A 54,779-nucleotide genomic window follows, 5' to 3' on the forward strand; every position below is an offset into this window, starting at 1 on the left:
AGGATGTCGGCAATCCGGGCATTGGCGACGTCGAAATCGAACGGTTGTTAGGCTGTCCACCAGAGCATCTGGAGTTTCATCTCTGGTACATGAAGGCAAAGGGGTGGATTGCAAGAATTGAGAACGGGACAATCGCGATCACGGTTGAAGGCGTCGATCGCGCCGATTCCGAACTGCGTCGCGATACCAGCACTCGGCTCCTGAGTAGAGACTAGAGAGGGTATCTGCCCAAGATTCCGCAAGGCTCCAGGGGAGCCTCGCGCGTCATGTGGCTCCGGTTCCCGATTGCCGCGCTGCCCTGGCTCTGGACCTAACACTTTAGCGGTAGAGCTGTGCCTCGTTGCGGAATGCTTTGTCGACAAGGCTGTTGTTGGCAAACCCACCATCGACGTCGACGATCTCCAGGCTGATTGCTTTTTTTCACCAGCCGAAGGGTCGTCGGGGTCTTTGACCATCACCGGCCAGAAGGCGCAGTTCATCAAATGGAACGGAACAGGACCGGCTCAGCCCCGGGAGAAGCCTCCGGGCTAATGCCCAGCCTCGCGCACCTCTCGCCGCCGCATCACCTCCACAAGCAATTAGAAGACAAGCTCGCCGTTGATTCCGATAAAGTTCAAAGGCGCGTGTTAGGTTCCGCTACTTGACCCCTGAGATGGCCGCACCAGACTCCAGTGCATGTCTAGTGGTCTCAAGATCGGCGATGAGGTGGCGATCGACGCCACCATTATTCGACGCGTCACTGACGACAGGATCAGCGTGTCAATACCGACTTACGGATTTCCGCATTCCGTTCGGGATACCACCACGAAGGTGGTCAAAGGTCGGACCATCGAACTGATAGGCAGCGTCACACGGGTCGAGAAGGACGCCGTAACGGTCAGCCTGGGTGGCCCGGTGGTGACGGTCGCGCTTGATGTTGTGCGGCTGGTGAAGCTCTAGCTTTCCCGACCTTACCGCCCTAACGGCTGCTTCGAAAGCGAGAGAAGTTCGGCCTCATCTTTTATCCCGGCCATGTAGTTGGCAATGATCCGAGAAGCCAACCGGCCCTGCGCATCAGGTGATTGGTCGTCGACCAGTTTAAGTTGCTCGAAAACGCGCCCTAGCAAGGCCAATTCGGCAGGCTTAAAAATCCCGGCATCCACGGCTTTTCGTCTAATGGGCATGACTGGTGTTCTTCCCTCACAGTCTCAAGCCGCCAACCTGAAATCGGTTCCGGAACATTTTAGCTAAAGCGAATGTTTCAATGGTTATGAAGATCGAAGCCGCTGAATGCCGGGCAGCGTTGACGCTCATCCGGCGCACAATCGAGGATCACTGCCCGCCCGGCGTGCTGCCCAGCGAGGAAGCTGTGAATGGTCTCTATGGGCCGGGGCTCATGGATGAGGCGGAAGCGCTGGCTGCTGCCATCGTCGCAACAATCGACCAGATGCAACTGCGCGTGATGGTGAAACCACCGTCCCCAAGTATCAAATAGAGACCGACACAGGGAAGTTCGCTTCGGCGCGACGGTGGGCTCGCACCGACCGGGCAGGTGATGCGAGCCCGGCCGAGTCTTGCGGGACCTCGACCAGCAGCGATCACCCACTCGCTGCCGTTCTATCAACAAGCCCCCAAATTTCAGGTTCCGCTAATGTCAAAAAAGCCCACCAACCGCTGAGGTAGTGGGCAGTTTTGGGAGACACTGATATGGGAACAGTGCGACTGCCCGAAGTGTTTCGAGGCGACGATGTTCCAGGGGGATTCACAGATTCGCGCGTTTGATGTTCAGCGAAGGGCGGCAAGTTGCTCGCTTCGGGGGAGCTTCCAATCCTAGACGAGAAGACTGATCGCCAGCGAAAGCGACGGCATCTGCTTCATATTCGAATGCTCGGGAATACGTTTCACCGTTCCTCCCTATGATGCGAACAACCCACTCGCCCAACGAATGGCGGATCTCTAGGAACAGGGAAGACGAAGACGGCGTCCGGTACGTGACGCTGTCCAATGCCCTCGGGAGGCTTGTCCCGCCAAAATCGGCTCCATCATCGGAGGAATGAACTTCACGCATGCACTGACTCCCGAGACCGCGAGTCAATTAGCGCGTGCTTAATTAGTTCCGGAGCGTTTTAACGAATCGTTGACCGCGCTGTCCCAGAATAGGACGGCGCGGTCAAACCCCAACCTTGGCTGCGCAGGCGGCTTCGGCATTGAGTTCCACCCCGAACTGTCGGAGCCGCCACCCACCCCACACTTATACCAGCAATGGTTGAATCAACCGTTACTGCACGTGCTTTCCATGGCGCTTCCCTGATCGTTAGACTTTGACGGAGCAAACAGGGGATTCACAGATTCGGCGTTTCGATCTAGACTCGATCGACGGAAACGATCTTCGATGAGATCGCCAACGCCCTCTCAGAGCGCCCCGCACAGACGCATGGCGCCCTGTACGCGCCTTCGCCCTCGATTTCGCCAGCAAGCTCGCCCTAGGCCTCGCCATCGGCCTGGTTGTTGGCCCTGGGATGGCGCTGGCTCGTTAGCTGCCCTTCGCCTTGCCATAGGCGTTCGGCCGCGACTCCGGCGACTAGATCAGCCCGACTTTCTTGCTGCCGCACTAGGCGCATTTCAGCTTGGGAATGAGGTCATCGGCTCATGGCCGGCGCCTCTGGGCCGAAACGGTCGCGGAGCTTCACCAGTTCAAGCTCCTGGCACGCTGGGGTAAAGAGTCAATCCGCCAAGCTGGACGCAAGGGGCCCGGAATGTGGCGGTAACAGAACTTATGTTGCCACGGGGCCCGGGGAGGATAGACCGCCAGCGATCACAGCCGACAGTTTACCGCGCTTCGCCAACGTCGGCTTCAAATAGATTTTCTTCACCAAGGTTTTCTCCTTCAAAATAAACGGGCGACAGAAAGGCGTAGAGCCTCAGAAGTGATAGTTGATGCCTACGCGGACCGTGTCGAAGTCGATATTGTCAGTCGATGGGACAGAAGAAGGCGTGTTGAACTCGGGAGTGCCCAGGTCGACGTGCATATACTCAGCCTTGAACGACAGCTGCTGGTTCAGCGCCCATTCAAGTCCAGCGCCGGCCGCCCAGCCCCACCTGGTCTCGTCATAGCCGCATGTTGGCGTAAAGCCGCAGGCTCCCAGGTCAGCCGTGCCCTTGACCTTACCGACAGCAAAGCCGCCCGTGAGATATGGGAGGAAATTCTCGAACGCATAGCCAACGCGCACGCGGCCCGTCCCGTACCAGTCGATATCGGCTGTACAGCCTTCATTGCCGCATGGCGGCACAAACGGAACCTCAAGGGCGCTGCCCTGAATATTGGCGTATGACACGTCGCCCTCAACGCCGAACACGATCTGGCCCCGCTGCCAATTGTACCCTGCGGTCACGCCGCCAATGAAGCCATCCGTATCAACATCGACACCGGGGGGGCCGAAATCGTAGTGATCGCTGTTCCACCATATCCGGCTACGGCGCCAATATAGGCTCCTGACCAGTTGATGGCGTTGCTTTCAGATGGAACGATGGCCATCGGGTCTGCGGCAAATGCCGCTCCGGCCAGCATCGTCAAAATACCTGCAATTGCAATTGAAAGGCTGCGCATCATCGTCCCCACATTAACCGGAGCTAAAATGTACCAGAGTTCGACAAATTTACTGTCTCATTCGTGCAACACTTGAGCCTTGGTTCGTTGCGGTTCCCGAAACCGAAATCGGCCGCTATCGGCTCGCCTCCACGTGTGGCGCAAAGAAGCAGCGGATAGTCATATTCGGGGGCGACGTGCAGATGTGGTACAGGCTGTCTTCGCTCTCTAGAACGCGCTTCTTAGAGATGAAATATCGGCTCTTGGACCCAGTGCGGATATTGAAATCGCCGCCCGGCAAAGGCTCGACATAGCGCGAGCTGATGACCCTACAATCCCTCTTGTCGCAGCATTCATAACCAGTGACCGGATCATGGTAGCCGGTATACCAGTTATGAGCGACGGCGAGCGCGATCAAGAAGAGCTTCATCTATCTGACACTTTGCGCCTCCGGTTTCATATTAGCAATCTCTTGACTAACAGGCCGTCAGCTCCAGAATCCCTCTTCATGGCTCGGGGAATAGGCATTGGCGACGAGGTGGCGATAACGGCCACGGTGCGCAGGCGGGTCGACGAGGACCACGTCAGCGTCAGCATACCAGCTACAACTTCCCGCATTCGATCGTCGATCGCACGACGAAGGTGAATCGCGGGCAGCAGATCGAACTCGTCGGCAACGTCACCTATGCCGACGAGGAAGGCGGCAAGGTGACAATTGTCCTAGGACCGCCGGTCACGGTCGACATCGACAAGGTCAGGCCGGTGCAGGCCTATGTGCCGCCGAAGCGCAAGAAGCCGCTGCGCGATACGGCCGGTTAGCGCCAGTGAACTACGCGAACTATTTGCGCGCAAAACGCATAAGCGCCGGCTTTTTGTCTGTCCTGGGAACAGGCCTCAGGCGGGTGAGTTTGGTGGTTGCAGCGTGTCCCGCTGCCAACCGATGTCGACGGTTGGGGCCCGCGCTCCGCTTTACAGGCTGGCGCGGGCCGCTCGTGCCGTGCCGTGAGGTCCATCGAACCTTAGCGATCCGCCTGGTTCGGGTCGGATCAGGCCCGGCTTGACCCATTGCGTGGCCGGCCGCTTCATGCCCTTTGGCGCCGGCTCCTATCGGCCGATATGCCTTCGCAATTGCCTTAGAGGGGCAGTCCAACGCCAACTCTTCGAGCGCTTGAGCGCCTCCATCTCCATCTTCAAAGCGTCCCTTTCAATCGCGAGAGCCTGTAGTTCTACCGCAAGCGCCTCGGCTCGGCCGTTATCTGGGGCAGCGGGGGGAGGAGGTGGCTTGGGCGGCGGGTCGGGTGTAGCCAGGTTTTCGAGACGGTCGAGCGCAAGTCGGTTGACGGCGTCGGCTGCGGCTTCCCGAATGAGCGCGGTCCAGCCATCGGGATCGAAAGACATGATGTCCCAGAAGACCTTTTGTTCCAGGTGTCCTGTCGGAATGGCGACCCGTAGCGGCGCCGGAAACCAGATCGACGTCTCACACGCTTTGATGAAACCCGTCAGCCTCGCGAATCCGGAGTCTCTGAGGTTTTTCCACTTAGCGGAGAAATGCAGGCACGTAGGAAGGCGAAGGTAGCGCACGGCGGCGAAGCCCTTGGTGAGCACGATGCGACGCCAGATCTCCCAGTCTCCCGCCCCGTTCACATCTTCTGGCCACACCGTCCGCTCCGCAAGAGCGCTGGCGCGATATACGACGCCCGAGGCCGCTATTGTGTTCCCTCTCGCCATGAATTGACGCCGCTCTTCGGGAAAAAAGAGGTTGGTAAGATCAGGACCACAAACGCCGTCGGTCGAGACCCAGAGGACCTGGCTGTAGACAAGTGCCACCGACGGATCGACGAACTGGCCGCGCATGAGCGCAAGATGATCCAGCATCATCAAGTCATCGTCGGCGGCGAAGGCTATCAATTCCCCGCGTGACGATCGAAGCGCCAGATTACGATTGGCATAGCCAAAGTGAGGCGCCTTGGGGAAATCAAACCAACGAATGCGCGGGTCGGAAAAGCTTTTCACGACCGCTTCGGTCTCCGGTGCTGCACCGTCGCCAACGACCAGAAGCTCGAACGATTGCTCCGTCTGCGCCAGCACCGACTGGATCGCACAGGCAAGAGAGTCGGGACGATTATGGGTCGGCATCAGAACGCTGAAGAGCGGCGGAGCGTCGTCTACCATCCCTTGAGGCCGCCAAAGTCGACCGGGATCAAATCGGTATCCAGCGGCAGCCGGTATTTGTCGGGATTGGCGTGGTCATATTGCATTGTAGGAAAATTGATTGCTCTAACGTCCCTCGTGCCGATGTTATGGTCCGCGTGCCAGACGAATCTGGGGATGTTCATCAGGCGTGGCCGGGCTGAAGACAGAACAATCCGAAATACCTGTCCGCAGGTGCTCGACTCGGGCCTTGGGTCATACAGCACGACCTCCATTTCGCCATCGACAACGAAGTATCGATCCTCGTGAAGCTTATGCAGCGCCCAACCCTTCACCGTTCTCGGTCGAATGGTAAACATGTAGCAAAAGACAAGCGGATCGGGATGCCAATTCCAGCGAGGGTCGTAGACCTCGGTGACGCTTCCCCTGTCGTCGAGGTGAGCGGTCATGTCGTGAAACGTCACGCCGTCGGGGACCTTGCCGATCGGCTCGCCGGATCGAACCGTCTCCTGATCCTTCTGGGCCCCTGCCAATGTCTTATCGAGAATGCTCTGCGTCATAGGACTCATCCAATCTAACTAGCTTTGGCGGTCCCTCTCATTGCCCTTCTTTTAGCTGTCTTTCAACGGCTGCGTGGAAGGCCACGTGACGATATGCGCGCCCGGTATCCCGAGGTAATACGCGAGAATGAAGCCAAGGCGGCCTCTGGCGATACCGGCAGCGCGATATGGTTGGCATGGGCGCCTGTACGGGCCGGAACTGATCCATGAAGCGGAAGCGCTGCCGCTGCCATCGTCGCAACTATCGACCAGATGCAATTGCGGATGTTGATGAAACCGCCTTTCTCCAGTGTCAAATAGTTGGGTTTTTTGGACGTGCCATGCCCGTCGACCTCGATACGCAAGTTCGACTATGACCCCAACGCCAGGGTTCTCTCGGTTTGGTTTGTAGCGAGCTACTTTAACAGCCACATCCGCACGTTATAAACGGCCCCCGAGGGGGAAAGCCCGACCGTTGCCGTCTCGACATCGGGGCCAGGGTAATTCGTGTTCGTTAGGTGTTGCCTCGAGTGGAACAACTACATCACCAAAGCGCAGCTCGCTAAGCTGCGCCGGAATTCTGCTGCGCATTGCCGGCTTTGCTCAGCACTGAGTGTATCATTTTAGCACAATCTCTAATTGGTAGACTCGCGTGAAGCAAAGGCGGTTAATTTCGCCCGTAAGGCCCAAGGGAGGGAAAAGGCCAAAGGGAGAAAAAAGATGACCGTGAAAACAGAAGACTATCGAACGAACAGAGCCGACTACGCGCTCGCCGCACATGGCCGAAAGACCGCCGATGATGACGACCGCGAAGAAGAGTTGGCGGCAAAAAAGAGGTCGCTGTGGCTAAGAGATCGGCGAACCACCAGATTGACCGCAAACCCGTCCGAAAGCTTGCCAGGACCGAAAGCCAGGTTGCGGGCTAGTTAGCGCATCCCCGAACCTGCGGAGCCGGCCGGCTGGACTCCAAACCATAACAGTAGCATCCTCTCATCGGGGAGAGGGGTTTGGACAAATACCGATACGACAATCGGTCGGGCCAATGGGGCAATCGGACCGCCACTAAGCTGCGGGGTGCACGCCAATTGGCTGGCATTCCGAAGCGCCTGATTTTCGTCACGGTGGCTGCAATGTCCGCCTTCGTGACGCAGTTCGTCCTGCAGCACAGCAGCCGTGCACCCGAGATCCATCTTTCGAGCCAGATCAGCCATAGCCCAGGGCTGATCGCCGGTGTCGCCTCGGTCATCGACGGCGATACGATCGAGATCCACGGCCAGCGCATCCGCTTCAACGGCATAGACGCGCCCGAAAGCCGGCAGCTATGTAAAAACGCGAGCGGCACCGACTATCCCTGCGGCCGGCGATCGGCCCAGGCGCTGGATGCCTACTTGGCCGCCTCGAGGCCAGTAGAATGTACATTCGTGACGTGGGACCGCTACCGCCGCTTTGTAGGCGACTGCCGGCGCGCCGACGGCGCCAGCGTTGCCGGCTGGATGGTGGAGCACGGTCAGGCGCTGGACTGGCCTCGCTACAGCCACGCCGCGTATGCAGGGCAGCAGGCGACCGCGAAGGCGGCGAAGGCCGGCTTGTGGGCCGGAACGTTTCAGGTGCCATGGGAGTGGCGTGCGGCGCATGCTGACGGCGCGGTCCCGTCCAGCCAGCCGCTTGGCCTCGTCGGTCGTAAGCTGGTCGCGCAGAGTGGCTATTCATGCGAGTCGCGGCGGACCTGTTCGCAGATCGGCTCGTGCGATGAGGCCCAGTGGTATCTGCAAAATTGCTCGTGGGGCGGGAAGCTTGATCGCGATGGCGACGGGCAGGCGTGCGAGACGCTCTGCCGAGGGGGAGGAAACATGCATGGCGAATGTGGTGGATACGGCAACTCAGAACAAACCAATAAACCATTGGCCAGTTTTCTTCGTCGTTTTCGCCGTTAGCGTCGTCGTCGTCGCCGCTAGTAAACAAAACTTTGCGTACGCTGTTGGAAATGCGGGCATCTTCAATTTCTTCGGGTATTTAGTGTTGCGCAAGGTGCGGACTGTGCAAGCAGTCATCACTGCATACGTCTCAATAGTTGCGATACTGATCGTTCTCATAGGCGGGGAATTAAAGCGTGACGTAGACAAGAATGCAGAAGAAATTGCGAGCGCCTGTAAGCTGAATCCATACGTGGTTGCACTCCCAAGCGACCAGCAAAAGGTCTATTGCAATTGCTATGCCGAAAGCATGGCGATTAAGCTCAATTGGTGGGCGGCGAAGAAGTATCTGGCGTTCCAGACCCCGGCGCCAAATTTCGCTAGCAACCCGGACCTAGTCTCCCTAGCGACCACTGAGGCTCAAAGATGCACTCCGGCGGCGCCTTAAGGGCTCGCTTGGGGCGCAGTCAATGGGATTGGAGAGAGGTTAAATGGCGGCAGACGACCATGAATTTGGCGGCCAGCACACCGAGATCAAACTCGCAATCGTCGAGCAATATCTAAAACGGTACTCGGCAGCACTACACACTTGGTGCGATCACGTCTGGTATATTGACGCCTTCGCAGGCACCGGAAAACGCACCGTGAGGGTCAAGGCTCGCGAGGGCGACCTTCTAGAAGAGCCGGTGCCAGAGCAAGTCGAGCAGCGCAGAGGTTCCGCCCAAATTGCGATCGACATCAAACCACCGTTTGACCGGCTCATTTTCATGGACATGCGACATAAGCATGTCGCGGCGCTGTTGAGCCTCAAAGCCGCAAACACCCACCTCGACATCTCGGTTCTTAAGGGCGACGCAAACGAACTCATCCAGAAAGAAATTGCCTGGGATGGTTGGAAGCGCACACGGGCAGTGATGTTTCTAGACCCCTACGGAATGGCTGTGGAGTGGGCGACGCTAGAGAAAATCGCAGCGACCAAAGCAATCGACGTTTGGTATCTATTCCCACTGGCTGGACTGTATCGTCAGGCCGCCAGGGACATGTCGAAAATAGACACGAACAAGGAAGCCGCGATCACTAGGATGTTGGGCACGGATGATTGGAAAACGGAACTCTATTCTAAAGCAAAATTGGCCCCGACGACTGATCTCCTAGGATACCTAGATAGCGATGACACATTGCAACGGAACGCAGACGTCGGCGCGCTTGAGCAATACGTAAAACGGAGACTCAAGTCGATCTTTGCTGAAGTTCTGGACCCCTATCCGCTCCCGGTCGTCGAAAAGCCGCAGCGTTTTTCACTGTTTTGCGCAATCTCGAACCCGTCCGCAAAGGCCATCAACCTCGCAAGGTCATTTGGTTCAGACATTCTCAAATCGACAGGCCGGGCATCTCGTCATAGGTCCGGCCGTTGAGCGTGCGACCGGTAGCCTTCTTGTTGCGCCCTCCCCACTGTTTGAAGAAGAAGGCTGTATTGCTGCGCCGGCACATCGCCTCGATCTCGTCGACCCAGCATGGATCCATGTCACGGGCGCCCGGCCCCGATTCTCCTCCGACAATTGCCCACTGGATATGGGTGAGGTCAGCGCCGGCGACCGAGCCGATCAGGGGCTCTAGAGAAACAAAGCGGATCGCTGCCGGCACGCGGCGAAGGTCATCCAGCCTTCCGAGAACGCGACTGTCCTCGACGCTTGTCCCGAGCCACACATTAGGCAGGACAGGGAAATCGCCGCGTGTCAGGACGCTCGCCATGACCTCCGGCCGCTTCGTCAAAATCTGATAGGTGTGCCGCGGGGTTTCCTCCATCACGGTCCAGACTTGGCGGATGAAGTCAGCCGGCACATCGATATGGAATAGGTCTGACATTGAGTTGACGAAAACCCGGCGCGGCTTCGACCAAGAAGCAGGGATTGTCAGAGACCTGGGGTCGGTGACCACCTTGCCCGTCCATTTCGCGCGGCCGCCTGTTTTGCGCGTCAAGCCCTGGTATTTCTCCATGCCCATCGCTTCTAGGCGCGCCGCCATGCGCATCGCGTAACAATTCGTGCATCCGGCAGTTAGGATTGTGCAGCCGGCCACCGGGTTCCACGTCGCATCCGTCCATTCGATTGAAGTCTCAGCCATCGGGACGATTCTCCTCTTTTGAGAATGACTCTTATGTGAAGCTTTGGCCAACCTTTCGGTTCAGAATGCTGCGCGCGGCGCTTTCCGCAAGACGTGAGGCGGCGGTTTCAGGCACTCGCAAACGCTGCCGCCAGTTGTGCGTTGTAGCGATCGCAAACTGCCTTCATCTCCAGCGCGACCGCTGGCGGGACCAACGCGTCGACGGCGACGCGCCCCTTAGGGTCGCGAACCTCGTTGCGCATGATGGGATCATCCCAAAGGAGAATTTCGAGGTCTGCCGTGTTCGTATCCGCGACAGGCGCACGCTTCTTGAAATCGTAGATGACTGCCATTTTTGCTTCTCCAGAAGGTCGCTTCTCAGGCGACGGTTGAGCCGGGGTTGAGAAGCCCGAAGCAAAGGTCCTCGCCGCTTTTAGGATTGCGCCTTGGACATAGCGGCGAACCCCGGACAACAGGTAACGAGTTATAGCATCAGGCTTCTCAGGCCAAATACACAATGCCAACCATCTCCAATTATTGTCAATATGGTTTATAAAGAAGCATCACCTTTTGCGTAGATACTGTTGATTTAAGCAATCAACGCAATCAACAGTATTGCGAATTATCCCACGGATTTGACTTTTATTGATTCGCGCTCAACAATGAGCCCTGCCCCTCACGCTTTTTAGCGCTCTCAGAATCGAGTCTCACGATGCTTTTGACCCAGGATGAAGTCGCCAAACGGCTGCGCTGCTCGCCCCAAAAGGTGAAGCGTCTCCGCATTTCCGGGCAGCTCGCCTATGTCCCCGGTCGGCCCGTGCTCATCGAGGAAGCCGACTTCGAAAAATATCTGGAGGGCATAAAACGCCAAGCCAAGCCAGCCAACCCGCAGAAGGAGAAGACCGGCAAACCCGTGCTGGAAGACGCCGGTGTTCTCGCACGACGCATCTGGCTCGCACGGCGGAATTATCAACTCAGCAAGCCGAACCGAGGCACCCACAAATAGGAGGTCGCAGAAAATGCGTGCAGCCAAATCGCGTTATGAGATCACTCAGCTTGGTGCGGTGCAGTGGCAGTCGCTTCTTCCGCAAGAGGTTCCGGAAGCTGACGCTCCGATGATGTTGATGCAGATCGTCATTTCTCTGGAGCATCTGCCGCACTGGCTCGCTTGGTGCAGAAAATTTCGAAAAGAGCATGCGGGCAAACCGGGAATGGATTTCCTGGAAACCTGGAGCGTGCCGACGATCGAGCAAGCGAACCCAAGGTCACGACTTCAAGTTCTGAACATGCAATACCCTTGCTCGTTAGGCTTGGCAGGCTTCGACGAATACCAACGGGAAATGGGGTTTGAGTTGATTGGCAAGGCGTCGCCGCAACCGTCACTGGATGCGGGCCTAAACTCCAGTAATGGCGCTGACGAAGGACGGAACAAATCGGCTGGACAGCACCGCCAGTCCCCAACCTAAGGCGAGCCGCACGGCCACCGGGACAACTGCTGTCAGAACGCCGAACACCACATCGATCGGGACGGCGGAGGATAGTTGGTCTCGCATTTTCAAATCCTGATCGTGCAGACGGATATCCGCAACGGCCAGTTTCGTCATTCCTTGCCATTCGATGTGCACCGGTGAGCCGCCGGCGGACGCAACGGCTTCCAACCCAAGTCGGATCGTGAGTTCGCCAAGCCAAAGCTGCTCGAGGGTCCGGCTTTTGGTCAGCGACATAGCGGCCTGCAAATGGTCGCTGATCGCCATCGCGAACGCTACACCCAGCGCGAGCAACACTGCCAGATGCGCGGGCAGCGGCAGAACGAAGATGAAGCCCGTTAGCAGGACTGAAAACAGTTGCAGCATCAGCCCCGAGATCGCTTCGGTTCTGATTTCGCTCGGTGTACAGCGCATGAAAATTCCCTCCCAATTTTTCAAATATCGGGTGCCAGCCGCCTGATCGTGTCCGCCACAAAGGATGGCGCCAAATGAGCATAGTGCTTCTCGGCCATCCTGGTGTCGCTGTGCCCGAGCGCTTCAGCCACCACGATCAGCGGCGCGCCGTTGCGAACCATTGTGCTGGCGTAGGTGTGTCGGATCTCGTGCAGGGTGACGTCTGACAGCTTGGCCTGGGCAAGCAGCGCCTTCCACGGACGATGATAGGTCGCCGGCTCCCAGGCTGCGCCGCTATCCTGCCGAAGCAGCGGCTCGCCCCCTGGACGGTCTCGGGTAAGCCTTTCAAACAGATCGGCGCCGCCCGCAGGCAATGGGATGTGCCGGGGTTTTCCGCTTTTGCTCTCAGCGACGAACACAGACTTGTTCACGACGTCATAGTCTGACACTCGCAACCGGGCGAGCTCGCCGAAGCGAGCACCGGTGACCAGTGCAGCCGACACGAGATCGCGAATGGCGCCGTTACTGGCGGCGACCAGGGCCTTCTGCTCGGCCGGAGACAGGAAGCGGACACGAGCGGCCGTCGTGCCGCGGTATGGCTTCACAAGGCGCCAAGCAGTGTCATCGGCCACGAGCCTGTTGTTGAACGCCCAGTTGAGCGCAGCCTTCAACGTGGTCAACGTGCGATTGGCCGTGTCGCGCCGACGGCGGATCACTTCGGGGTCGGATAAATCTACTGTGACGGTGTTGGCCGTCTCTGCGAATTTGCCGGTGCGCAGGCGCTTCTGAGCCGAGACCATCCCGTCACGCCAGACGCGTATCTTCTCGATGGTCAGATCGGAGAGTTTCACCGAGCCAAGCTTGGGCCGAATATGAAAGGCTGCTCGGGTCTTCGCGTCGTCGATCGACTTCATCCCTTCCGCAGCGCGTGCCTCGAAATATTTGTCGAGCGCGTCGTTCACCGACAAAGCTGCCGGTGCCTCGTTGCTGGCCTTCAGCGACTTGGCCCATAATCTGGCCGCATCCTTGGCCTGCTCATGAGTGAGAACCTTGGCGCCATCGGCCGGCAGCTGATCATCTGCATGCCCCAGCCTTGTCTGGAGGCGCTTCCCGTCGACTGCTCTCGAGGCTGCCAGCCACGCGCCCCCTCGCCCGCGGCTGCCACGGCCACGCCGATAACCCAGCCGAACCCCTGGGCTGATGACCTCCCATTCGGGTACGTCTGACGCCGGCAACGATGCGCGACTGGTCTTGGTTGAGAGACTGCTTCGGCGTTGCGCCATATGTCATCCAGAGTTTTCGTTGTCAATTTCGTTGCTTTATGATCAACGAAACGGCTAGAACCTGAGTGACACTATATGCGACAAAGCGTAATAAAATCAAATGTCTAATACCGTATCAGGCAATGTCATGTTGTACCAGATGACGCCCTTTCACGGCGGTAACAGGGGTTCGATTCCCCTTGGGCGTACCAGATCTTTCAGGAAAACAAGAAGCCTCGCGGCCGCCGCCGTACTAGCAGCGGCTGGAACGGTGGCGCGGCGAATCGGTTGAGACGGCGAACAGCGGCTGCCGTGCCGAGGTTTCCCTCGGCGCCTGCTCGCGGCAATCTCCGGCCACTCACCCTTGGTCGTGGGCTACCTGCGGCCAGCGCTGCAACGCCGCATGGCCGCCTTCGGTCAGCGCGTAGACGCCGCGCTCGGCCCTCGCGAACCAGCCATAGACATTGTCCAAGAGGATGCTGGGCGCGCGTGGCGAAATCGCTTTCAGATCGCGCGGGCGTTTCGGCCCGTCGGTCATGGCTGCGGCGCAGGCCAGCGCATCCTGCCGGTAGGCGGTCATGATCGGGGCGCGCGAGCCACCGCCGACCACCGGATCGCCGCGCCGGCGACGGTGTTCCTCCATCAGTCGGGAGCGGCGCTTCGGATCGCGACGCGGCGGCAGAGCCGCCGGGCTGAGCAGCACTTCGACCTCCCCCTTGCCGCTGACAGCCAGAAGCCCGAAGCCGAGCCGCCGGCACAGCGCGCGAAAACGGCGGTCGTGCTCGCGGCCCTTGCCACGCGCCGACATGCGCGCCGCCAGCCACACTTCGTCGCATGCCGCGGCGCGATCGACACCTTGCAGCACCAGTTCGAGGTTGAACTGCAATTTCAGTTCGCAGATGACCAGCACAGGCGGCTCGCCGTCGCGCACCGCCACGATATCGCAGTGGCCGACTTCGCCCTTGACCGTGAATTCCAGGCTCTCGAGAAACCGCTTCACCGGGATATAGAGAGACGTTTCCTGCATCGCGCAGGCATAGCCGATTCGGACCGGACCGGCACAGGGATCGCCGAGAGGCCGACGCCTTGCGCTAAACCGCCTCGATCCCACCATCTGCAAAAGCCATCCGTCAGGCAGGTTCTCCGGCGTGACGGTCCGCGTTCAACAAGGCGCTCGCCGTGGCTGGGACGGCACGATCGACAGCGCAAGGCCCGAGATCGTCGACGCCAAGACCGGTCCACGGTTGGCCACAGTGAGCGCGTGTCGGTGCTCTGTTCGAAGCTAGAGGCGGGTGCGCGTCCGGCGCTGCCCCGGTGCGGCATCGTCCGCCTTGAAATTCATCTCGTCCTGGACCGCGGCAAAAAACCGGCGGACATCGTTGGCCGCCGAAGCTGCATCGCTGCCGGCTGCGACCGCCTTGTCGAGGAGTTCGCGCGCCGTGGCCTTCCAGAACGACGTGGCCGTGTCGCCGTGCAGTCTGCCCAGCCTTGCGGCGACCTCGCGCACCAGCACGGTCTGCCGATCTAGCGGGAAGGTACGCACATTGGCTGAAGACATGTTCTGCACCATGAAACCGACGCAACGAATCAGACGCTGCTCTATGGCTCATGCCTAGCTGTGAAGTCGGAAACGGAACCTTAACGCCGCGGAGTCCGCGCCGATTGGAACGAGTCGGTTGGCCGGCCTCCAGGCCAAGCAGAACTCTAGACCCTCAGGCCCCTCGCTTCGCCGGCGCGCTTGGCCGTAACCATCATATCCCTGGCCAGCAGGCCACTGACCCGGCAAAACGCCATGAAGGCGCGCCAGGCGTCCTCAGTCTTGACCACATCCACCGTGGCCCCGAAGCAGGCATTGAACGCCGCTTCATAGACCTTGCCCTGTCGCTTCTTTGGCCAGTCATGCAGGATATCCAGCGCCTGTTCGACGCTGTATATTTCCTCTACCGGCAGCCCGGGCGCGGGCGCGATGCGCACCGGCACCTCGAATTGCAATCTGTCCATTCTATATCTCCCGAACTGGCGTCGACCACAGCAACGCCGTTCGTCGTCAAAAGTTGCTTTGGCTGCTTTTGCGCGAAAATGTGTCGTCAGTGCGATCTCGGCATTCGGAGGAGATCGCGCACCTGGATGTCATCTGAGCGGCCGCGCAAGCCAGGAATATCGCCAGTATCAGTCCATTGCCGGCAGTTCTTCCTTGAACCTTGCGGCTTGCAGTGCCAAATCTGAGGAAATTTTCTAACGGGCTGATATGCGCCGCCCGCTTACAGGCAAACGGACACTATGGTCACCTATCTCGACGCCGCCACGGCACCCCTCAGGAATACCGGCCAGATCCGCCTCTACGGCGAAAAAGGATTTGCCGGCATGCGCAAGGCCTGCGATCTCACCGCGCGCTGCCTTGATGAACTGGTGCCGATGGTCCAGCCGGGTGTCACCACCGAGACCATCGACCGTTTCGTCTTCGAATTCGGCATGGACCAAGGCGCGCTACCGGCGACGCTCAACTACCGCGGCTACACCAAATCGTCCTGCACCTCGATCAACCACGTCGTTTGCCACGGCATTCCAGACAGCAAGCCGTTGAAGGACGGGGATATCGTCAACATCGACGTCACCTACATCCTCGACGGCTGGCACGGCGATTCCTCGCGCATGTATCCCGTCGGCACCATCAAGCGCGCCGCCGAACGCCTGCTTGAAGTCACTCATGAGTGCCTGATGCGCGGAATCGCGGCGGTCCGGCCCGGCGCCCGCACCGGCGCCATCGGCGCCGCCATCCAGACCTATGCCGAGGCAGAGCGCTGCTCGGTGGTGCGCGATTTCTGCGGCCACGGCGTTGGCCAGTTGTTCCACGACGCACCCAACATCCTGCACTATGGCACCGCCTCGGAAGGCGTCGAGATGCGGCCGGGCATGATCTTCACCATCGAGCCCATGATCAATCTTGGCCGGCCGCATGTGAAAGTGCTGTCGGACGGCTGGACGGCGGTGACGCGCGACCGCTCGCTGTCGGCGCAGTACGAACACACGATAGGCGTCACCGAAACTGGCTGCGAGATTTTCACCCTGTCGCCAAACAAGCTCGACCGCCCCGGCCTGCCGGCGGTCAGCTGAAAACAAGATCGCCTCAAGCCGCGGCTTTGAGGCGCCGTCGCCGAAAAAACTCGACCGCGCGCTGCTTACCGCTCTAATCTGCCGTCGAAGCCTTCGGGGAGTGTGTGGGGTCGATGGGGAAGAGTGGCGACGACGAACGGGGGTTCTTCTCCGAGCGGTGGCTTGAACCACCGGCGAAGGACAAGGCACCAAGAGACAAATCGACGGAGAAGCCACACTATCACGGCCATCGCGACCGTTTGCGCGAGCGCTTCGTTGCCGGCGGCGCAGACGTCCTGCCCGACTACGAACTTCTCGAACTGCTGCTGTTTCGCCTGATCCCGCGCGTCGACACCAAGCCGATCGCCAAGGCGCTCTTGGCGCGCTTCGGCACTTTTGGCGAAGTGCTTGGCGCACCGGTGGCGCTGCTGCAGGAGGTGAAGGGCATCGGCCCCGCCGTGGCGGTCGACCTGAAGGTGATTGCCGCTGCCGCGCAGCGCATGGCGCGGACCGAGGTTCGCGACCGCGAGGTGCTGTCCAACTGGACGCAGCTTCTTGCGTACTGCCGCTCGGCGATGGCGTTCGAGAACCGCGAACATTTCCGCATCCTGTTCCTCGACAAGAAGAACGTGCTGATCGCCGACGAGGTACAGCAGGTCGGCACCGTGGACCACACGCCGGTCTATCCGCGCGAAGTGATCAAGCGCGCGCTCGAACTGTCGGCCAGCGCCGTCATCCTGGTGCATAATCACCCATCAGGTGATCCGACACCATCGCGTGCGGACATCGAAATGACCAAGCAGATCATCGACAGCGCCAAGCCGCTCGGCATCGCCGTCCACGACCACATCATCATCGGCAAGAAAGGCAACGCCTCGATGAAGGGCCTGCTGCTGATCTGAGCCTGATGGGCGCCGGTGCCGTCATCCCAAACGCCACCGCTCGCGAGCCAATCAGCAACATTCCGGCTTGGCTCAAACGCCCACGCTTGCGGTGTAGAAGTGATATTGCGACGGAAGCGCCCGCTTCGGCGACAATGTCGTAGACTCGCGAATACGAAGCAGCCAGTTCCCGTCAGCCATTGCAGGAGATCTATTCAATGACGCTCGAATGCATAAATCCAAATGATCTGCCGATTCCGGAAATGTACTCCCAGGTCGTCGTTGCGACAGGAAGCAAGCTGGTGTTCGTCTCGGGCCAGCAGCCAGAAGACATACACGGCAAGCTCGTTGGCCATGGTGATTTCGCAGTCCAGGCGCGCCTGGCGTTCGGGAATCTCGGCCGAGCGCTTGCTGCCGCCGGCGCTCGGCCCGAGCAAGTCTGCAAGATCACGATCTACATCGTCGATTACAAACGCGACGAACACGTGCCGATCATCGAAGCGGCCCAGATCGAGCTGTTCGGCGATCACAAGCCAGCAAACGTGGTGGTCGGGATAGCGGTGATGTCTCCCGGCTACCTGATAGAGATCGATGCGATCGCGGTCATCGACCCGTAGGCCAAGCGAGGACGCGTCAAGTCGCCCAAACCAATCCCGGAGCTCGCTGCGAGATTGCCACGACCTTGATCTCTCCATCCATCCACGATCACATCGTCATCGGCAGGAATTGCGATGTCTCGATGAAGAGCCTGCTGCTCACCTGATCAACGTCGGAAACAGGAAACACGCAATGCCCCAGCCCGGCGACGAACCATGGCCGTTCGACAAGCAACGCGCAGCCCTCCTGGTCATCGACATGCAAAGCGACTTTGTCGATGAGGGCGCCGTCATGGAAGTGGCCATGGCCCGCCATCGCATTCCGGCGATGCGGCAGGTGGTCGAGCTTTGCCGCGCGCAAGGCGTCCCGGTTATCTACACCCAGCATGTGCTCAGCGACCATTTCGATATCTCGCCGCTGGAAACCGGCTATCAGCCGAAGCTGAAAACCAAAGGAATGCGGGAAGGCAGCGCCGGCGCCGAAATCGTCGCCGCGCTTGCGCCCTTGCCTGGGGATGTCGTCATCAAGAAGCACCGCTACGATGCCTTCCACAACACGCAGCTCGAGACCGTGTTGCGCAACATCCGTGGCGCAGGCCGGGTCGACACGGTGATCATCATCGGCACCGTGACCAGCATCTGCTGCGAATCCACCGCGCGGAGCGCCTTCATGCGCGACTACAAGGTGGCTTTCATCAGCGACGCCAATGGCGGACTGGACGAGGCATCGCACAATGCAACCCTCGACATCATAGGCAAGGTGTTCGGGCGCGTGATGACGGTTGCCGAGCTTGGGAACCTGTTGCGGAGTTGAACCCCAGCGTCAGCTGGCGTGCGTCTCAAGCTCCGGCGCCGAGCCTGCCCTCAAGAAGGTCGCGCCGCTGCTGCAATTCGCCGGAGACGAATTTGGTGAAGGCGTGGACGCGCGCCGTGCGGCGCAAATCGTCGTGCACCAGCACCCACAGCGCCGAGCCGATCTCCTCGATCAGCCCTCCGACCCTTACAAGCCCGGGCAGGCTGTCGCCGAGATAACAGGGCAGCGCCGCAACCCCGATTCCGGCGCCCGCCGCATGCGACATCGTCACCAGGGAATCGGCGCGTATGGCGATCTCGACATCGGGCAGCGACGACCGCATCCAGCGGGCGACGCCGGTGTTGGCCAGGCTGTCGTCGGGCGCGATCCAGCGCAGCGCACCCAGTCTCGGCTCCGGGGGTAGCGTTTCGGCATAGGAACGTGTCGCGTAGGCGGCGAAGGCGACGCCCGAAATGCGCCGGCCGACCAGGATTTCCTGCGGTTGCGACACCGGCCTGATCGCCACGTCTGCATCCCTTTGCGTCAGGTTGGCGATGGAATTCTGCGTCATCGCCTCGACCCGTATGCCGGGATGGAGCTTATGAAACGCCGCCAGGATCGGCGGCAGCACCGATGCCATCAGCGTATCGGTGGTGGTGACCCGCAACCTGCCTTCGAACCTGAGATCCTGCCCCGACAGTTTGCGCGCCAGTTCATTGACCGTCTCGGCCATTGTGCGTGCCGCGCCCAGCAGTTCCTCGCCGCCCGCGGTGAGGGCATAGCCAGTCGGCAGCCGATCGAAAAGGCGGATACCCAGCCGCGCCTCGAAGGCGTTGACGCGCCGCAGCACAGTCGTGTGGTTCACGCCTAGGATCCGAGCCGCCGCCGCCAGCGAAGCGCCATCGGCGACGGCCAGCACCATGCGCAGATCTTCCCAGTCGATATCGCGTGAGCTGTGCATTCTTGCAGAAAGATAAAAGAAAGCGCTGCGCTCTGCGAGTCAAAATGACGCTTCGCTGTGCAAAAACGCAGAGCAAGCGGGCGAATCGGCATGTCGATCTGCGCATGCACGCACGCCATATGGAGTCCGACGACAAAAGAAACAGTCGCGGAGAAGAGCCATGACGCCGATAGAACTCTACACCTGCCAGACACCCAACGGGCACAAGGCCTCGATCATGCTGGAAGAGGTCGGCCTGCCCTACTCGGTCCGCTTGGTCGACATCGAAAGGGGCGACCAGACCAAGCCTGATTTCCTGGCGCTCAATCCCAACAACAAGATCCCGGTGATCGTCGACCGGGACGCCGGCCGCACGGTCTTCGAATCCGGCGCCATCCTACACTACCTGGCGCGACGGTCGGGCAAGCTTCAGCCGGTGGGCGCGCAGGAGGCGGACGATACGCTGACCTGGACCTTGTTCCAGGCGGCCCATGTCGGCCCGACGCTTGGCCAATTGTGGAATTACAAAATCTTCGCGCCGGAAAAAATCCCTTATGTGATCGAGCGTTTTGAGCGCGAAACCGGACGCGTCTTCCGAGTGCTCAATAGCCGGCTCAAGAACTATGAGCACATCGTCGGCAAAAGCTACGGCATCGCCGATGTGATGACATGGCCATGGATCAACGCGGCCGTCACCAGGCTCGGCCTCAGCCTCGATGACGCGCCAGACCTGGCGCGTTGGTATGCCGCCATAGGCCGACGCTCCGCAGTTGTCAGAGGCATTGCCGTTCCCGCCCTGCCCGAAGCATCGGCTGCCGCTTAGATCATGATGAGATTTGGTTGAAATCTCATCATGACCTAACCCTTTGTTGGAGCATGATCTTTTCCAAAAAACCGGCACCCACTTTTTGGGATCATGCCCTAGCCGCCGCACCCCGCATTCAAGGAATACGATCGTGGAAATCCTCTTCGTCCCTCTGGCGCTTGTCGCCGGTGGCCTGCTTGCGGTGCAAGCCGGCGCCAATGCCCAACTTTCAAAGGCGGTCGGCTCACCCTTTGCCGCGACCACGCTTCAGCTCGCGGTCGGCGCCATCGTGCTGTTGTCGATCACGGCCCTCACCGGAACGACACCGGCTCTGCTTGCCGTTCGGCAAGCCGAATGGTGGCATGCGATCGGCGGCATGGCTTCGGCCTTCTACGTTGTTTCGACCATTCTTCTGTTCCCTCGCCTTGGCGCCGTCGTGTCCGTCGGGCTCTTCATCGCTGGGCAGATGCTTGCATCCTTCGCCCTCGACACGTTCGGCTGGCTCGGGATCCCCGAAGCCGGACTGCGAGCCGGGCCTGCCTTCGGCATGCTCGTCTTGCTTGCCGGGGCTGCCCTCATCGTTCTGGGACAGAAGGGCGCGGCCGACAATACCGCATCCTCAAGACCAGGGTGGATCGGACTGGCGCTGCTGGCAGGCGCCGTGCTTCCGGTGCAAGGCGCTGTAAACGCCTTGCTTCGGCACGACCTTGGCGGCGCGCCGTTTGCGGTCGGCACCATCTCGTTCCTGGTGGCGATGCTGGCCATGGCCGCGGTGCTTCTGATCGCGCTTGCCCTGACGAAGACGCCCCGCCCTCGCCTCGCCGGCTTGTCGTCGATGCCCTGGTGGGGCTGGCTCGGAGGTTTTGCCGGCGCCACCTATGTCACGACCGTGTTCACCGCCATCCCCGTCATCGGAGCGGCAGCTGCCGTCAGCCTGACGGTGGCCGGCCAGCAGGTCGCCGGCATCTTCGTCGACACCTTCGGCTGGTTCCGCCTGCCGCAGCGGCTTGTCTCCGGCATGCGGCTCGCCGGCGTCGTGCTGCTTTTGGCCGGCTGCATCATCATCAAGGCGCTTTGATCCCGCTGGAACAAGGCAAGCCGAATCAAACCAGCCCCTGCCCTCCCTGATTTGGGGGGTCAGGTGTCGCTCCGGCGTCACCAACGAAGCAAGGTCCGGGCGCCGCCGAAGCAATTTTTCGCTCCTTCCACAACCGGCTCTAGAATTTCGATCGCAAATCACGCATGATGCACTTGGTATTTTCCCGGGACGGCTTCGCGCCCCCTGAAATACCGGGAGGAACGGGACATGCCCATAGTGGTTGTACTCGTTTTGATCGTCGTGGGCTCGGTGTTGTTCCACTTCCTGAGCCCATGGTGGTGGACTCCGATTGCCTCGAATTGGGACTATATCGACAACACCATCATCATCACCTTTTGGATTACCGGCGTCGTCTTCGCCGCAGTCGTCCTATTCATGGCCTATTGCGTTTTCCGCTTCCGTCACCGCGAAGGCAACCAGGCGGCCTACGAACCGGAGAACAAGCGGCTCGAATGGTGGCTGACGATCGTCACCGGAGTGGGTGTTACCGCCATGCTGGTTCCCGGCCTGTTTGTCTGGAGCCGGTTCGTCAACGTTCCAAGCGACGCAACCGTGGTCGAAGTCGTCGGCCAGCAATGGCAGTGGAGCTTCCGCTTGCCCGGCAAGGACGGCAAACTCGGCACATCCGACACCCGCGACGTCACCGCTGAAAATCCGCTGGGCGTGATCGCCAAGGATCCCAGCGGCCAGGACGACGTCGTGGTCGAAGCGGCCGACCTGCATCTGCCGGTCGGCAAGCCGGTCAAGATGCTGCTGCGCTCGATCGATGTGTTGCACGATTTCTACGTTCCGGAATTCCGCGCCAAGATGGACATGATACCGGGCTCGGTCACCTATTTCTGGTTCACCCCCACCAAGACCGGGACCTTCCAGGTTCTGTGCGCCGAACTGTGCGGCCAGGGGCACCCGATGATGCATGGCATCGTCATGGTCGATACCGAGCAGGACTATGTGGCCTGGCTCGACCAGCAGCAGACGTTCGCGCAGTTGTCGGCGCCGCAGCAGACGGGCTCGGTGGAACAGGCGCCGGGCAACGCGACGGCGTCAGCTCTAGAAGTTGCGGCAAAACTCGAAACTGTCGGGTCCCGCTGAAGGGCACGGAGGTGCTCCGCCTATGGTCGATATCACACCTGCAGATGCCGTCCCGCCCGCCGAAGTCGCGGAAATGGAGCTTTACCATCCGCACAGCTGGTGGACGAAGTATGTGTTCTCGCAGGACGCCAAGGTCATCGCCATCCAGTATTCGGCGACCGCAACGGCCATCGGCCTGGTCGCGCTGGTGCTGTCCTGGCTGATGCGGCTGCAGCTCGGCTTCCCCGGCACGTTCGATTTCATCACCCCCGAGGCCTACTACCAGTTCATCACCATGCACGGCATGATCATGGTGATCTACCTGCTCACGGCACTCTTCCTCGGCGGCTTCGGCAACTACCTGATCCCGCTGATGGTCGGAGCCCGCGACATGGTCTTTCCCTATGTCAACATGTTGAGCTACTGGATCTACCTCCTTGCCGTGCTGGTGCTGGTGTCGAGCTTCTTTGCGCCCGGCGGACCGACCGGCGCCGGCTGGACGCTCTATCCGCCGCAAGCCATCATGACCGGCACACCTGGCGGCCAGGAATGGGGCATCATCCTGATGCTCGTCTCGCTGATCCTGTTCATCATCGGCTTCACCATGGGCGGTCTGAACTATGTCGTGACGGTGCTGCAGGCCCGCACGCGCGGCATGACGATGATGCGCCTGCCGCTGACCGTCTGGGGCATCTTCACCGCCACCGTCATGGCGCTGCTCGCCTTTCCGGCGCTGTTCGTCGCCTGCGTGATGATGCTGCTTGACCGCGCGCTTGGAACCTCCTTTTTCATGCCCGCGGTCGTCGAGATGGGGGAACAGCTACAGCACAATGGCGGCAGCCCAATCCTGTTCCAGCATCTGTTCTGGTTCTTCGGCCACCCGGAAGTCTACATCGTGGCGCTGCCGGCCTTCGGCATCGTCTCCGATCTGATCAGCACGCATGCGCGCAAGAACATTTTTGGCTACCGGATGATGGTCTGGGCCATCGTTGGCATCGGCGCGCTGAGCTTCGTGGTCTGGGCGCACCACATGTATGTCAGCGGCATGCACCCCTATTTCGGCTTCTTCTTCGCCACCACGACACTGATCATCGCCATCCCGACGGCGATCAAGGTCTACAATTGGGTGCTGACGCTGTGGCGGGGCGACATCCATCTCACCATACCGATGCTGTTTGCCATGGCTTTCATCGTCACCTTCGTCAATGGCGGGTTGACCGGGCTGTTTCTCGGCAACGTCGTCGTCGACGTCCCGCTGTCGGACACGATGTTCGTCGTCGCTCACTTCCATATGGTCATGGGTGTTGCTCCGATCGTCGTCATCTTCGGCGCGATCTACCACTGGTACCCGAAGGTCACCGGCCGGATGCTGAACGAGACGCTCGGCCGGTTCCATTTCTGGGTCACATTTCTCGGCGCCTACCTGATCTTCTTTCCCATGCATTACATCGGCCTGATGGGCGTGCCGCGGCGCTATGCCGAACTGACCGACGTGACGGTCATGACGGAGTCGGCGCATCACCTGAACTCGTTCATCAGCATCATGGCGTTTATCGTCGGCTTCGCCCAGATCGTTTTCCTGTTCAATCTTATCTGGAGCATCCGCCATGGGCGCGAGGCCGGTGGCAATCCATGGCGAGCCACGACACTCGAATGGCAAACGCCGCAGACGCCACCGGCTCATGGCAATTTCGGCAAGGATCTGCCGATTGTCTATCGCTGGGCCTATGACTACAGCGTGCCGGGCGCCAAGGAGGACTTCATTCCGCAAAACATGCCGGGCACGTTCGGCCCCTCCAGGGAGCCGGCATGAGCGTCATCCTGGTCTTCCTTCTCGTGATCGCCGGCTTTGCCGGCTGGTGGCTCTCGCATCAGCGGCTGATGGCGAAACCATGGCTCGAGCAAGGTGTGGCAGGAGATTTTGTCGCCTTCGACCGATCGAGCCTGCCGACCGCCAAGATTGGCCTCGGTGTCTTCCTCGCCGTGGTCGGCTGCCTGTTTGCGCTGTTCACCAGCGCCTACTTCATGCGTATGGCGCTGTCGGACTGGCAGCCGCTGCCCATCCCACGCCTGCTCTGGCTCAACACCGGCATGCTGGTGCTGAGCAGCGTTGCGCTGCAATGCGCCTCGATCGCGGCGCGCAAGCGCCAGATGGACACGGTCAGGCTCGGCCTTGCCGCGGCTGGGCTCACCGCGATCGCCTTCCTCATCGGGCAGCTCATGGCATGGCGGGACCTGACCGCCGATGGTTATTTTCTGGCCTCCAATCCGGCCAACAGTTTTTTCTACCTGATAACCGGGATGCACGGCCTGCATATCGTGGGAGGGCTGGTGGGCCTGAGCAGGACAACCGCCGGCGCCTGGAACGGTGCACGCCCGGAACGGCTTCGCCTCAGCGTCGAATTATGCGCCATGTACTGGCATTTCCTGCTTTTCGTCTGGCTCGCCATCTTCGCTCTTTTAGCCGGCTGGGCCGTGACGTTCATCGATATTTGCCGGCAGTTGCTGACCTAGGAGGTCGAGGAGCATGGCAGAAACCACACTGACGCATACCGGCCAAACGGAGACGCGGCCCGCAGGCTGGCAAGGCATCGCCGCCGACTGGTCCTCGGATCAGCGCGCGTTCAAGAACGTGTCCTGGGGCAAGGCCATGATGTGGATCTTCCTGCTCAGCGACACCTTCATCTTCGGCTGCTTCCTGCTCTCCTACATGACAGCGCGCGTTTCCACGCGCGTGCCGTGGCCCAATCCGAGCGAGGTCTTTGCGCTTCGCATCGGCGGTTCGGACATTCCACTGATCCTGATTGCCATCATGACCTTCGTGCTGATATCGAGCAGCGGAACGATGGCCATGGCGGTCAATTTCGGCTATCGCCGCGACCGCCGCAAAACCGCAATCCTCATGCTTCTGACGGCAGCGCTAGGAGCCACCTTCGTCGGCATGCAAGCCTTCGAATGGACCAAGCTGATCACCGAAGGGGTACGGCCGTGGGGCAATCCCTGGGGCGCGGCACAATTCGGTTCGACTTTCTTCATGATCACCGGCTTCCACGGCACGCATGTGACGATCGGCGTGATCTTCCTCATCATCGTGGCGCGAAAGGTCTGGCGTGGAGACTATGACGTCGGACGTCCCGGCTTCTTCACCAGCCGCAGGGGTCGCTACGAGAACGTCGAAATCATGGGGCTCTACTGGCATTTCGTCGACCTGGTCTGGGTCTTCATTTTCGCATTCTTCTATCTTTGGTGAGAGGCTGACATGGCTGAAGCAACCGCAAACGGCCTCGGGCAACACGCGCTGCACTCTGATCATGCGCATGAAGGGCCACCGACCGGCGTCGCGGAGGTTCATCAGGAACATCCGATCAAGCTCTATCTGGTGGTCTGGGCATGGCTGTTCATCCTCAGCGCCTGCTCCTACATGGTCGATTATCTCGGCATCCACGGCTATCTCAGATGGTCTCTGATCCTGATCTTCATGATCCTCAAGGCCGGGCTGATCGTCGCCGTGTTCATGCACATGGCCTGGGAGCGGCTGGCGCTGACCTATGCGATCATCCTGCCGCCGCTTCTGATATTGGTGTTCGTGGCGATGATGCTCTTCGAAGCGGACTACACGCTTCTCACCCGGTTGTCCTTCTTCGGACCGGGGCCCTGACGCACAGTCTTCATCTCCGGTCAAAGACCGGAGATGAAGCTTCCCATCAGCTGATCTGCGGGGTCAGAGGCCGACCCGCGTCGGGGACGATGGCGGCTCCACAACCTTGCGGTAGACATGCCAGGTGGCGTGACCCAGGATCGGCAGCACGACCGCCAGCCCGGCAAACACCGGCAGCGAGCCTATGATCAGGGCGACGGCGACAATCAGTCCCCAGACAGCCATGGGGATCGGGTTCGCCAGCACCGCTCGCACCGACGTGTGGATGGCTTCGTAGGCGCCGACGTCGCGGTCGAGCAGCAATGGGAAGGCGACAACCGTCGTGCACAACACCACCGCGGCGAAGACGAAGCCGATGGCGTGCCCCAGGACAATCAGAGACCAGCCGCGTCCGGTGGCAAATATTTCATTGATGAAGCCCGAAATCGATGCAGGCGGAGCCGGGCCGAAGAGATATTCGTAGAACACCTGCGCCGCCAAAAGCCAGGCGATGAAGATTGCAACCAGCATGATCCCGACTGCGGCGATGGCTGGCAGGGCCGGAGAATTCCTGACCTCGAACGCGTGCGTCCAGGAGGTGTCGAGCCCGGCTTCTCGTCTGCGGCTGATCTCGTAAAGGCCGATCGCCGCGAATGGACCGATAAGCGCAAAGCCGGACACCAGCGGAAACAACATCGGCAACGCATTGGCACCCGAAGTCCAGGCAGCGAGCACCACGCCGACAAGCGGATAGATCAGGCAGAGAAAGACGATGTGCGACGGTTTGACCATAAAATCGTCAACACCGCGCTTGAGCGCATCGAAAAGATCGGAAACACTGATTTTTCGGATTTTGGTGTGTTCCAGCGTTTCGCTGGCGCCTGCAATCACGTGAAAACTTGTCATGCCCGTTCCTCCAGACCAGGTCCGGCAAGGTCGCGGTATCACGGTGCTGCCGTTCTGCATGACTGGCCACGCGAACCGCGACCTGCACCGCAATCAATATACCCCATTGACTGGAGCTTGTCGCCCGTTCTTACAAAAGGCTCCCGGAAGGCGAAGTTTCCGAACACAGCGTCATGCCGTCACCCTCCGGCTGACATGAACGCGCGCATCGCGATGGTATCGGCAAGCAGCACGGCAAAGATCGCGAAAAGATAGAAGATCGAATAGGCAAACAGCGCCTTGGCCGGCTTCATCTCCTTGTCGAGGATGACCAGGGCGTTCCAGGCATGCCAGATGAAACCCGAGCCCAATGCAGCCGAAACAATCCCATAAACCCCGCTCGTAAATCCGAACGCCCAGGGCAGCACTCCGATCGGTGCCAGGAGCAGTGAATAGGCGAAGATCTGCCTTCTGGTCGAGGCCTGGCCGGCCACGTTCGGCATCATCGGGATGCCGGCAGCGGCATAGTCGCCGGCCTTGAACAGTGCGAGCGCCCAGAAATGCGGCGGCGTCCACAGGAAAATGATCAGGAACAGGATGAGGCTTTCAATGCCGATGGCGCCGGTGGCCGCCGCCCAGCCGATCATCGGAGGAAGGGCACCCGCCGCGCCGCCGATGACGATGTTCTGCGGTGTCGAGCGCTTCAGCCACATCGTATAGATGACGACGTAGAAAAAGATGGTGAAGGCCAGCAGTGACGCGGCAAGCCAGCCCACCAGCACGCCGAGCGTCATGACCGAAAGTGCGGAAAGCACCAAGCCGAAGCCGAGCGCTTCGCCGGCCGTGACGCGGCCCGACGGAACCGGCCGCTTTGACGTGCGCGACATCAGCGCGTCGATGTCGGCGTCGTACCACATGTTGAGCGCGCCGGCCGCTCCCGCTCCAACCGCAATCGCACCTATGGCGATCACGGCGATGACCGGGTTCATCGCGCCGGGCGCCACCATCAGACCGACGAAGGCGGTAAACACGGCAAGGGCCATGACCCGAGGCTTCAAGAGCGCAAAGAAATCACTGGCCGTCGCTTCCGAGAGGCGGACGCCGGTATCCTTGAGGCTTTCCTTGACCGACATTTGAGACGACCATCGATGGAAACCGGGCAGCCTAGAGCAATTCCAGGAAAGTGTATGGGGTTTTCCGCCCGGAATTGCGTAAGAACAAAGAGATCGAGCGGATCGCAGTTTCCGTGAAACGGTGAAACGCTCTGGCCGGCCGAAGAGCCAGGTTACGGGGAAAATTGCTTCAGATAGGCGATGACGTTGGCGACGTCCTCGTCCTTCTTGAGGCCGGGAAACGCCATCTTCGTCCCTTTGACCATTGCCTTGGGGTCGTGAAGATACGTCGTCAGTGTCGGCTCATCCCATTTGACGCCGGATGTGCCGGCCGCGATCATGGCTTCGGAATATTTAAAATCCGGATGCGTGCCGGCCGTCCGGCCGATAACGCCATGCAACGAAGGGCCTATCTTGTTGGTGTCTTGGTCTGCGACGTGGCAGACCTTGCATTTGGTGAAGACCTTCTCGCCCGCCGCGGCGTCCTGTGCCCGCGATGGATTGGCGATGAAAGTTGCAACGGAAACGACGGCGAAAAACGCAACCAAGCGCATGGCATTCCTCCCTGATCGTCAAATTTGCCTGAGACGGTCTGCACATGCCGGTAGCACCAGCATGCGCCCTGCACGGCAGAATAGATTCTCCGCTCCTCCCCAGATGGAATTGCGGCACTTGTGTACCACAGAATCTGGCCGGTAGGTAGAACAGGTCGACCGTACAAAGGTTCAGGTGGGCTGCGGTGGCTCAAGGCACATCCGCCACAACGAAAAAGGCCGCCTCGAGGGCGGCCTTTTCTGATCTTGTCGTCAGGCGCTTATTCGGCGTCCTTGGCGGCCTTCTTCTTCGGGGCTGCCTTCTTCTTCGGCTCTTCCGCGTCGTCGGCCTTTTCAGCCTTGTCGGCCTTCTTGGCAGCGGCCTTCTTCGCCGGCTTGGCCTTGGCGGCATCGCCCTCTTCGTCGTCAGCCATCAGCTCTTCCTTGCTGACCTTGACGTCGGTGACCGAGATCTGGCTGAGCAGATGGTCGACGACCTTCTCCTCGAACATCGGCGCGCGCAGCGTGTTCAGGGCTTCCGGATTGCTGCGATAGAACTCGAAGGCTTCCTGCTGCTGGTTGGCCGGGTAGCGGCGCACCTGCTCGAACAGGCCGCGCTGCAGTTCCTCGTCGGAAACGGTGACGCCGGCCTTCTCGCCGATCTCGGCCAAAACCAGGCCGAGACGCACGCGGCGCTCGGCAAGCCGCAGATATTCGGCGCGTGCCTCTTCTTCCGTCGTCTCCTCGTCGGCGAAGGTACGGCCGGCGGCTTCGAGATCGCGGTTGACCTGGGTCCAGATGTTGTTGAACTCGGCATCGACGAGCTTCGACGGCGCCTCGAACGAATAGGCCGCGTCAAGCTGGTCGAGCAGCTGACGCTTGACCTTCTGGCGCGTCATCGAGCCGAACTGGTTCTCGATCTGGCCGCGCACCACGTCGCGCAGGCGCTCCAGCGATTCCAGGCCGAGGTTCTTGGCCATCTCGTCGTTGATTTCCAGCGCGCCGGGCTTGGACACTTCCTTGACGGTGACGTCGAAGGTGGCTTCCTTGCCGGCCAGATGCGCTGCCTGGTAGTTTTCCGGGAAAGTGACGGTGACCTGCTTCTCGTCGCCGGCCTTGGCGCCGATCAGTTGGTCCTCGAAGCCCGGAATGAATTCCTTGGACCCCAGAACCAGCGGCTGGTCGGTGCCGGCGCCGCCGGAAAAGGCCTCGCCGTCGATCTTGCCGACATAGTCGATCGAAACGCGGTCGCCTTCGGCGGCCTTGCCGGTCTTCGGCTCGAAGCTTCGCGCCGATTCGGCAACGCGCTGGACCTGTTCGTCGATCTCGCTGTCCGGCACTTCGAATACCTGGCGCGTCACCTTGATGTCGGAGAAATCCTTGATCTCGATCGCCGGGATGACCTCGTAGTTGAGGCGGAATTCGAAGTCGGCGCCGCCGGCCAGGATCTTCTCGGCCTCCTTCTCGTCTTCCGTCATGATCACTTCAGGCTGCATGGCGGCCTTTTCGCCGCGCCCCGTGATGATCGAACGGGTCGAATCGTTGAGGATCTCGTTGACCACTTCGGCCATGAACGACTTGCCGTAGACCTTGCGCAAATGCTGCACAGGCACCTTGCCGGGACGGAAGCCGTTGATGCGGACCTTGTTCCTGGCGTCGGACAGCCGCGCCATCAGCTTGGCTTCCATATCACCGGCCGGCACGGTGATCTTGATCTCGCGCTTGAGACCGGAGTTGAGCGTTTCGGTGACCTGCATCGTAAAACCTTTATCTTCACCAAAGAGGCTGCCACGGCGTCTTGCCGTTCACAGCCTGCCGGTACAATCTTGCCGGGAATGGCTTTTGGCACGGAACCTGGCGATTTGACCGAAATTACGGCTCAAATTCTTCCAAACTGCGTTCCAAGATGTGAATAAGTTCTTGTTTTTCCTACTTCTTATCACATTCTGCAGAAGCGGATCGGCGCGTCCCGTCACATTTGACACGCCTTTTGTCACAGGCGAGGCCAATTTTCAACCATCTTCGCGTTGCAGCGAATGACCGCCCCAACGGCAGACATTTTCGCCCCGACATTGACAGAATGATGGCTACATGGGATTGCCGACAAATGCGGATGTGGCGGAACTGGTAGACGCCCTGGATTTAGGTTCCAGTGCCGAAAGGCGTGGGGGTTCGAGTCCCTTCATCCGCACCACCCTTCACTCTATCGAGCTTCGGGTGGCAGGCCACCTGAGAGCTTGATATAGCGAAGGGTGTCCTCCGAAGCCGTGGCGTAGGAGGACTGGCGGCGACGGCCTACACTTCAAACACTTGACCGGTAAACCACTCCGCCAATTTCGCCAGCTCCGGCCCCAGCACCCGGTCGGCGTCGACCGGCGGCACGATCTTCCTGATATCCGCGACAAAATCCTGCAATGCCGGCGGCGCGGCGCGTTCAGTCACGTACAGGGCCTGCGAGGCGATCATGGCCAGCATGGCCATCGCCGCGTCGAGGCAGCGGCCGGCCGTCGCCTCCTTGGTCCAGGCGAAGAATGCGGTGGTGGCGACGTCGTCCTGGCCGGCGCCGGCCGATTCGGTTCCCGGGATGAAGGTGCGCTGCGCCGCAACCTTGGCCTGTTCGAGATAGCCGGTGATCGCCATCGGGACATAGCCGACATTGCCATGGCCATCGCTGTCGGCCCAATGCCGCCCGGTCATCAACAGGTCGGGCAGCAGCGACACCTTGCCGTTCAGCAGCTTTGAGGCGTGCCGGTCGCAAAGCAGGCAGAGATCGGCCCAGATCGCCGCCAGATCGTCCAATGCCGGTGTCGCCATGGCATTGTGGTAGCCGCCGGTGGAGATGCAGCGTCCCAGCGGATGCGCATCGTCGGGCGGGATATAGACCGGATTGTCCGAGATCGAGGCCAGCGACACGGTCGCCGCCTGCTCGGCGCCCGCCAGCGCCCGATGCGCATGGCCGAGCACGCGCGGCACGATGCGGTAGCTGACCGGCGCCTGATAGTTGCGCCGGCCGTCGCCGGCGCCAACCAGGTATTGCCGCAACCCTTGCAAGGCGGCCGCTTCGTGCGCGTCGCCCCACAGCCCGTCGAGCGCGGCATCATAATGCTCGAGCGGCGCACGAAAGGCTTCGATCGACAGCGCAAACACCTTGTGCGCCATCGCGACGCGACGGCGTGCGGCAAGTGCTGCGTCCGCCACAAGGGCGGCAGCGCAGGGCGAGCCGTTGATCAGCGAGCCCCGCTCCTTCACTTCGAGCTCCAGGCCAGCGGTAAGCGCGGCAAACAGCGGATAGAGCGCCAGGATCTCGCCGGCGCCGCCCTGCCCCTGCGACGACACCACCGGCATCGGTCCACCGTCGAGCATCGCCGCAACGGCTAGCGCGATGCGCGGCGTGGTGGCGGCATTGCCTTCGATGAAATTGGTCAGCCGTGCCAGCACGATCGCCCTGACGACGCGCTCAGGCAATGGCTCACCGAACGATGTGGCGGCGGCATACGCCTTGATGCGCGCATGGCGGTCGCGCTCGTCAAGTTCGAGCTTGCGGCTTGCCAGCTCGCCCATGGCGGTGGTGACGCCGTAGATGACCGGCGGCGGATCGGACTCAATGAGTTTCAGGAACGAGGCGCGGCATTCGGCAATGCGTTGCAAGGCCTTGTCGCCGATTTCGACCGTGTCGATTCTCCAGGCGACGCGCAAAACGGCATCGAGATTGATATCTTCGCGCGTCGTCACCGTAATCGGCATTGTCTTCGCCCGTCTGGTTTGCATGAGGGCGAAGCGATCGATCGTTGCCGAAGTCCATGCCCTGGGTAATGTCTTCTAGTAGAGCGGTTCCTCAAACAATGTCTTGTCGCCGTCCATCAACGCCTTGATCTGTGCCTGGCCACTGGCGGCGAGCGCGATGCGCACGCCGAATGGCCGCACCCGCATGTCGTTCTGGATCGCCATGCCCTGGCCCTCAGGTAGGTAGAAGCGGTCGATGCCGTATTGCGGTGCGATCGTGGATTCAGGATCAAGCGTCCAGCCCGGCGCGACCTGGCCGACAATATCGGCTTCGTCGGCGGTCGCCGGCGTCGGAGCCTTGCCGAACCAGGCCGTGGTCGCATGCCAATAGCCGTCGGCACCCGGCTTCAGCCGGACCACGATCGGCGTGTTCTCGCTCACGAGCTGGCCGGCCGGGATGTTGGCGATCAGCTTCACCGGCAAGCGCGATATTTCATAGCCGAGGATAATATAGTCGCCGCGCAGCAGATCGCGCGGATCGACCGGCTCGACTTTCAGCAAGACCTCCTTGCCGTTGCGCAGGATCGCCGCGCGGCCGGCGATGATCCAGCTCAGGAAGCCGATCTGGACGAGCGCCAGGACCAGCGCCGAGATGACAAGTTTCTTTCCCGACATCATGCTGCCGCTCCTTCCGGGGCCTTCATGCGTTTTTCCACACGGATGATGACGAGAGCCAGGATGCCGAACAGCACTGCGGCAGCCAGGAAGAAGCCGGCCGTGCCGAGCATCGTCTGCAAGGTCACGACATAGATAATGGCGAGCTCGAAGGCAAAGCCGGCATAGGCAACCCAGCGCAGCCCCCTGCTCTCGCGCCCGCCCAGCATGATCGCCGCGGCAATGCCGGCCAGTGCGATGACCGACGCAATGGCAAAGCCGTTGCTGAAGGCGTTGTCATCGCCCAGTTCGATCTGCATCATCGCCAGCCCGGTGAGAAAGCCGATCAAGGCGTGCAAAGGCAACCGCCCGCCGAGCTGCAAGATCCGGTCGGCCGGCCCAGCGGCGAAGATCGAAACCGCAAACAGCAGCGCCGACACCACGACGAGAGGAATAGCCAGGGCGAGCGTGTTCTGGTCCAGGCCGCGCACCGCGATATAGAAAATGACCGAGAGAATGATCAGGTGGCGTGCCGGCTGGCTGCGCGTCCACAACGAGACGACAAAAAGCACCGGCGCCATGATAACGAAGAAATCCGAAAATACGGGGCGGTCATAAAAGTCGAACGCGCGCACGAACAGCCAGGCAACGGATATGCCGACGGCAGCGACCGTCAGCGGGTTCGAGCGCAACGCCACCGCGGCTAATGCCGTGCCGATGCCCCAGGTGACGATGGCCGAGGCTTCGTCACCCGTGAGATGGTACATCTGGCCGATCAGCGCGATCGATCCGCCGAAGGCCGCGGCGGCCACGATCCACAGCGCCTCGCCGATCGCCGCATGGTCGCGCATCTTCAACACCGCGCCGCCGACATAGCCGGCGAGAATGACGGCAAACAGCGCCGCGACCCGCACCAGCCGCGGGATCGCGTCCCAGTTGGCGGCGACGAAGAGCAGGATCGCGGCGCCGAACAGCAGCGCTGCCATCATGGCCAATATAGTGCCGAAGCTCAGCGATTTGCGCTCGTTTGCGTCGATGTCGCACTTAAGCGCATCGGCCGTCTTGGCGTCGATCAGGCCGGCCTGCAGCCACCGCCCGATATCGGCCCTCGCCCGTGACGAATAACTCGCCATGCCGCTTCTCCCCCAGCTTGGTCTTTCTGACAGCCGATCCGCCCAAATCGTTGACGCAACGTCATTTTCCGATTCGGGTTTCTTCATGACGAAGCCGTGAACGCGCGTTAATGTTGCATTGCACAATTTGCATTGCTGCCATGCGCCAACAGCACTTTTAAATCGATATTACCCAGCCTATTTACTGTTCGTACACAAACGGAATGATCCGAAGAAAGACGAAACGAGCACTACCATGAACCTGATCCGCAACTACCGCAACTGGCGCCGCTACCGGGACACCGTCTCCGAGCTGAGCCGCCTGTCGAACCGTGAACTGACCGACCTCGGCATCAGCCGCAGCGACATCCACTACGTCGCCCGCAAGGCGGTCTAATCCTCTTCGGATCGCAAATGATCCGAACCAGTTTTGAAAAAGAGAACGACAATGAACCTGATCCGCAACTATCGTAACTGGCGCGTTTACCGCGACACCGTTACCGAGCTGGGTCGCCTTTCGAACCGTCAGCTCCATGATCTCGGCATCGTCCGTGACGAGATCAAGATCATCGCCCGCAGGGCGACGATCTAGCCAAAATTTCGCCAGGGTCGACCTCCTCCCCGACCCTGACGGATACGGTCAGCCTTCACCTCCTCCCGAGGGTTGACCACCAAAACGGCGCCCGCCGCACCTCCTCCCGCGGCGGGCGCTGTTTCCAAAGCGAACGCAGTTCGTCTTTCCGAAGCGAACGCAGTTCGTCTTCAAAGTGAACGCAGTTCGTCTTCCAGGGATTTCGCCTCCCTCGATCTGGCGAAAAGAATTTCGTCAAAGCCGACCTCCTCCCCGGCGATGGCGAATACGGCCGATCCCCACCTCCTCCCGAGGATCGGCCCCAAAAACGACACCCGCCGCACCTCCTCCCGCGGCGGGTGTTGTTGTTTTTGGGCAGGCTTTTCAATTGCGCATGCAGTCGATCGAGGCGCTTTACGCCGCCATCAGACCGTCGCTGCGGACATAAGAAAGTCGAGCTCCGTCGTTGCACGACAATGACCCACGCTCGCACCGGCCAATTGCAAACAGCGCGCCAAGCGATTATTCCGGCGCTCATGAGCAAAAATCCAATCCATATCGTCGGCGGCGGCCTCGCCGGCTCCGAAGCCGCATGGCAGGCAGCGCAAGCCGGTGTTCCCGTCATTTTGCATGAGATGCGCCCGGTGCGCGGCACCGATGCGCATAAGACCGATGGCCTGGCCGAGCTCGTCTGCTCCAACTCCTTCCGCTCCGACGATGCCGAAAACAACGCGGTCGGCCTGCTGCACGCCGAAATGCGGCTGGCCGGCTCGCTGATCATGAGTGCCGGCGACGCCAACCAGGTGCCGGCAGGCGGCGCGCTGGCCGTCGATCGCGACGGTTTCTCCGACGCGGTGACGAAAAAGCTTGAAGCGCACCCGCTGATCACCATCGAGCGCGAGGAAGTGCCGGGCCTGCCGCCGGCGGAGTGGGACCAGGCGATCATCGCCACGGGACCGCTGACCGCGCCGTCGCTCGCCCAGTCGATCGCCGAGGCAACCGGCGCCGATGCGCTGGCCTTCTTCGACGCGATTGCCCCGATCATCCATTTCGACACGATCGACATGGACACCTGCTGGTTCCAGTCGCGCTACGACAAGGTTGGGCCCGGCGGCACCGGCAAGGATTACATCAACTGCCCGATGGACAAGGACCAGTATCTCGCCTTCGTACAGGCGCTGGTCGACGGCCACAAGACCGAATTCAAGCAGTGGGAAGGCACGCCCTATTTCGACGGCTGCCTGCCGATCGAGATCATGGCCGAGCGCGGTGTCGAGACGCTTCGCTACGGACCGATGAAGCCGATGGGGCTGACCAATGAGCACAACCCGACGGTCAAAGCCTATGCCGTGGTGCAGCTGCGTCAGGACAATGCGCTGGGCACGCTCTACAACATGGTCGGTTTCCAGACCAAGCTGAAGCATGCCGAGCAGGTGCGCGTGTTCCGCACCATTCCGGGTCTGGAAAACGCCGAGTTCGCCCGTCTCGGCGGCCTGCACCGCAACACCTACATCAACTCGCCGACCTTGCTCGACGCCTCGCTGCAGCTGAAGTCGCGGCCGGGCCTGCGCTTTGCCGGCCAGATCACCGGCTGCGAGGGCTATGTCGAGAGCGCGGGGATCGGCCTGCTCGCCGGCCGCTTCGCCGCCGCCGAGCGGCTCGGCCACGCGCCATCGCTGCCACCGCTCACCACCGCCTTCGGCGCGCTGCTCAACCACATCACCGGCGGCCACATCGTCTCAGACGACGAGCCGGGCAAACGCTCGTTCCAGCCGATGAACGTCAATTTCGGCCTTTTCCCGCCGGTGGAAGCACCGAAGACCGAAGGCAAACGCCTGCGCGGCAAGGACAAGACGGTGGCCAAGCGCCACGCGATCACCTCACGCGCGCGGGCAGATTGTCGGGAGTGGCTAGGGCTGCCGGCGCAAACAGCGGAAGCTGCTGAATAGCCAAGTCTCAGAGTCCTAACGCGATTGACGTTTACGTCAACTCGCTGGCCATCCCCGCGTTGCGCGCCTGAGCAACAGCCAATGCCGGCGCAGAGCCGAAAGCCGGGCTGCGCCACCAAGCGGCGAGCGGCCATTGGCCATCTTGCCGAGATAGGCGCTGGTCAGCGCCAGCGGCAGGAACGCCGGACGCAGCGTTTCCGGAAGTGCGGACGCCCCTTGCTCGAAAGCGCGGAGATGCTCCTGCGCCAATGCAATCATCGCAGCCACCGCGCGCTGAGCGCCGGGGCCGCCGTCGCCGCTGACGAACTCCTCCGGCGACGAGCCGGCCGCTGCAAGGATATCCGCCGGCACGAAGCATTGCCCGCGTCGGCGATGCAGCGGCAACAGCAGCAACAGGCCGGTCATCGCCTGGGCGCAGCCGGCCCTGCCCGCCAGTTCGGCAAAGCGCGGCGCCTGATTGGGATCGAGCACCATCGCCGCCAGCTGGATCAGCGCGGCCGCCGTCTCGCCGCAATATCCCTCGAGATCGGTGCGCGACGGCATCGGATCGTCATAGAGGTCGAAGATGCGGGCCTCGAGCATGTTGTCGAAGGCAGTTTTGGGCAGGCCATGGGCAGAAATCGTCGCCTTCAGCGCATCGGCGAGCGGGTTGCCTGTGGCTGCGGCTTCAGCAGCGATGACATCGCGCCACCATTGCAGCCTCACTTCGCCCGGCAATGCCTCGTGGATGCGGTCTCGGACAGACGCAATCTCGGCATTGAAGGCGTAAAGCGAAAACAGCGCCGCGCGCTTGTTGGCCGGTGCATAGAGTGCGCTGACATAGCGGTCATGGTCGCCGGCGCGCACCGTCTCCATGACGATGTCAGCTGTATCGGTCACGTCAGTCGACGGCGATCAGCGCCGCGGCCACGGCGCGGTCTTCGGCAAGCAGAACATTGTAGGTCCGCACCGCTGCCCCCGTCGACATCGGGTCGGAGCCAATGCCAGCCGCTTTCAGCGCCGCCCGAAGTGCTGTCGGCAAGGGCCGCAAATCCTTGCCTGTGCCGACCAGCAGGATCTCGACCTTGCCGGCCTCAGCCAGCAGCAGGTCGAAATCCGCCGCCGTCAGGGCCAGCGGATCGGCCGGCTCCCAGCCATGGATGCCGGAGGGCAGGCAAAGAAGCGAGCCGCGATGCGACATGTCGGCGAAGCGGAAGCCGCCATTGCCGTAGGCTTCGATCGGCGCCCGTCCGGGGAAATGCGCCTCGCGGATGACGATGCCTTTTGCCACCAGCGCAGCCGTCAGGTCGCCATGGCCTTGCCGCCACCAACCGGCTTCTCCTCATCGGCGCTCGCTCCCTGCGGCCTGAGCCTGAACAGGATCAGCAAGGGCGCTGCGATGAAGATCGACGAATAGGTGCCGAAGACGACGCCGAACAGCATCGCCATGGTGAACGAGCGGATCACCTCGCCGCCGAACAACACGAGCGCCAGCAGCGCCAGGATGGTCGTCACCGAAGTCAGCGTCGTTCTCGACAGCGTCTCGTTGATGGCGTTGTTCAACAATTGTGGGAGCGGCATTCGTTTGTATTTTCGCAAATCTTCTCGAACACGGTCATAGACGACGATCGTGTCGTTGAGCGAATAGCCGATAATGGTCAGGATCGCCGCCAGCGAAGACTGGTTGAACTCGAGCCCGGTGATGACGAAGAAGCCCAGCGTCATCACCACATCGTGCACCGTCGCCACGATTGCGCCGACCGCGAACTGCCATTCGAAGCGGAACCAGACATAGACCAGGATGCCGATCAGCGCGATGATCATCGCAATCGTGCCTTGCTTGGCCAGTTCGCCCGAAACGGTGGGACCCACCACCTCGACGCGGCGGAAATCGTAATTGTCCTGCAGCTCGCCGCGCACCTTGTCGATGACGGTCTGCTCGGCGTTCTCACCGCCATCCTGGGTGCCAACGCGGATCAGCACGTCATTCGGCGCGCCGAATTGCTGGACCTGCACTTCACCGATATTGAGCTCCGACAGCCGGCTTCTGATATCGCCAATATCGGCGTCGCCTTGCTTGGACTGCACCTCGATGATCGAGCCGCCCTTGAAGTCGATGCCGTAGTTGATGTCGATGGTCAGGAATCCGATAACCGACGCGATCGACAGCAGGCTGGACAGTGCGAACGTCCAGCGGCGGATGCCCATGAACGGGATTTTCGTGCCGGCCGGAACGAAGGTCACCGGCGCACGCGGCAATTCCTTCGGACGCGCACGGCGCAGCCAGATCGACACCAGCAGACGGGTGAAGGTGAAGGCGGTGAACACCGTGGTCAAAATGCCGATGGCATAGGTGATGGCGAAGCCCTTGACCGGTCCGGTGCCGAGATAGAACAGCACGACCGTGGCAATCAGCGACGTCACGTTGGAATCCACGATGGTCGCCAACGCCTTGGTGAAGCCTGTGTCGATCGACTGGATGACCGAACGGCCGGCCCGTCGCTCCTCTCGGATACGCTCATAGATCAGCACGTTGGAATCGACCGCCATGCCGATGGTCAGTACGATACCGGCAATGCCGGGCAAGGTCAGTGTCGCGCCAAGCAGCGACAAGACCCCGACGATCATCGCCACGTGCACGGCGAGCGCAATGTTGGCGAGGAAGCCGAGAAGTCCGTAGGCGACGAACATGAAGGCGACGACGAGAATGGAGCCGATGATGCCGGCGACCTTGCCGGCATGGATCGAATCCTGGCCGAGGCCCGGGCCGACGGTGCGTTCTTCGATCACGGTCAGCTTTGCCGGCAGCGCGCCGGCGCGCAGCAGCACGGCGAGGTCGTTGGCGCTTTCGGCGGTGAAATTGCCTGAGATCTGGCCGCTGCCGCCGAGGATCGGTTCGCGGATCACCGGCGCCGAAATCACCTGATTGTCGAGGATGATGGCGAACGGCTTGCCGACATTCTGCTGCGTCGCCTGGCCGAATCGTGTCGCACCGCGCGAGTTGAAGACGAACGAAACCACCGGCTCGTTGTTTCGGGAATCATAGGTTGCCGTCGCCTTGGCAAGATCTTCACCGGACACGATGACGCGATTTTCCACCAGATACGGAACCGGCGGATCGTCCTGCGAATAAAGCACCGAGGAGCCTGCCGGCGGGCGGCCGTTCAGCGCATCCTGCACCGACATCGAGGTATCGACCATCTGGAAGGTCATCTTGGCGGTCTGGCCGATGATCTCCTTCAGCCTTTGCGGATCCTGCAGGCCCGGCACCTGGACGAGTACACGGTCGTCGCCCTGCCGCTGCACGATCGGCTCGGTGGTGCCGAGTTCGTTGACGCGACGCTCGACGACTTCGATCGACTGCGCCAATGCGGCCGAGGTGCGGTATTTGATGCCGGCGTCGGTGACGGTGAATTTGAGCAGCCCGGCTTCGGAATCATCCAGGGACATCTCCTGGATGGAGCCACCGGTGAACAGGCCGGCGGCGACCGGATCGGTCAGCGGCTTAAGCGCCGCCTTGGCGGCATCGATCTGGGTTGGATCGGTGATGCGCACTTGTACGGTCCTGCCGGTGCCGCCAAGGCCGGTATAGCCCACCTTGGCATCGCGCAGCAGCGTGCGGATCTCGTCGCGCGTCGTTTCCAGCTGCGCCTTGACCAGGTCGTTCTGGTCCATCTGCAAGAGGATGTGCGAACCGCCCTGCAGATCGAGACCAAGCGTCATCTGCCGCTTCGGCACCCAGTTGGGCAATTGCGCCAATGTGCTGGCCGGGAAGAGATTTGGCGCGGCAAGGATGAATGTGACGGCCACGGCGATCCAGATCAGGATCATCTTCAGGCGCGAAAAATACAGCATATGGCGTTGTCCGTCAGGGCGTACTGGCGGATCGTTCCGCCGACAATTCGGTTATTTCTTGGCGTTCTTATTTGCCACCGGCTCGCCCTTAACCCGCACTTCGCCGATTGTCGAGCGCGCTGAGGTCAATTTGGCGCTGCCGCCGGCAGCGGTTTCGGCGTCAATCGCCTCTGTCGGTTCCATTCTAATTCTGATCACCGCCGGGCGCTATCGTGCGCTACTCGACTATTTTCAATTGTGCAGGCATCGGTCCGGAACGCAAAAGCAAGGCCAGATCATCGGCGTTCTCCTTTGTAAGGTTGCCCGATATCTGGCCGCGGCCGTTAAGAATTGGCTCGCGGACGACTGGCACCGAAAGCACTTGGTTGTCGAGGATCATCGCAAATAGCTTGCCGACATTCTGCGAGGTCGCCTGCGCAACGCGTGCCGTTGCCCTGGAATCGAAGGTGAACGAAACCGCCGGCTCATTTGTGACGGAGTTGGGAGTCGCCTGAGCATTGACAATGTCGTCACTGGAAACGATCGTTCGGCTCTCAACCAGATAGGGAACCGGTGGATCGTCCTTCGAATAAACCACCACCGAGCCAGCGGGCGTCCGGCCATTGATCGCATCAGCGACCGGCATCGACTCATCAACCCACTGAAAAGTCAGCATTCCGGTTCGGGTGAGAATTCTCCTCAGCCTTTGCAAATCCGCAACGCCCGAGGTCCGGACCAGCATACCGTCTTCGCCCTCTGGCCGCACTACTGGGTCGGCTACACCAAGATCACGCAGGCGATTCTTAATGACCACGATCGACTGCGCAAGCGCGATCGACATCCGATACTTGATACCTGTGTCTGTTACCGTGAACTTGAGCAACGCTGCTCCGGTATCATCCAGGATCACTTCCTGGACCGGACCAGCGCTGCCAAGGACAGGATCAGTCACCGCCTCCAATGCCATCTTGGCCGCGCCGACCTGAGCGGCGTCGGTGATATGCACCTGAACGGCCCGACCCGACTTAGCAAGACCAGTATAGCCGATCCTTGCATCGCGCAGCAGCGTCCTGATTTCGTCACGCGTCGCCTCCAACCGGCGATCGATCACATCGGTCGCGTCCAATCGAAGCAGCACGTCCGCGCCGGCAGCGTGAAGACTGGGCGCGTCGACGAGCATTGTGGCCATAGCAAGCCAGATCAGGATCATTTTCAGGCGCGAAAAATGGACCATACGCCGTCTTTTGTCAGAGCTCTGCCCGCGGATCGCTCCGCTTGGGAAACTGGCTTACTTCTTGGCGTTCTGGTTGGCCACCGGCTCGCCCTTGACCCGAACATCGGCGATCGTCGAGCGCAGCGCCGTCACCTTGGTGCCGCCGCCAAGGTCGATCTCAAGCTCATTGTCGTCGATCACCTTGGTCACCTTGCCGACGAAGCCGCCGCCGGTGATGACCGTGTCGCCACGGCGCACGGCCGAGATCATCTCCTGGCGCTTCTTCAACTGGGCGCGCTGCGGCCGGATGATGAGGAAATACATGATCACGAAGATCAGAACGAACGGGAGTATCATGCCGATATCCCCGAACGGACCAAGCGGAGTTCCGGTAGCTTGGGCGTATGCCGGTGTGACGAACATCAAGAACTCCTGGTTACGAAGAAGGCCGTAGGGCGGCCTCGCCAAATTTGGCCGGAATATAGTGGGTAAAGTTACCAATGCAACTGCGCGGCCGGGCTTTCAGCTGCTTTTCCGGCCGGTTGACCCGTGTTAGAGCATGCTCCCGGAATACGGGCGTGGTTTTCGCAAAAGATCATGCCCAAACAAAAGCTTGGAACCAGTTTCTATCTCGCCCGGATCAAGACGATTTCGGCCCCTACGCACGTTCGTGCGGAAACATAAAAGACGAGACATGACCGACAGCACCATCGAGGCCCTGAACCAAAAGCTCGACCGCCTGATCGAGGCGGTCACCCGCCTCGCCCCGCCGCCGGTGCCGCAAACCGATCTTGCGGTTGCCGATTGCTTCGTCTGGCAGGCCGACCCCGGCTATCTCGAGCCGGTGCGCAAGGTCAACCGCGTCGACATCGGCCTGATCCGCGGCGTCGACCGCGTGCGCGACATTCTGGTCGAAAACACGGAACGCTTCGCCGCCGGCCATGCCGCCAACAATGTGTTGTTGTGGGGTGCGCGCGGCATGGGCAAATCCTCGCTGGTCAAGGCCGTGCATGCGCAGATCAACGCCCAGGCCAAATCCGACCTGCCGCTCAAGCTGATCGAGATCCATCGCGAGGATATCGACACGCTGCCCAGGCTGATGGGCCTGCTGAAGGCGGCGCCGTTTCGCTTCATCCTGTTTTGCGACGACCTCTCCTTCGACCATGACGACACCTCCTACAAGTCGCTGAAGGCAGCCCTTGAAGGCGGCGTCGAGGGCCGCCCGGCCAATGTCATCTTCTACGCCACGTCGAACCGCCGGCACCTGTTGCCGCGCGACATGATCGACAATGAGCGCTCGACCGCCATCAACCCGTCCGAGGCGGTCGAGGAAAAGGTTTCGCTGTCCGACCGTTTCGGCCTGTGGCTCGGCTTCCACAAATGTTCGCAGGACGAATATCTCGACATGGTCAACAGCTATGCCAGCCATCACGGGCTCACTATCGACCCGGAGCAGCTGCGCGCCGAGGCGCTGGAATGGGCAACGACGCGCGGCAGCCGCTCGGGCCGCGTCGCCTGGCAGTTCACCCAGGATCTGGCCGGCCGGCTCGGCAAGCCGCTGAACGACTGATTGATTTCCGTCAGGTCACTGAAAAAGCCCGCCCCTTGCGGAGCGGGCTGAGCCGGCGGGCCGGACTGGAGGTCAGACGGCCTGCAAAACGTTTATTGTTCTATTCGAGATAGCCAGAGGGGTCGACCGGGGCCGAGTTCTTGCGCACTTCGAAGTGCAGTTTCGGCGAGTCGGTGGTCCCGCTCATGCCCGACAGCGCGATTTCCTGGCCGCGCTTGACCTTCTGGCCGCGCTGCACCTCGATCGACCTGGCGTGACCATAGACGGTGACCAGCCCGTTTTCGTGGCGCACCAGAACCGTATTGCCGAATTCCTTGAGGCCGTCGCCGGCATAGATGACCACGCCGTTTTCGGCCGCCTTGACCGGCGTCCCCTCAGGCACGGCGATGTCGACACCATCCTTGCCGCCACCAAAATTGGAGATGACGCGGCCACGCACCGGCCAACGCATCTTGCCGATGCCGGTGGCATCGGGCGCAACAGCATCGTCGTCCTCGGCCTGCTGGATAACCTTGGCGTCCTTCTTCGGCGGCGTGTAGGTGGCGAGTGTCTCCGTCGGCTTTGCCGCCGGTTGGGTGGTCGCGGTCGTCACCGGATCAACTTTGGCCGGCTTGGCGCTGGCGACCGTTGCGGTGCCACCTGCCGGAACCTTCAGCGTCTGGCCGATCTTGAGCAGGCCGTCCTGCATGCCGTTCGCCTGCTTCAGCGCCACGACGCCAACGCCGGTCTTCCTGGCGATGGAGGACATGGTGTCGCCCGACTGGACCGTGTAGGTGCCCGCGCCGGCCTTTGGCGCGGCCGAGGCCGTCTGCGCCGGCTTGTCGGTCTTCGGCTTGTTCGCTGCCGAAGCGTCAACCTGCGCGGCGGACTTGCCGTCCTTGAGTTTCGGCTGCTGCGGCAGCACGGCGACCTTTTCCGGCGCTGGCGCCTTGGGGCTGTTTGCCGGCTTGCCGTCGGCAAGTTTCGGCTCTGCCCCCTTGCTTGAATAGGCATAGGCCGGGATGACCAGTTTCTGACCGGTCTTCAGCCCCTTGGTGGCGCTCAAGCCGTTGACCTTCATGATCACGTCGGCGGGCACATGATAGCGATGAGCGATGCCGGAAATGGTCTCGCCGTCGCTGACCACGATCTCGGTCGCATGCGGCGTACCAGCCGCAACTGGTTTCGGATCGGAGTCACCGGCATTCTTGAACGGCCTCGCCGGCTGGACGGTGCCGGTAGTCGTTCTGTCGACATGCGGTGCCGGTGCAAGCGCCGGCGCGGAAGCGGTACGCATCGGAGCAGCTTTGGGCGCGCTCGGCGGCGGCAGCTGCTGGACGGTGACCGGCTCCAGGCTGGAGCGGCTGACCGACTGGTTATGGCTGCCATCGACAGGTGCCGCAGCGATCGGCTCGGCCGCCACGTCGCCCGGATAGGGCTGAGCGGTGCTCTGCTTGTCGATGATGGCGCGCTGATTGTTGGTCGAGGAGGTGAAGACGTCGTCGACACCATTGAACCGCGAGACTTGGGAGCTACACCCCGCCGCCATTCCGGCAAGCATGAGGACAGCGCAGCCCCGCGACAGAGTACGCCCGTTTGCCTTCAAAACACTGAATTGCATCGCACTAACCCGCACAGACCCGGTACACACTGGTCATGATTAAAGCGCGTTAATGTTACTGGCGGGTTAACCCCATAGAATCAGACGCAAATTTTCTTAAAACATTTTCGAATGCGCCGAAGCTGCGTTGATTCAGATCGGCCCGAGTCGAAAATGACAGGTTCTGAGAACCGGCCTACGCCGGCCGTAGCCTTCATAGAGCGGAGGCATTTATGACGGCTTCGGCCGGCGAAGGCCGGAGCGGAGCGTACTCAAACACGTGAGCATCGGATGCGCAGGAACCTGCCATTTGCAGGCCGGCCTCACCTGGATTTCAGTGCACCTAAATAACCGCCGCAACGCTGCGCAGGATCGGCTGCAGGCGCACGGTGCCGATATCCTCGCGCTCGAAGCGGCTGCCGACCTTGGTCAGCTTGGCCAGCACCTGCTCGCCCTCCTCCGGCCCGATCGGGGCAATGACGATGCCGCCGCTCGACAATTGGTCGAGCAGGAAGCGCGGCAGGCTGTCGAAAGCCGCCCAGGCTACGATGCGGTCGAACGGCGCTTCGTTGGCAAGGCCGTTGGAACCATCGGCCTGGCGCACGATGACATTGCCGATGCCGAGCGCCTCGAAGCGTTGCCTGGCCTGCTCGGCCAGCGTCTTGTAGCGGTCGACGCTGACGATGCGAGCCGCGAGCCGCGACATCACCGCTGCCGTGTAGCCCGAGCCGGTGCCGATCTCGAGCACCCGGTTGCCGGGCTCTATTGCCAGGGCCGCAATCACCGCCGCCTGCAGATCGGCGCCCTCGATCGCCTCGCCGCATTCGATCGGCAGCATGCCGTCCGACCAGGCGATGGAATGGAACTGGCCGTTGAGGAAGCCGCGCCGCGGCGTCGCCTCGAAGGCTGCGATCAGCGCCTTCGGCACCGCGCCTTGGCCGCGCAGGCGCAGCAGGAACGCGGCAAAACCCTCGCGATCGTCGAGCGGCAAGTTCATGCCAGAACCTTCTTCATGCGAACACCTTATTCAGACAGCGCCTTGGTCAGTTGGTCACGGATTTCATGCGCAGTGAGGTCAAGCTGCAGCGGCGTCACCGACACCAGCCGGTTGCGCAGAGCATGGAGATCGGTGCCCTGCTTGCCCTCGACCGGCTCGCGGCCGAAGCGCAGCCAGTAATAAGGCAGGCCGCGCCCGTCGCGGCGCTCGTCGACCCACAGGCTGTGCACCAGCTTGCCTTGCGACGTCACGACGGTGCCGGCGACCTCGTCAGGCAGGCAGTTGGGAAAGTTGACGTTGAGCAGCACGCCGTCCGGCAGCGGCATGGCGACGAGCTTTTTCAGCAGCGCCGGCGCCAGCGCTTCGGTGGTCTCGTAGGGAACGACGCGGTCCTCGCCGACATAGGAATAACCCTGGCTGAGTGCGATCGAGCGGATGCCGAGCAGCGCGCCTTCCATGGCGCCGGCGACGGTGCCGGAATAGGTGACGTCGTCGGCGATGTTGGCGCCGGAATTGACACCGGACAGGATCAGGTCCGGCGCGCCAGGCAGGATCTTCTTGACGCCCATGATGACGCAGTCGGTCGGCGTGCCGCGCACGGCGTAGTGTTTCTCGCCGATCTTGCGCAACCGGAGCGGCTCCGAGATCGACAGCGAATGCGCGTAGCCGGACTGGTCCTGCTCCGGCGCCACCACCCAGACATCGTCCGACAGCGTGCGGGCGATGCGTTCGAGCGACGCCAGGCCCTCGGCATGGATGCCGTCATCATTGGTCAGAAGAATGCGCATTATTTCGATTCGATCTTCGCCAGACCGCCCATATAAGGCCGCAGCACTTCAGGAATGGTTACGCTGCCATCCTCATTCTGGTAGTTTTCGATGACGGCAATCAGCGCACGGCCGACAGCGGTGCCCGAACCGTTCAGCGTGTGCACAAAGCGGTTGCCCTTGCCGTCCCTGTCCTTGTAGCGGGCATCCATGCGCCTGGCCTGGAAGTCGCCGCACACTGAACAGGACGAGATCTCGCGATAGGCGTTCTGTCCAGGCAGCCAGACCTCGATGTCGTAGGTCTTGCGCGCGCCAAACCCCATGTCGCCCGTGCACAGGACCATGGTGCGGAACGGCAGCTCCAGTCGCTTCAGCACCTCTTCGGCGCACTGCGTCATCCGCTCGTGCTCGGCGAGCGAAGACTCCTGGTCGGTGACCGAGACCAGCTCGACCTTGTAGAACTGGTGCTGGCGCAACATGCCGCGCGTGTCGCGGCCGGCGGAGCCCGCTTCCGAGCGGAAGCACGGCGTCAGCGCCGTATAGCGCAGCGGCAGCTTTTCATGGGCCGTGATTTCTTCGCGCACCAGGTTGGTGAGCGGGACCTCGGCGGTTGGAATCAACCCGAGCCGGCCATCGCCATGCTGCACGAAGAACAGGTCGTCCTCGAATTTCGGCAGCTGGTTGGTCCCGAAAAGCACTTCGTCGCGCACCATCAGTGGCGGGATGACTTCTTCATAGCCATGCTCGGTCGTGTGCAGATCGAGCATGAACTGGCCGATGGCGCGCTCCATCCGCGCCAGCCCGCTCTTCAGCACGGTGAAGCGTGATCCCGACAGCTTTGCCGCCCGCTGGAAATCCATCATGCCGAGCGCTTCGCCGATCTCGAAATGCTCCTTCACCCAGTTCGGCCGGGTCGGCACCTCGCCGACGATATGCTTGACGACATTGTCGTGCTCGTCCTTGCCGACCGGCACGTCGTCGAGCGGCACATTCGGCAGCACCGCCAGCGCATCGTTCAGCGTCTTGTCGAGCTCGCGCTCGCGCGCCTCGCCATTCTGGATGAAGGTCTTGATATCGCCGACTTCGGCCTTGAGCTTTTCGGCAAGTGCCGTGTCGCCCGAACGCATGGCGTTGCCGATCTCCTTCGAGGCGGCGTTGCGGCGTTCCTGCTTGGTCTGCAGCTCGGTGACGTGCTCGCGCCGCGCTTCGTCCTTCTTGATCAGCTCATCGACCGTGGACTGCGCCTCGTCAGCCGACCACGAGCGCTTGGCCAGTGCTTCGACAAGGGCCTTCGGGTTGTCGCGAATCCATTTGATATCAAGCATGGTTGGTCGTCCTCGAGCTAAGGCCTGAGGGCGTAAACCGCATCCTTCATCGATGCAAGATGGCGGCTGTCGCGTTTTTCCGCTAACGCGGATACCCGAACGCGACGGCCTATGAAGGAGCCTGCTTTGAGGACGCGTCCGCCGCCTTTTCGGCCACGGCTTCGGCGGCTTCCTGCTTCTCGCGCGCCAGCTTCTGCTTGACCTGGTCGCGCTCGATCAGCCGGGCCGCCCAGATCGACACCTCGTAGAGCAGGATGGTCGGGATGGCCAAACCGATCTGGCTCATCGGATCAGGCGGCGTCAGGACCGCCGCGACGACGAAGGCGATGACGATCGCCCATTTGCGCTTCTCGGCCAGCGCCTTCGACGACAGCATGCCGACGCGCGTCATCAGGCTGGTCACCACCGGCAGCTGGAACACCAGGCCGAAGGAGAAGATCAGCGTCATGATCAGGCTGAGATATTCCGACACTTTCGGCAGCAGCGAAATCTGCACCTGGTCGTCGGTGCCGGCCTGCTGCATGGCGAGGAAGAACCACATCACCATCGGCGTGAAGAAGAAATAGACCAGCGACGCGCCCATCAGGAACAGGATCGGCGATGCGATCAGGAACGGCAGGAAGGCGTTGCGCTCGTTCTTGTAGAGGCCAGGCGCAATGAATTTGTAGATCTGCGTGGCGATCAGCGGAAAGGCGATGACCATGCCGCCGAACATGGCGAGCTTGACCTGGGTGAAGAAGAATTCCTGCGGCGCCGTATAGATCAGCTCGACCTTGTGCGGATCGAGCCCGGCCCATTGCGTGGCCCATTTGAACGGAACGACCAAAAGATTGAACAGCTTCTTGGCAAAGAAGAAGCAGACGAGGAAGGCGACGAAGAAACCGCCGATCGACCAGATCAGCCGCCGGCGCAGTTCGATCAGATGCTCCATCAGCGGAGCCGACGACTTCTCGATCTCGTCCTTTTCGCTGTCCGTAATGCTCACTTGGCGGCCCCCGCCGTCTTCTTGGACGCGGGCTTCGTGGCCGGCGCAGGCTTCGGCTCAGCCTTTGCGACCGCCTTCGGTGCAGCAGCGGGCTTGGTGGCGGCTTTTCCAGGTGCAGCCTTGGCGGGCGCCGCTGACGGCTTGGCCGCAACCTTCGCCGCAGGCGCCGGCTTTGCCGGTGCTGCCTTGGCTGCCGCTGTTTTGGTTGCCGGGGCCTTTGATATCGCAGCCCCCTTGGCGCGCGCGTTTCGTGGCGCTGCTGTTGCTGCAGCCGGTGTCACCACCGCCTGATCGGTCATCGCCGGAAGGATCGGCGCCGCCGGCGCTGTTTCCGGTCCGTTGACACCCGGCATCACCGTCGCGCCGTTCTTGAGCGGCTCGGCCGGGTGTGGTGTTTCTGCCGCGGGCGTTGAGGGGTCGACGGCGGGCTTCGGCTTCATCACCGCATCGACGCCGGAGCGAACCTCGGCTGCCGCCTGTTCGAACGGATTGAGCTGCTTGCGGATTTCGGCCGCCGGATTGAGGCCGCGCAGCGTATCGACAGACTTCTTGACGTCGTCGAGCTCGGCTTCCTTCAACGCCTCGTTGAACTGCTTCTGGAAGTCGGAGGCCATGGCACGCAGCTTCGCCGTCGTGCGGCCGAAGGTGCGCAGCATATTGGGCAAATCCTTGGGTCCGACGACCACGATCATGACGATCGCGATCACCAGCATTTCGGTCCAGCCGACTTCAAACATGGCAATCAGTTCCGACTAGTGCTTGTCGCCCAAAAGTGCGAAGCGGTTTTGGGACAACGACTTGCACAAAAGCAACAACCTTCGGCTCAGCTCTTGCTGGCCTTTTCCTTCACTGCCGAAACGGTCTCGTCCGGGCGGTGCTCGACGGTGCGCTTGTCTTCGGCGGTATCGTCGTCGGCCATGCCCTTCTTGAAGCTCTTGATGCCCTTGGCCATGTCGCCCATCAGCTCGGGTATCTTGCCGCGGCCGAACACCAGCAGCACGATCACCAGCACGATCATCCAGTGCCAAATCGAAAATGAACCCATTGTAACTCTCTCTCGAATGTTTTCCCTGGCGATGATCTATGCGTTTTCGCGTTGGGATTCAAACACAACAGCGACAAAGTTTATGAAGGCGTGGCTTATGTCACGCATTTTCGGCAAAGCTGCCCGCTACCAATCGGCGCATCTACCGCAGCAATGCAGCTTTTTGACAGCGGCTTGCGGTCAATCTTCCGTGACGCGCGGCGTCAGCAGGCCGAGTTCCTCGAGATCGATGTCGGTCAACGCATCCTCGTCCTCGGTCAGCGCGTCCTGATCGGCCGGCGGCAACGGGATGGCGAAATTCGACGGCATGCGGCCGGAGAGCAGCCCTGCCCCCTTCAGTTCGTCCATCCCGGGAAGATCGCGGATCTCCTCCAGTGCGAAATGGTCGAGGAAAGTGTCTGTCGTGCCGTAGGTGACGGGACGGCCGGGCGTGCGGCGGCGGCCGCGCATGCGCACCCATTCCGTTTCGAGCAGCGTATCCAGCGTGCCCTTCGAGGTCTCGACGCCTCTGATGTCCTCGATCTCGGCGCGCGTCACCGGCTGGTGGTAGGCGATGATCGCCAGCACTTCGAGCGCCGCGCGCGACAGCTTGCGCTGCTGCACCGTATCGCGGCTCATCAGGAAGGCGAGATCGCCGGCGGTACGGAAAGCCCAGGCATCGCCGACCCGGACCAGATTGACGCCGCGCCGCGCATAGATCTGCTGCAGCTCAGCCATGGCAGCGGCAATGCTGATGCCGTCGGGCAATCTGGCTGCGAGCTGCTTTTCGCTGACCGGCTCGGCGCTGGCGAACACGATCGCCTCGGCCATGCGTATGGCTTCGGCCATGTGCAGCCGTTCGCCAGGATTCAGAAGCAGGGTATCAGTCGGGTCCTGGGCGATAATGCCCTCCTCGGTCTCTTCTTCAACCATGAACGGAATGACCGAAGCGTTGGCGCGTTCGCTCATGATGCTACCTCGACTGACTTAATTGGCTGCGCTCGGCCGCGCAGATAGAGCGGCGCGAACACCTGGTCCTGCCGCATCTCGATGCTGCCTTCGCGCACCAGTTCCAGCGACGCCGCAAACGAGCTGGCAATCGCGGTACGCCGTTCGTCCGGGCTGGTCAGGTAATTGATCAGATAGCTGTCCAGCGCCGTCCAGTCGCGCAGCGAGCCGATCAGCCGGGTCAGGATATCGCGCGCATCCTTGAGCGACCACACGCCACGCCGGGCAATTGTCACATTGGTGATCGCCTGTTTCTGGCGCTGCTGCGCATAGGCGGTGAGCAAATCGTAGAGCGAGGCCGAATAGGCGTTACGCTTCTCGACGATGACCATTTCAGGCATGCCGCGTGCAAACACGTCGCGGCCGAGCCGGTTGCGGTTGACCAGCCTTGCCGAGGCGTCGCGCATGGCCTCCAGACGCTTCAGCCGGAACTGCAGCACCGCGGCCAGTTCCTCGCCGCTTTCGCCTTCTTCGCCGGGCTGCTTGGGGATGAGGAGCTTCGACTTGAGGAAGGCCAGCCACGCCGCCATCACCAGGTAGTCGGCGGCAAGCTCAAGCCTTAGCGCCCTCGCCGTCTCGACGAAGGTCAGATATTGCTCGACCAGCGCCAAGATGGAAATCCGCGACAGATCGACCTTTTGGTTGCGGGCGAGATGCAGCAAGAGGTCGAGCGGACCTTCGAACCCGGCGACGTCGACGACAAGCGACGGGTCGCCGGTGACCCGTGAATCGTCGTTCTCGGCCCACAGACGGTCCATCGGTGCGGCCTTCGCAGCCTTGCTGTCCAATGTCTCCGCCACTTGTTCCTTTACCTCTGGTTAGAGCATGATGCCGAAAAGTGTGAAGCGGTTTTCGGACGACATCATGCTCTCTCTGTCTAATTTAGAGACGGATTCAGATTTCAGGTCGAACAGACCTGAAATCATCCGTCTCTAGGCCACCGCATCGAAATAGGTGGCAAACTCGGCGCGTATCTCGGTTTCGTCGGCCCGGTCGCGATCCCTTATATAGGTCAGCGCCCGCTTGGCGCGCTCCAGCGACGTCCCTTCAAGTCCCGTGGTTCGCGATGCGATGCCCGCCATCTCCTCGAAAACGCCATTGCAGTGAAGGACCAGATCGCAGCCCGCCGCAAGGATCGAGGCCGCCTTTGTCGGGAAATCCCCAGAAAGTGCCTTCATCGAGGTGTCATCGCTCATCAACAGCCCGTCGAAGCCGATCTCGCGGCGGATGATCTCGTCGATGACCATGCCTGAGGTGGTCGCTGGGTTGTTCGGATCGATGGCGCTGTAGACGACATGCGCCGTCATCGCCATCGGCAGATGGCTAAGCTCGCGGAAAGGGGCGAAATCATGCCGCTGCAGGTCGCTCAGGGAGGCATCGACCACAGGCAGTTCGAAGTGCGTGTCGGCAAAGGCGCGTCCATGGCCCGGAATGTGCTTCATGACCGGCAGCACGCCGCCCGACATCAGCCCTTCCGCCGCCGCGCGGCCGAGTTCGATGACCGGGCGCGGCTCCTTGCCATAGGCGCGCGCGCCGATGACGTCGCTGGCGCCCTCGATCGGCACGTCCAGCACCGGCAGGCAATCGGCAGAGATACCGTAGCGCAACAGGTCGAAGGCGTGCAGCCGCGCCATCAGCCAGGCAGCCCTGGTGCCGGCATCATGGTCCTTGCGCCACAATTCGCCGAGCGCGCCGCCGGCGGGATAGTTCGGCGCCAGCGGCGGCCGCAGCCGCTGCACCCTTCCGCCTTCCTGGTCGATGAACACCAGCGCATCGGGTCGCCCGATACAGTCGCGCATTTCGGCGACCAGATCGCGGATCTGCTCGGTCTCGCCGATGTTGCGCGCAAACAGGATGAAGCCCCACGGGCATTCATTGCGATAGAAACGGATTTCTTCGCGGGTCAGCGATTTCCCGGCACAGCCGAGGATCATGGATTTTGATTCGGTCATTCCACCAGTTTAGGGCTTCGCGCCTCCAAAGGGAATCACCCCGGACGGCAAGCGCCTGGACCTTTCGCCCATCCACATGAAAAAGGCCGGCGCGATCCAGGATCGCGCCGGCCTTGATGATTGGATCAGCTTTTTACCGCGACACGAAGCAGTTGCCTCCGGCAGCCTTGTAGCTGGTGCACAGATTGATCGCATCGTTGCGCGATTGCGCAGGCACCCGGACACGGTAGAAGGTGCCCTTGCCGGCGATCTCCGCCTTGACGATGTTGGCGGTGCGACCGGCGAGCACATTTCCATAGCGGCGCTGCAGGTCGGCGTAGTTGGCCTGGGCGCTTTCGACCGTCGGCTGCGAAGCGATCTGCATCGACCACGAACCGCCCGATGTCGAAGCCGTCGCCGGAATGGAGGCAACCTGGTCGGGCTTGACCTCGCCGACCACGTCGACCGGCTGGTCGGACGGGCGCTGCGGCGCCACGGCAACCGTCTGCGGCGTGTTGGCGGACTGGGTCTCAGCCTTCGGCGTGGCCGCCGGCTTCACCGGCTTGACCGGCTTGGCGGTCTCGGCACTTGCCTGGTCGCTATTTGCCTGATCGGCAGGCGCCACGGTGCCGGTCTGCTCGGCATCGGCCGAAGGGGCGACGTGCTGCGGCGCCGGGTCAAGCGGCTCAGTCGCCGCAACCTGCGGCGCGGCCGGCGTCGAGTCCTCGCGTGCCACCAACGAGCCGTCGGGCTTGACCACCATGGTCCGCACCTTGCGCGGGGCAACGGCGACCGTATCGGGGTTCTTCTCGGCTTCCTGCAGCACCTGCGCAATGCGGTCCTCGGATTTTGGCGCCGGCGCGACAGCCGCGTCGGGGTTGCCGGCAGCGTCGGGGTTGACGGCAGCTTCGGGGTTGCCGGCAGCGTCCGGGCCTGGGGCAGTATCGTCGGGCGACAGATCGACGACGCGGCTTTCAGGCTCCTGCGCCTTCACATCGACCGGCTCTTCGGTGTTGGTGACCAGCTTCTCCTGAACCGGCTCGGCCGGCTTGGTGCCCTTGGCGACCGCATCATAAACCTTGTTGTCCTGGTTCGGCACCACGGCGCCGCCCGGATTTTCGGGCTTGACCTTGATCGGCCTGTTGTCGGCTTTGACAATGACCGGCGCATCGCTGCCGCCCTTGCCGCCGAACGACAAGGCGAAGGCGCCAAGGCCGCCGGCAATCGCAACCGCAGCAACGACCCCCGCGACCAGCAGGCCGCTCCTGCGCGGCCGTGCGGCTTCCTGCTCGGCGAGGCCCGGCACCGCCATTGCCTCGTCCAGATCCGGATCGTAGTCGAGTTCGTCGACCGCGAAATCGTCGGCCTGCGAAACCGGCTGGCTGCCGGGCAGATCGTCCATGTCGAAGCCGCCGGCGGCATCGGCGTGGTGAGCTTGCGTGGCTGCAAGCACTTCGGCTGGCCGCGCCGCATAGGCGCGCTGGTCGAGCTCGTGGCCCGAACCGAAGCCGGAACTGTAGGAATCGTCATCATAGCCGGCACTGCGTGCGGCAGTGGGCGGCGCCACTTCCACCGCGTTCATCTCGTTGAGCATGCCGGCGAATTCGGCGTCGATGTCGTCATAGGCGGCCGGCTCGTCTTGCTCGAAGCTGAGTTCTGGAATGTCGAGGTCGTCGGCAATCGCCACCACACGCTCCGGC

The 54,779-nt window shown here is 61.4% G+C and carries 59 protein-coding genes, 1 tRNA gene and 1 pseudogene (1 of these 61 running past the window's edge); 25 read left to right on the top strand and 36 right to left on the bottom strand.

Annotation, left to right across the window (positions count from 1 at the left end; genetic code table 11):
* A pseudogene (locus NKI64_RS15895) lies at window positions 1-215 on the top strand (J domain-containing protein); the annotation flags it as partial.
* Between the two features lie 460 nt (window positions 216-675).
* Window positions 676-939, top strand: coding sequence for a hypothetical protein (locus tag NKI64_RS15900; protein ID WP_352668683.1), 264 nt, complete (start codon window positions 676-678; stop codon window positions 937-939).
* Between the two features lie 11 nt (window positions 940-950).
* On the opposite strand, the gene NKI64_RS15905 is transcribed toward NKI64_RS15900, so the two are convergent.
* Window positions 951-1,163 (bottom strand): hypothetical protein, encoded by a 213-nt coding sequence (locus NKI64_RS15905; RefSeq protein ID WP_023713651.1) that lies wholly within the window; start codon window positions 1,161-1,163, stop codon window positions 951-953.
* 80 nt (window positions 1,164-1,243) lie between these two features.
* Between NKI64_RS15905 and NKI64_RS15910 the strand changes: the two genes are divergently transcribed.
* Entirely contained in the window at window positions 1,244-1,474 is a 231-nt protein-coding gene (locus NKI64_RS15910; protein ID WP_352668686.1) for a hypothetical protein, read from the top strand.
* 1,426 nt (window positions 1,475-2,900) lie between these two features.
* Here the strand turns inward: NKI64_RS15910 and NKI64_RS15915 are convergent.
* Complete coding sequence (locus NKI64_RS15915; RefSeq protein WP_352668688.1) at window positions 2,901-3,371, bottom strand: outer membrane protein; 471 nt, start codon at window positions 3,369-3,371, stop codon at window positions 2,901-2,903.
* Window positions 3,368-3,589: a hypothetical protein gene (locus tag NKI64_RS15920; RefSeq protein WP_352668690.1), complete on the bottom strand. Its 222-nt coding sequence runs from the start codon at window positions 3,587-3,589 to the stop codon at window positions 3,368-3,370. Before NKI64_RS15920 ends, NKI64_RS15915 begins: the two co-directional genes overlap by 4 nt.
* 618 nt (window positions 3,590-4,207) lie before the next feature.
* On the opposite strand from NKI64_RS15920, the gene NKI64_RS15925 reads away from it, so the two are divergent.
* Window positions 4,208-4,384 (top strand): hypothetical protein, encoded by a 177-nt coding sequence (locus tag NKI64_RS15925; protein WP_352668692.1) that lies wholly within the window; start codon window positions 4,208-4,210, stop codon window positions 4,382-4,384.
* A gap of 285 nt (window positions 4,385-4,669) precedes the next feature.
* Here NKI64_RS15925 and NKI64_RS15930 read toward each other — a convergent pair whose 3' ends face one another.
* Both NKI64_RS15930 and NKI64_RS15935 read right to left on the bottom strand, forming a co-directional pair.
* Window positions 4,670-5,737 carry a glycosyltransferase family 2 protein gene (locus NKI64_RS15930; protein ID WP_352668695.1) on the bottom strand — a complete coding sequence of 356 codons (1,068 nt, stop codon included), beginning with the start codon at window positions 5,735-5,737 and terminating at the stop codon, window positions 4,670-4,672.
* A complete protein-coding gene (locus NKI64_RS15935) occupies window positions 5,731-6,276 on the bottom strand; it encodes a cupin domain-containing protein (RefSeq protein WP_352668697.1) in 546 nt (181 codons plus the stop codon). Before NKI64_RS15935 ends, NKI64_RS15930 begins: the two co-directional genes overlap by 7 nt.
* Window positions 6,277-7,262: 986 nt before the next feature.
* Between NKI64_RS15935 and NKI64_RS15940 the strand changes: the two genes are divergently transcribed.
* The 3 genes from NKI64_RS15940 to tcmP are packed head-to-tail and all read left to right on the top strand — an operon-like array spanning window position 7,263 to window position 9,583.
* Window positions 7,263-8,189, top strand: a complete 927-nt coding sequence (locus NKI64_RS15940; RefSeq protein ID WP_352668699.1) for a thermonuclease family protein — start codon at window positions 7,263-7,265, stop codon at window positions 8,187-8,189.
* Window positions 8,110-8,616, top strand: a complete 507-nt coding sequence (locus NKI64_RS15945; RefSeq protein ID WP_352668701.1) for a hypothetical protein — start codon at window positions 8,110-8,112, stop codon at window positions 8,614-8,616. The genes NKI64_RS15940 and NKI64_RS15945 overlap by 80 nt, the downstream gene beginning before the upstream one ends.
* Window positions 8,617-8,659: 43 nt before the next feature.
* Window positions 8,660-9,583 carry a three-Cys-motif partner protein TcmP gene (gene tcmP / locus NKI64_RS15950; protein WP_352668703.1) on the top strand — a complete coding sequence of 308 codons (924 nt, stop codon included), beginning with the start codon at window positions 8,660-8,662 and terminating at the stop codon, window positions 9,581-9,583.
* Here the strand turns inward: tcmP and NKI64_RS15955 are convergent.
* Entirely contained in the window at window positions 9,540-10,292 is a 753-nt protein-coding gene (locus NKI64_RS15955) for a DUF5131 family protein (RefSeq protein WP_352668958.1), read from the bottom strand. The genes tcmP and NKI64_RS15955 overlap by 44 nt on opposite strands.
* Window positions 10,293-10,399: 107 nt before the next feature.
* Window positions 10,400-10,624 carry a hypothetical protein gene (locus NKI64_RS15960; RefSeq protein ID WP_352668705.1) on the bottom strand — a complete coding sequence of 75 codons (225 nt, stop codon included), beginning with the start codon at window positions 10,622-10,624 and terminating at the stop codon, window positions 10,400-10,402.
* Window positions 10,625-10,983: 359 nt separating this feature from the next.
* Here NKI64_RS15960 and NKI64_RS15965 point away from each other — a divergent pair, with 359 nt between their 5' ends.
* Both NKI64_RS15965 and NKI64_RS15970 read left to right on the top strand, forming a co-directional pair.
* Entirely contained in the window at window positions 10,984-11,277 is a 294-nt protein-coding gene (locus tag NKI64_RS15965) for a helix-turn-helix domain-containing protein (RefSeq protein ID WP_352668707.1), read from the top strand.
* 13 nt (window positions 11,278-11,290) lie between these two features.
* Window positions 11,291-11,737, top strand: a complete 447-nt coding sequence (locus NKI64_RS15970; protein ID WP_352668709.1) for a hypothetical protein — start codon at window positions 11,291-11,293, stop codon at window positions 11,735-11,737.
* Here NKI64_RS15970 and NKI64_RS15975 read toward each other — a convergent pair.
* From NKI64_RS15975 to NKI64_RS15995, 5 genes are all read right to left on the bottom strand, one after another.
* On the bottom strand, window positions 11,666-12,172 hold the full coding sequence (locus tag NKI64_RS15975; protein WP_352668711.1) for a hypothetical protein: 507 nt from the start codon (window positions 12,170-12,172) through the stop codon (window positions 11,666-11,668). The two genes, NKI64_RS15970 and NKI64_RS15975, sit on opposite strands and share 72 nt — an antisense overlap.
* Before the next feature lie 20 nt (window positions 12,173-12,192).
* Window positions 12,193-13,434, bottom strand: a complete 1,242-nt coding sequence (locus tag NKI64_RS15980) for a tyrosine-type recombinase/integrase (RefSeq protein ID WP_352668713.1) — start codon at window positions 13,432-13,434, stop codon at window positions 12,193-12,195.
* Between the two features lie 337 nt (window positions 13,435-13,771).
* Window positions 13,772-14,440 (bottom strand): DUF2161 domain-containing phosphodiesterase, encoded by a 669-nt coding sequence (locus NKI64_RS15985; RefSeq protein WP_023667651.1) that lies wholly within the window; start codon window positions 14,438-14,440, stop codon window positions 13,772-13,774.
* Between the two features lie 255 nt (window positions 14,441-14,695).
* Window positions 14,696-14,971, bottom strand: a complete 276-nt coding sequence (locus NKI64_RS15990; RefSeq protein ID WP_023667652.1) for a DUF6074 family protein — start codon at window positions 14,969-14,971, stop codon at window positions 14,696-14,698.
* Between the two features lie 146 nt (window positions 14,972-15,117).
* The gene (locus tag NKI64_RS15995) at window positions 15,118-15,414 is read right to left on the bottom strand and encodes a DUF982 domain-containing protein (RefSeq protein ID WP_023667653.1); all 297 of its coding nucleotides are present in this window, start codon (window positions 15,412-15,414) and stop codon (window positions 15,118-15,120) included.
* A 279-nt stretch (window positions 15,415-15,693) separates the two neighbouring features.
* Between NKI64_RS15995 and map the strand changes: the two genes are divergently transcribed.
* From map to NKI64_RS16015, 4 genes are all read left to right on the top strand, one after another.
* A complete protein-coding gene (map, locus tag NKI64_RS16000; RefSeq protein ID WP_352668715.1) occupies window positions 15,694-16,527 on the top strand; it encodes a type I methionyl aminopeptidase in 834 nt (277 codons plus the stop codon).
* Between the two features lie 113 nt (window positions 16,528-16,640).
* Complete coding sequence (radC, locus tag NKI64_RS16005) at window positions 16,641-17,408, top strand: RadC family protein (protein ID WP_023821428.1); 768 nt, start codon at window positions 16,641-16,643, stop codon at window positions 17,406-17,408.
* Between the two features lie 197 nt (window positions 17,409-17,605).
* Entirely contained in the window at window positions 17,606-18,004 is a 399-nt protein-coding gene (locus NKI64_RS16010) for a RidA family protein (protein WP_023681625.1), read from the top strand.
* Window positions 18,005-18,176: 172 nt separating this feature from the next.
* Window positions 18,177-18,797, top strand: a complete 621-nt coding sequence (locus NKI64_RS16015) for an isochorismatase family protein (protein ID WP_023667657.1) — start codon at window positions 18,177-18,179, stop codon at window positions 18,795-18,797.
* A 25-nt stretch (window positions 18,798-18,822) separates the two neighbouring features.
* Here the strand turns inward: NKI64_RS16015 and NKI64_RS16020 are convergent, their stop codons facing one another.
* Entirely contained in the window at window positions 18,823-19,737 is a 915-nt protein-coding gene (locus tag NKI64_RS16020) for a LysR family transcriptional regulator (RefSeq protein ID WP_023701662.1), read from the bottom strand.
* A 160-nt stretch (window positions 19,738-19,897) separates the two neighbouring features.
* Between NKI64_RS16020 and NKI64_RS16025 the strand changes: the two genes are divergently transcribed.
* The 7 genes from NKI64_RS16025 (at window position 19,898) to NKI64_RS16055 (ending at window position 26,349) form a co-directional block, all read left to right on the top strand.
* On the top strand, window positions 19,898-20,539 hold the full coding sequence (locus NKI64_RS16025) for a glutathione S-transferase family protein (RefSeq protein ID WP_027050354.1): 642 nt from the start codon (window positions 19,898-19,900) through the stop codon (window positions 20,537-20,539).
* A gap of 133 nt (window positions 20,540-20,672) precedes the next feature.
* Entirely contained in the window at window positions 20,673-21,599 is a 927-nt protein-coding gene (locus NKI64_RS16030; RefSeq protein WP_023667660.1) for a DMT family transporter, read from the top strand.
* 228 nt (window positions 21,600-21,827) lie between these two features.
* A complete protein-coding gene (locus NKI64_RS16035; RefSeq protein ID WP_023667661.1) occupies window positions 21,828-22,712 on the top strand; it encodes a cytochrome c oxidase subunit II in 885 nt (294 codons plus the stop codon).
* 22 nt (window positions 22,713-22,734) lie between these two features.
* Window positions 22,735-24,504 (top strand): cytochrome c oxidase subunit I, encoded by a 1,770-nt coding sequence (gene ctaD / locus NKI64_RS16040; RefSeq protein ID WP_023681631.1) that lies wholly within the window; start codon window positions 22,735-22,737, stop codon window positions 24,502-24,504.
* A complete protein-coding gene (locus tag NKI64_RS16045; protein WP_023823003.1) occupies window positions 24,501-25,205 on the top strand; it encodes a cytochrome c oxidase subunit 3 in 705 nt (234 codons plus the stop codon). The genes ctaD and NKI64_RS16045 overlap by 4 nt, the downstream gene beginning before the upstream one ends.
* A gap of 13 nt (window positions 25,206-25,218) precedes the next feature.
* A complete protein-coding gene (locus NKI64_RS16050; protein ID WP_023667664.1) occupies window positions 25,219-25,941 on the top strand; it encodes a heme-copper oxidase subunit III family protein in 723 nt (240 codons plus the stop codon).
* Window positions 25,942-25,950: 9 nt separating this feature from the next.
* A complete protein-coding gene (locus NKI64_RS16055) occupies window positions 25,951-26,349 on the top strand; it encodes a cytochrome C oxidase subunit IV family protein (RefSeq protein WP_023733688.1) in 399 nt (132 codons plus the stop codon).
* Window positions 26,350-26,412: 63 nt separating this feature from the next.
* Here NKI64_RS16055 and NKI64_RS16060 read toward each other — a convergent pair whose 3' ends face one another.
* The 4 genes from NKI64_RS16060 to tig all read right to left on the bottom strand — a co-directional run bounded on the left by NKI64_RS16060 (window position 26,413) and on the right by tig (window position 30,615).
* Window positions 26,413-27,234 (bottom strand): DUF2189 domain-containing protein, encoded by an 822-nt coding sequence (locus NKI64_RS16060; protein ID WP_023691119.1) that lies wholly within the window; start codon window positions 27,232-27,234, stop codon window positions 26,413-26,415.
* Between the two features lie 179 nt (window positions 27,235-27,413).
* Window positions 27,414-28,346 (bottom strand): heme o synthase, encoded by a 933-nt coding sequence (locus tag NKI64_RS16065; protein ID WP_023807355.1) that lies wholly within the window; start codon window positions 28,344-28,346, stop codon window positions 27,414-27,416.
* 152 nt (window positions 28,347-28,498) lie between these two features.
* The gene (locus NKI64_RS16070; RefSeq protein ID WP_023667668.1) at window positions 28,499-28,879 is read right to left on the bottom strand and encodes a c-type cytochrome; all 381 of its coding nucleotides are present in this window, start codon (window positions 28,877-28,879) and stop codon (window positions 28,499-28,501) included.
* A gap of 260 nt (window positions 28,880-29,139) precedes the next feature.
* Entirely contained in the window at window positions 29,140-30,615 is a 1,476-nt protein-coding gene (tig, locus tag NKI64_RS16075; RefSeq protein WP_023825709.1) for a trigger factor, read from the bottom strand.
* A 352-nt stretch (window positions 30,616-30,967) separates the two neighbouring features.
* Between tig and NKI64_RS16080 the strand changes: the two genes are divergently transcribed.
* Window positions 30,968-31,052: transfer RNA gene (locus NKI64_RS16080), tRNA-Leu, on the top strand.
* A gap of 101 nt (window positions 31,053-31,153) precedes the next feature.
* Here NKI64_RS16080 and NKI64_RS16085 read toward each other — a convergent pair.
* From NKI64_RS16085 to NKI64_RS16095, 3 genes are all read right to left on the bottom strand, one after another.
* The gene (locus tag NKI64_RS16085) at window positions 31,154-32,602 is read right to left on the bottom strand and encodes an aromatic amino acid lyase (protein ID WP_023815397.1); all 1,449 of its coding nucleotides are present in this window, start codon (window positions 32,600-32,602) and stop codon (window positions 31,154-31,156) included.
* A 75-nt stretch (window positions 32,603-32,677) separates the two neighbouring features.
* Window positions 32,678-33,259 carry a GDYXXLXY domain-containing protein gene (locus NKI64_RS16090; protein WP_023697610.1) on the bottom strand — a complete coding sequence of 194 codons (582 nt, stop codon included), beginning with the start codon at window positions 33,257-33,259 and terminating at the stop codon, window positions 32,678-32,680.
* The gene (locus NKI64_RS16095; protein WP_023815398.1) at window positions 33,256-34,368 is read right to left on the bottom strand and encodes a DUF2157 domain-containing protein; all 1,113 of its coding nucleotides are present in this window, start codon (window positions 34,366-34,368) and stop codon (window positions 33,256-33,258) included. Before NKI64_RS16095 ends, NKI64_RS16090 begins: the two co-directional genes overlap by 4 nt.
* Before the next feature lie 235 nt (window positions 34,369-34,603).
* On the opposite strand from NKI64_RS16095, the gene NKI64_RS16100 reads away from it, so the two are divergent.
* The 3 genes from NKI64_RS16100 to trmFO all read left to right on the top strand — a co-directional run bounded on the left by NKI64_RS16100 (window position 34,604) and on the right by trmFO (window position 36,867).
* A complete protein-coding gene (locus tag NKI64_RS16100; RefSeq protein WP_006335194.1) occupies window positions 34,604-34,744 on the top strand; it encodes a DUF1127 domain-containing protein in 141 nt (46 codons plus the stop codon).
* 51 nt (window positions 34,745-34,795) lie between these two features.
* Window positions 34,796-34,939 carry a DUF1127 domain-containing protein gene (locus NKI64_RS16105; protein WP_023667673.1) on the top strand — a complete coding sequence of 48 codons (144 nt, stop codon included), beginning with the start codon at window positions 34,796-34,798 and terminating at the stop codon, window positions 34,937-34,939.
* Between the two features lie 515 nt (window positions 34,940-35,454).
* Window positions 35,455-36,867, top strand: coding sequence for a methylenetetrahydrofolate--tRNA-(uracil(54)-C(5))-methyltransferase (FADH(2)-oxidizing) TrmFO (gene trmFO / locus NKI64_RS16110; protein ID WP_352668721.1), 1,413 nt, complete (start codon window positions 35,455-35,457; stop codon window positions 36,865-36,867).
* Between the two features lie 36 nt (window positions 36,868-36,903).
* Here trmFO and NKI64_RS16115 read toward each other — a convergent pair whose 3' ends face one another.
* The 5 genes from NKI64_RS16115 to yajC all read right to left on the bottom strand — a co-directional run bounded on the left by NKI64_RS16115 (window position 36,904) and on the right by yajC (window position 42,316).
* Window positions 36,904-37,722 carry a phytoene/squalene synthase family protein gene (locus NKI64_RS16115; RefSeq protein WP_023751547.1) on the bottom strand — a complete coding sequence of 273 codons (819 nt, stop codon included), beginning with the start codon at window positions 37,720-37,722 and terminating at the stop codon, window positions 36,904-36,906.
* A 25-nt stretch (window positions 37,723-37,747) separates the two neighbouring features.
* Entirely contained in the window at window positions 37,748-38,137 is a 390-nt protein-coding gene (locus tag NKI64_RS16120; RefSeq protein WP_023688226.1) for an Mth938-like domain-containing protein, read from the bottom strand.
* Between the two features lie 11 nt (window positions 38,138-38,148).
* A complete protein-coding gene (gene secDF, locus NKI64_RS16125) occupies window positions 38,149-40,701 on the bottom strand; it encodes a protein translocase subunit SecDF (RefSeq protein WP_023667677.1) in 2,553 nt (850 codons plus the stop codon).
* A 217-nt stretch (window positions 40,702-40,918) separates the two neighbouring features.
* On the bottom strand, window positions 40,919-41,914 hold the full coding sequence (locus NKI64_RS16130) for a SecDF P1 head subdomain-containing protein (protein WP_023688225.1): 996 nt from the start codon (window positions 41,912-41,914) through the stop codon (window positions 40,919-40,921).
* Window positions 41,915-41,968: 54 nt separating this feature from the next.
* Window positions 41,969-42,316: a preprotein translocase subunit YajC gene (gene yajC, locus NKI64_RS16135; protein WP_023667680.1), complete on the bottom strand. Its 348-nt coding sequence runs from the start codon at window positions 42,314-42,316 to the stop codon at window positions 41,969-41,971.
* A 271-nt stretch (window positions 42,317-42,587) separates the two neighbouring features.
* Here yajC and NKI64_RS16140 point away from each other — a divergent pair, with 271 nt between their 5' ends.
* The gene (locus NKI64_RS16140; RefSeq protein ID WP_023688224.1) at window positions 42,588-43,463 is read left to right on the top strand and encodes an ATP-binding protein; all 876 of its coding nucleotides are present in this window, start codon (window positions 42,588-42,590) and stop codon (window positions 43,461-43,463) included.
* Window positions 43,464-43,563: 100 nt separating this feature from the next.
* Here NKI64_RS16140 and NKI64_RS16145 read toward each other — a convergent pair whose 3' ends face one another.
* From NKI64_RS16145 to NKI64_RS16195, 11 genes are all read right to left on the bottom strand, one after another.
* A complete protein-coding gene (locus NKI64_RS16145) occupies window positions 43,564-45,063 on the bottom strand; it encodes a peptidoglycan DD-metalloendopeptidase family protein (protein ID WP_352668725.1) in 1,500 nt (499 codons plus the stop codon).
* Between the two features lie 322 nt (window positions 45,064-45,385).
* On the bottom strand, window positions 45,386-46,039 hold the full coding sequence (locus tag NKI64_RS16150) for a protein-L-isoaspartate(D-aspartate) O-methyltransferase (protein WP_023667683.1): 654 nt from the start codon (window positions 46,037-46,039) through the stop codon (window positions 45,386-45,388).
* Window positions 46,040-46,065: 26 nt separating this feature from the next.
* Entirely contained in the window at window positions 46,066-46,827 is a 762-nt protein-coding gene (gene surE, locus NKI64_RS16155; RefSeq protein ID WP_023710683.1) for a 5'/3'-nucleotidase SurE, read from the bottom strand.
* On the bottom strand, window positions 46,827-48,131 hold the full coding sequence (serS, locus tag NKI64_RS16160) for a serine--tRNA ligase (protein ID WP_352511708.1): 1,305 nt from the start codon (window positions 48,129-48,131) through the stop codon (window positions 46,827-46,829). The genes surE and serS overlap by 1 nt, the downstream gene beginning before the upstream one ends.
* A 109-nt stretch (window positions 48,132-48,240) precedes the next feature.
* Window positions 48,241-49,116 (bottom strand): twin-arginine translocase subunit TatC, encoded by an 876-nt coding sequence (tatC, locus tag NKI64_RS16165; protein ID WP_023688219.1) that lies wholly within the window; start codon window positions 49,114-49,116, stop codon window positions 48,241-48,243.
* On the bottom strand, window positions 49,113-49,853 hold the full coding sequence (gene tatB / locus NKI64_RS16170; RefSeq protein ID WP_023697619.1) for a Sec-independent protein translocase protein TatB: 741 nt from the start codon (window positions 49,851-49,853) through the stop codon (window positions 49,113-49,115). Before tatB ends, tatC begins: the two co-directional genes overlap by 4 nt.
* A gap of 86 nt (window positions 49,854-49,939) precedes the next feature.
* Complete coding sequence (locus tag NKI64_RS16175) at window positions 49,940-50,161, bottom strand: twin-arginine translocase TatA/TatE family subunit (protein WP_023681650.1); 222 nt, start codon at window positions 50,159-50,161, stop codon at window positions 49,940-49,942.
* Window positions 50,162-50,341: 180 nt separating this feature from the next.
* Window positions 50,342-51,109, bottom strand: a complete 768-nt coding sequence (scpB, locus tag NKI64_RS16180) for an SMC-Scp complex subunit ScpB (RefSeq protein ID WP_352668727.1) — start codon at window positions 51,107-51,109, stop codon at window positions 50,342-50,344.
* Window positions 51,106-51,906: a segregation and condensation protein A gene (locus NKI64_RS16185; protein ID WP_023681652.1), complete on the bottom strand. Its 801-nt coding sequence runs from the start codon at window positions 51,904-51,906 to the stop codon at window positions 51,106-51,108. Before NKI64_RS16185 ends, scpB begins: the two co-directional genes overlap by 4 nt.
* Window positions 51,907-52,080: 174 nt before the next feature.
* A complete protein-coding gene (gene nagZ, locus NKI64_RS16190; RefSeq protein ID WP_352668729.1) occupies window positions 52,081-53,100 on the bottom strand; it encodes a beta-N-acetylhexosaminidase in 1,020 nt (339 codons plus the stop codon).
* 133 nt (window positions 53,101-53,233) lie between these two features.
* A protein-coding gene (locus NKI64_RS16195) for an SPOR domain-containing protein (RefSeq protein WP_352668731.1) crosses the window boundary here: on the bottom strand, window positions 53,234-54,779 show its end. 1,895 nt of this gene lie beyond the right edge of the window; 1,546 of the gene's 3,441 nt are visible here — the last part of the coding sequence; its start codon lies beyond the right edge, outside the window; it ends in the stop codon at window positions 53,234-53,236.

Origin of the sequence: Mesorhizobium sp. M0478 (assembly GCF_040321305.1) — a bacterium.
Taxonomy (GTDB): domain Bacteria; phylum Pseudomonadota; class Alphaproteobacteria; order Rhizobiales; family Rhizobiaceae; genus Mesorhizobium.

What these genes read in the sequence shown, in the direction of transcription:
- secDF (WP_023667677.1), bottom strand. Translation starts at nt 40,701, where the DNA reads ATGCTGTATTTTTCGCGCCTGAAGATGATCCTGATCTGGATCGCCGTG.
- NKI64_RS16185 (WP_023681652.1), bottom strand. Translation starts at nt 51,906, where the DNA reads ATGGACCGTCTGTGGGCCGAGAACGACGATTCACGGGTCACCGGCGAC.
- NKI64_RS15970 (WP_352668709.1), top strand. Translation starts at nt 11,291, where the DNA reads ATGCGTGCAGCCAAATCGCGTTATGAGATCACTCAGCTTGGTGCGGTG.
- nagZ (WP_352668729.1), bottom strand. Translation starts at nt 53,100, where the DNA reads ATGACCGAATCAAAATCCATGATCCTCGGCTGTGCCGGGAAATCGCTG.
- NKI64_RS16085 (WP_023815397.1), bottom strand. Translation starts at nt 32,602, where the DNA reads ATGCCGATTACGGTGACGACGCGCGAAGATATCAATCTCGATGCCGTT.
- NKI64_RS16150 (WP_023667683.1), bottom strand. Translation starts at nt 46,039, where the DNA reads ATGAACTTGCCGCTCGACGATCGCGAGGGTTTTGCCGCGTTCCTGCTG.
- NKI64_RS16050 (WP_023667664.1), top strand. Translation starts at nt 25,219, where the DNA reads ATGGCAGAAACCACACTGACGCATACCGGCCAAACGGAGACGCGGCCC.
- NKI64_RS15935 (WP_352668697.1), bottom strand. Translation starts at nt 6,276, where the DNA reads ATGACGCAGAGCATTCTCGATAAGACATTGGCAGGGGCCCAGAAGGAT.
- NKI64_RS15945 (WP_352668701.1), top strand. Translation starts at nt 8,110, where the DNA reads ATGGCGAATGTGGTGGATACGGCAACTCAGAACAAACCAATAAACCAT.
- NKI64_RS16010 (WP_023681625.1), top strand. Translation starts at nt 17,606, where the DNA reads ATGACGCTCGAATGCATAAATCCAAATGATCTGCCGATTCCGGAAATG.
- NKI64_RS15930 (WP_352668695.1), bottom strand. Translation starts at nt 5,737, where the DNA reads ATGGTAGACGACGCTCCGCCGCTCTTCAGCGTTCTGATGCCGACCCAT.
- NKI64_RS16070 (WP_023667668.1), bottom strand. Translation starts at nt 28,879, where the DNA reads ATGCGCTTGGTTGCGTTTTTCGCCGTCGTTTCCGTTGCAACTTTCATC.
- NKI64_RS16035 (WP_023667661.1), top strand. Translation starts at nt 21,828, where the DNA reads ATGCCCATAGTGGTTGTACTCGTTTTGATCGTCGTGGGCTCGGTGTTG.
- NKI64_RS16130 (WP_023688225.1), bottom strand. Translation starts at nt 41,914, where the DNA reads ATGGTCCATTTTTCGCGCCTGAAAATGATCCTGATCTGGCTTGCTATG.
- scpB (WP_352668727.1), bottom strand. Translation starts at nt 51,109, where the DNA reads ATGAGCGAACGCGCCAACGCTTCGGTCATTCCGTTCATGGTTGAAGAA.
- NKI64_RS16095 (WP_023815398.1), bottom strand. Translation starts at nt 34,368, where the DNA reads ATGGCGAGTTATTCGTCACGGGCGAGGGCCGATATCGGGCGGTGGCTG.
- map (WP_352668715.1), top strand. Translation starts at nt 15,694, where the DNA reads ATGGTCACCTATCTCGACGCCGCCACGGCACCCCTCAGGAATACCGGC.
- NKI64_RS16055 (WP_023733688.1), top strand. Translation starts at nt 25,951, where the DNA reads ATGGCTGAAGCAACCGCAAACGGCCTCGGGCAACACGCGCTGCACTCT.
- NKI64_RS15980 (WP_352668713.1), bottom strand. Translation starts at nt 13,434, where the DNA reads ATGGCGCAACGCCGAAGCAGTCTCTCAACCAAGACCAGTCGCGCATCG.
- NKI64_RS15905 (WP_023713651.1), bottom strand. Translation starts at nt 1,163, where the DNA reads ATGCCCATTAGACGAAAAGCCGTGGATGCCGGGATTTTTAAGCCTGCC.
- NKI64_RS16025 (WP_027050354.1), top strand. Translation starts at nt 19,898, where the DNA reads ATGACGCCGATAGAACTCTACACCTGCCAGACACCCAACGGGCACAAG.
- NKI64_RS15975 (WP_352668711.1), bottom strand. Translation starts at nt 12,172, where the DNA reads ATGCGCTGTACACCGAGCGAAATCAGAACCGAAGCGATCTCGGGGCTG.
- radC (WP_023821428.1), top strand. Translation starts at nt 16,641, where the DNA reads ATGGGGAAGAGTGGCGACGACGAACGGGGGTTCTTCTCCGAGCGGTGG.
- ctaD (WP_023681631.1), top strand. Translation starts at nt 22,735, where the DNA reads ATGGTCGATATCACACCTGCAGATGCCGTCCCGCCCGCCGAAGTCGCG.
- NKI64_RS16100 (WP_006335194.1), top strand. Translation starts at nt 34,604, where the DNA reads ATGAACCTGATCCGCAACTACCGCAACTGGCGCCGCTACCGGGACACC.
- serS (WP_352511708.1), bottom strand. Translation starts at nt 48,131, where the DNA reads ATGCTTGATATCAAATGGATTCGCGACAACCCGAAGGCCCTTGTCGAA.
- NKI64_RS15960 (WP_352668705.1), bottom strand. Translation starts at nt 10,624, where the DNA reads ATGGCAGTCATCTACGATTTCAAGAAGCGTGCGCCTGTCGCGGATACG.
- NKI64_RS16045 (WP_023823003.1), top strand. Translation starts at nt 24,501, where the DNA reads ATGAGCGTCATCCTGGTCTTCCTTCTCGTGATCGCCGGCTTTGCCGGC.
- NKI64_RS15910 (WP_352668686.1), top strand. Translation starts at nt 1,244, where the DNA reads ATGGTTATGAAGATCGAAGCCGCTGAATGCCGGGCAGCGTTGACGCTC.
- NKI64_RS16090 (WP_023697610.1), bottom strand. Translation starts at nt 33,259, where the DNA reads ATGATGTCGGGAAAGAAACTTGTCATCTCGGCGCTGGTCCTGGCGCTC.
- trmFO (WP_352668721.1), top strand. Translation starts at nt 35,455, where the DNA reads ATGAGCAAAAATCCAATCCATATCGTCGGCGGCGGCCTCGCCGGCTCC.
- NKI64_RS15955 (WP_352668958.1), bottom strand. Translation starts at nt 10,292, where the DNA reads ATGGCTGAGACTTCAATCGAATGGACGGATGCGACGTGGAACCCGGTG.
- NKI64_RS16065 (WP_023807355.1), bottom strand. Translation starts at nt 28,346, where the DNA reads ATGTCGGTCAAGGAAAGCCTCAAGGATACCGGCGTCCGCCTCTCGGAA.
- NKI64_RS16140 (WP_023688224.1), top strand. Translation starts at nt 42,588, where the DNA reads ATGACCGACAGCACCATCGAGGCCCTGAACCAAAAGCTCGACCGCCTG.
- tcmP (WP_352668703.1), top strand. Translation starts at nt 8,660, where the DNA reads ATGGCGGCAGACGACCATGAATTTGGCGGCCAGCACACCGAGATCAAA.
- NKI64_RS15965 (WP_352668707.1), top strand. Translation starts at nt 10,984, where the DNA reads ATGCTTTTGACCCAGGATGAAGTCGCCAAACGGCTGCGCTGCTCGCCC.
- surE (WP_023710683.1), bottom strand. Translation starts at nt 46,827, where the DNA reads ATGCGCATTCTTCTGACCAATGATGACGGCATCCATGCCGAGGGCCTG.
- NKI64_RS15990 (WP_023667652.1), bottom strand. Translation starts at nt 14,971, where the DNA reads ATGTCTTCAGCCAATGTGCGTACCTTCCCGCTAGATCGGCAGACCGTG.
- NKI64_RS15985 (WP_023667651.1), bottom strand. Translation starts at nt 14,440, where the DNA reads ATGCAGGAAACGTCTCTCTATATCCCGGTGAAGCGGTTTCTCGAGAGC.
- NKI64_RS15920 (WP_352668690.1), bottom strand. Translation starts at nt 3,589, where the DNA reads ATGATGCGCAGCCTTTCAATTGCAATTGCAGGTATTTTGACGATGCTG.
- tatB (WP_023697619.1), bottom strand. Translation starts at nt 49,853, where the DNA reads ATGTTTGAAGTCGGCTGGACCGAAATGCTGGTGATCGCGATCGTCATG.
- NKI64_RS15900 (WP_352668683.1), top strand. Translation starts at nt 676, where the DNA reads ATGTCTAGTGGTCTCAAGATCGGCGATGAGGTGGCGATCGACGCCACC.
- NKI64_RS16105 (WP_023667673.1), top strand. Translation starts at nt 34,796, where the DNA reads ATGAACCTGATCCGCAACTATCGTAACTGGCGCGTTTACCGCGACACC.
- NKI64_RS15995 (WP_023667653.1), bottom strand. Translation starts at nt 15,414, where the DNA reads ATGGACAGATTGCAATTCGAGGTGCCGGTGCGCATCGCGCCCGCGCCC.
- yajC (WP_023667680.1), bottom strand. Translation starts at nt 42,316, where the DNA reads ATGTTCGTCACACCGGCATACGCCCAAGCTACCGGAACTCCGCTTGGT.
- NKI64_RS16115 (WP_023751547.1), bottom strand. Translation starts at nt 37,722, where the DNA reads ATGGAGACGGTGCGCGCCGGCGACCATGACCGCTATGTCAGCGCACTC.
- NKI64_RS16020 (WP_023701662.1), bottom strand. Translation starts at nt 19,737, where the DNA reads ATGCACAGCTCACGCGATATCGACTGGGAAGATCTGCGCATGGTGCTG.
- NKI64_RS16060 (WP_023691119.1), bottom strand. Translation starts at nt 27,234, where the DNA reads ATGACAAGTTTTCACGTGATTGCAGGCGCCAGCGAAACGCTGGAACAC.
- NKI64_RS16145 (WP_352668725.1), bottom strand. Translation starts at nt 45,063, where the DNA reads ATGCAATTCAGTGTTTTGAAGGCAAACGGGCGTACTCTGTCGCGGGGC.
- NKI64_RS16175 (WP_023681650.1), bottom strand. Translation starts at nt 50,161, where the DNA reads ATGGGTTCATTTTCGATTTGGCACTGGATGATCGTGCTGGTGATCGTG.
- NKI64_RS16015 (WP_023667657.1), top strand. Translation starts at nt 18,177, where the DNA reads ATGCCCCAGCCCGGCGACGAACCATGGCCGTTCGACAAGCAACGCGCA.
- tig (WP_023825709.1), bottom strand. Translation starts at nt 30,615, where the DNA reads ATGCAGGTCACCGAAACGCTCAACTCCGGTCTCAAGCGCGAGATCAAG.